Consider the following 54,899-nt stretch of genomic DNA (forward strand, 5'->3'; position numbering starts at 1 on the left):
TGTACATCACGAACCTCGTGAAGGTCCGCCCGCCCGAGAACCGGACGCCGCGGGCGGCCGAGATCGACGCCTGGCGCGACGTCCTCGAGGCCGAACTGCGGGCCGTGTCGCCGGCGGTCGTCGTCCCGCTGGGCACGACCGCGACGCGAGCGCTCCTGGACACGGACGAGGGGATCACGGACGTCCACGGGCGGCGGTTCGAACGCGACGGGCGGACGATCGTCCCCGCGTTCCACCCCGCGGCGTCCCTCTACGACCGGAGCAAGCGCGACGCCTTCGGGGCCGACGTCCGGGCCGCGTTCGAGGCGATCTGACGTGCCGATACCAAACGTGAACACGACAACGCTACCAACCATGTCACGAGACCGACGCCGCGTCGAACGACGCGATCGAGCCGTTCCGACAGCGCCGCCCGAGGGGGAGCAGACCAGTTCGTCCGCCGACCGGAGACCGACCGGTTCCAGGCGCGGACCTCAACAGTTAGGAGAACTCCTCATCCCCCGACGGGGGGAACCCACGGAGGCAACATGACGACTATCGTCAGACTCACCCTGCCGGCCGGGCAGTTCGCGCTCGAGGAGACGTTCCGGCAGGTGCCGTCCGCGGAGTTCGAGATCGTCCGGGTGGTCGCGAACAGTTCGGACGGCGTGCTCCCGCTGGTGTGGGCGACCGCGGACGACGGTGACCCGTTCGACTCGCTCCCCGAGGCGGTCGGGGAGGACCCGGCGACCCGGAACGTCGAGGTCGTCACCGAGTTCGACAGCGAGTACCTCCTGAAACTGGAGTGGGAGATGCACGTCAGGGTGCCGTTCTACATCCTGAAGGAGGAGGACGCGACCATCCTCGACGCGCGCACGAAGGGGAACGACTGGCACTTCCGCATCCTCTTTCCCGAGCACGACTCGGTCGCGACGACCTACCAGTCGTGCAAGGACTACGACATCGACATCGACATCAAACAGATCACGCAGCTGTCGAACTCGTTCCGCCGGAGCTGGTACGGCCTCACCGAACACCAGTACCAGACCATCGTCGGCGCGTACCGCGAGGGGTACTACGCCGTCCCGCGGCGGGCGAACCTGGAGGAGCTCGCCCGCGAGTTCGACGTCTCCCACCAGGCGCTCTCCGAGCGTCTCCGCCGCGGCCACGAGAAACTCATCGCCAACGCGATGCACCTGGAGTCGAGCACGGTCTGACGGCCGATCCACCGGACCGCGACGCGCGCCGACGGGTCACGAGCGCCCCGCAGTAGCCGGACGGGGCGGCGGCGTCGAACGAACCGTCGCGACCGGATCCCCGTCCGATTCCGACCCGGAGACGGGGAGGGGACCAGGAACGTGTAACTTTGCGATACATCCCATCGGACAGTTACGTTTACGGTTCACCACGTAATCCCCCTTCCGGTGCTCCGACCGACTCGTCGAACCCGATCGTCCCTCTGATCCGTCGAACCCGATCGTCCCTCTGATCCGTCGAACCCGATCGTCCCTCTGATCCGTCGAACCCGATCGTCCCTCTGATCCGTCGAACCCGATCGTCCAATGGCTCGCCGAACCCGATCGTCCCCAACCGGCCAGATGCGTCGAACCCGATGACCCGCTCCCCGGTGTCGTCGACGGAACTGGTCCAGTGGTGCCGGGGCGTCCGGAGCGCAATCGGCCGGTTCGCCGTCGCGACGTCCCGATCCCGTCACGGGTCGAGTGCGGAGTCCGGGTGGTTCCCGGAGCGTTGCCCCCATATCGGACGACCGCGGCGGGCGGACGGGGCCGACGACACGCGCTCCCGTCGGACGAGAATGGGGGCCGATCACGCGGCCCAAACTGGTAACTAAACGTTGACTGTTCTCCCTACATGAGTGTGATTTGATCCGATACGGGGGGCGAACCGTCGGTACTTCCCGCCCGGGAGACGCGATCGGGGCCGTACCCTGGGAAGGAGTGAAACCGTCTCCGCGAGAAGAGTCACCGAATGGAGGGCGTGCTCTGGTACCTGCTCGCGAGTTCGCGTGGCGGGCCGACACGGGTACGCCTCGTCCGCGCGATCGAGGCGCGGCCGCGCAACGCGAACCAGCTAGCGTCCGCGCTCGATCTCGACTACACCACCGTCAGACACCACCTCGACGTCCTGCTCGAGAACAACGTCGTCCGCCGGGCAGGGGGCGACTACGGGGCGGTCTACCTGTTCACCGAGCAGGCGAAGTCGAACTGGGGGACGGTCGAGGAGATCGTCGAGACGGTCGACCGCGACGCGACCGGGGAACCGGGTGACGGACCGGACGGCGTCGGGGACGGCGCGACGGGGACGGGGGACGAAGCGGGCGGGACCGAGGACGGGACGGGGGGAACCGGCGACGAGGCGGGGGGTGCGGGGGACCCATGATTTCGGAGGAACTTTGGACAGCACCTATATGGGTGGTCTCCGCACACCGGAGGCGACGATGACCGTCTTGCTCGACGTGGCGAGGGCGGCGGCGGGGGTGAACGTCCTCCTCCTGCTCGTGATGGGGTGGGTGTGGCTCGGCAACTACCGGCGGCACGGCGCCAGCCACACCCTGGGGTTCCTCGTCGTGGGGGCGTTCCTCCTCGTGGAGAACGTCCTCTGGCTCTACTTCTACCTGGCCCACCCGGCGTTCGTCGGGTGGTTCGTCGACGCCGGCACGGACGTGCAGGCCGGGATGACGATGCTGTGCGGGCTGGAGCTCGTGGCGCTCGTCGTGCTGGCCCGCATCACCCTGCGCTGACCCGGGAACCCCCTGGGACGCCGCGGACCTCGGACGAACTTTGGACGGAGTTCGGAAAACGTTCTTTCGCGGACCGGGCATCCCGACGCGTATGGCGCTGACACGACGCACGATGCTCGGAGCGACCGTTGCAACCCTCCCCCTCGCGGGGTGTGCCGGCGGCAGCGGCGGGACCGCCACGACCGAGCCCGACGACGCGACGGGAACGGACCCCGACACGCCGACCGACGACGGCACCGGGATGGACGCCGCGACCGTCTCGGTCAGCGACCACCCGGAGCTCGGCGAGATCCTCGTCGGCCCCGACGACATGACGCTGTACATGTTCGACCAGGACACGCAGGGTGAGTCCGCCAGCACGTGCTACGACGGCTGTGCGGAGAGCTGGCCGCCGCTGACGGTGGAGGAGGGCGAGGAGCCAACCGCCGGCGAGGGCGTCACGGCCGAACTCACCACCTTCGAGCGCGAGGACGGCACGACGCAGGTCTCCGCCGGCGGCTGGCCGCTCTACTACTTCACCCCGGACGAGGAACCGGGCGACGTGGAGGGCCAGGGCGCCAACGACGTCTGGTGGGTGCTCCGCCCCGACGGCACGCCCGTGCGGCCGGGCGAGGAGATGACCGGGACGCCCGGCGGGATGGACGCCGCGACCGTCTCGGTCAGCGACCACCCGGAGCTCGGCGAGATCCTCGTCGGTCCGGACGGCATGACGCTGTACAACTTCGACCAGGACACGCAGGGCGAACCCGAGAGCACGTGCTACGACGGTTGTGCGGAGAGCTGGCCGCCGCTGACGGTGGAGGAAGGCGAAGAGCCCACTGCGGGCGAGGGCGTCACGGCCGAACTCACCACCTTCGAGCGCGAGGACGGCACGACGCAGGTGGCCGCGGACGGCTGGCCGCTCTACTACTTCACCCCGGACGAGGAGCCCGGCGACGCGGAGGGGCAGGGCGCCAACGACGTCTGGTGGGTGCTCCGCCCCGACGGGAGCCTGGTCAGGTCGGACGGGTCGACGGCGACGGAGACCGGCTCGGTCTACTGAGCCGCGGTCGAACCGAAAGCCCGAGGTACCGTCGCCGCGGAGGGGGGAGCGATGCGACCCGTCCCCCTCGCCGCGGGCCACGGCGGCGACCCGTGGTACGCGCTCGTGCTCGGACTCGCGGCCGTCGGCGGGGCGATCCTGCTCGGCCTGGGGCTCGCCGCCTTCCTCCGACGGGGCTCCCGGTCGTACCTCCTCGTCGCGCTCGCGCTCGGGACGCTCCTCGCGCGGACGGCGCTCGCCGTCGGCGCGACGTGGGGCGGCATCGGCGACGGCCCGCACCACCTCGGCGAGCACGCGCTCGACGTCGCGATGGCCGGGCTGGTCATCGGCGCCGTGTACTACGCACGGACCGCCGGGGGGTCGGCGTCGTGAGCGACGGCCCCGCGGACGGCCGCCCGACCCGCGAGCGCGTCGCCGCGTACCTCCGACGTCACCCCGGACTCCACTTCAACGAACTCGTCCGGCGCCTCGACCTCGCGCCGGGCCAGGCGCAGTACCACCTCCGCGGGCTCACCGCCGACGGGGGGTTCCGGCGCGAGGAGGTGTCCGGGCGGACCCACTACTTCCCGCCGGGGTTCGCCCCCGACGAGCGCCTCCTCGTCGCGTTGCTGCGCCGCGAGACCGCCCGCGACGTCTGCCTCGAACTGCTGGAGCGCCCCCGCCGGCCCGGCCCGCTGGCCGAGGACCTCGGCGTCGCGCGGAGCACGCTCGAGTGGCACCTCGACGGCCTCGTCGACGCCGACGTGGTCCGGAAGCGGCGCGACAGCAGGGGACGGGTCACCCTCGAACTCGCGGACCCCGAGGCGGCCGCGCGCGCCCTCCGGGCGGTCGAGCCCTCGGCCCCGGACCGCATGCTCGACCGGTTCACCCGGCTCGTGGACGGGCTGCTGGGGACGGAGTGACGAACGAGCCCGAGTGGCAGTCCGGCGGTCCCGCACCGTCCGATACGAACCGGTGTGGCGGGCCGTATCGTAGCGGGCCGCCGGCGACGGAGTCCGCCGGCCCCGACGCCGTCGGCCTCGTCGGGGGTTTCCTCCTCGGCTTCGTGGCGTTCTCGGCGGCCGTCGGCCTCGCGCGGCTACTCGCCTGAGCGGACCCCCCGCGGACCGCGGTTCCGACGACCCCGTGCGCGGCGCGTTCGACGCGCACACCACAACCCCCTTTCGTGGGGGCCGCCTACCGCCGCCGATGACCGACCGCGACGGGGTGGACCCCCGCGCCGGGCCGCCGGATCCCGACCCCTCGACCGGCGGGGACGGCGAGGGCCTCTCGCGCCGCGCGTTCGCGAAGGCCGCCGTGGCCGCCGGCGGCGCGGCCGCCCTTTCGGCGTGCGTCGAGCGCCTCCGGCCCGACGAGCCGATCCCTGACGGCGACGGCGCCGACGCGCACCCGACCGGCCAGCACGAGTGGAACGGGTTCCTCCGGACCGACGAGGCGGGCAACCACCAGCTCCCGCGCCACCACACGTTCCTCTACTGTTCGCTCCCCGGCGACGGTCCGCCGGGCTCGGACGCCCGCTCGACCGTCGCGGACGCGCTCGATCCGCTCGACGAGGCGTTCGCGTGGGGACCGGAGGGGCTGCTCCACTCGGTCGGCTACTCGCCGGCGTACTTCGGCCGCTACGACGGGTCGCTCCCGGACTCCGTGGACCTCCCGCGCCCCGAGCCGCTCGCGCCGTTCGAGACGCCGACGTTCGACGAGCAGGACCTGCTCGTCCACCTCGCCTCCGACCGACCCGACGCGCTGCTGTCGGCCGAGGAGGCGCTGACCGGCGAGCGGGGCTCGGCCAACGACGTGGAGTTCCCGGACGCGCTGACCGACGCCGTGACCGTCGAGTCGCGCCGGACCGGGTTCATGGAGGTCGGCAGGCCCCACGAGGAGGGCGACGACCTCGCCGGGGTGCCACAGCCGAACCCCATCCCCGAGGACGCGCCGCTGTTCATGGGGTTCGTCGCCGGCCTGCGCGCGAACCAGGCGACCGAGTCGTACGTCACCCTCCCCGACGGCCCGTTCGCCGGCGGCACCACGAAGGCCGTCTCGAACTGGCGCCAGCGCCTGAACGACTGGTACGGCGAACAGGACCCGGACCAGCGCGTGACGGAGATGTTCTCGCCCGGTCACGCCGCCGAGGGGCTGGTCGAGGGCGCGGGCCAGAACCTCGGCGACGACAGCGGCGTCGACGACGTCCTCGACGTGGTCGCCGACGCGAAGGAGCACGGCCGCGTCGGGCACGCCCAGAAGGCCGCACGGGCGAACCGCGACGACGAGGGGAACGTAAAGCTGCTCCGCCGGCACGTCGAGTCAACCGACGACGACGAGGCGAGCCTCCACTTCCCGGCGCTCCAGCGGGGCATCTCCGACTTCGAGGAGGTTCGCCGCGCGATGAACGGCACGGACGCGGCCGAGGCGACGCCGGCGGTCCGCCAGCGGGTGAACAACGGCATCCTCGAGTACATCTTCGTCCGGCGGCGTGGCTACTTCCTCGTCCCGCCCCGGAACCTGCGGGCGCTGCCGCGGCCCGACGGGAGCGCGTGACGGGACCGACGCCGTCCGTCGTCCGACCGCCGCCTGCAGGTTCGACGCCCGACCTCCGCGGGCCACGCCGGACGCGTGCCGGGTACAGACCTATCCCGCTGGCGACCGAACGTCCGCGGGGTAGCGATGGAGACGAAACTGGAGACGGTTCGAACGCTGCAGGACCTGCTCGCGGAGGGGGACGAGCTGTGGATCGTCTGCCACAACAACCCCGACCCCGACTGCCTCGCGAGCGCGCTCGCGCTGGGGCACATCGCCGCCGACGTGGGGATCGACGAACAGCACATCCTCTACTGCGGCGCCATCTCCCACCAGCAGAACCGCGCCTTCGTCAACCTCCTGGAGATCGATCTCCGGCCGTTCGACCCCGACGACGTGGTCGACCGTCCGGAGGGCTCGCTGCTCGCGCTCGTCGACCACTCCGTCCCCGGGGCGAACAACGAGATACCGGCGGGCACGCCCGTCGACGTCGTCATCGACCACCACGAGGCGGAGGGGATCCGCGCCCGATTCGTCGATCATCGCGAGGCGATCGGCGCGACGTCGACCATCCTCACCGAGTACCTCGACGCGCTCGACGTCGAGTTCGAACCCCTCCTCGCGACCGCGCTCCTGTTCGCGATCCGGCGGGAGACGCTGGGGTTCCTCCGGGGCGCCACGCGGGCGGAGTACGCTGCGGGGGGAACGCTCCACGAACACGCTGACCTGAACCTGCTCCGGCAGCTGGCGAACCCGTCGGTCAGCGGCGCGACCATCGACGCCATCGCCGACGCCATCGACAACCGCACGGTCCGCGGGTCGGTGCTCGTCTCGTACGTCGGGCGGACGACCGAACGGGACGCCCTCCCGCAGGCCGCGGACTACCTCGCGTCCCTCGAGGGCGTCGAGACGACGGTCGTCTTCGGCATCGTCGAGGACACGGTCCAGCTCAGCGGCCGTTCGACGGACGCCCGCGTCCACATCGGCGACGTCCTCCGGGAGACGTTCGCCGACGTCGGGAGCGCCGGCGGCCACCGGGAGATGGCGGGCGGGGAGATACCGCTCGGGCTCTTCGCCGATCAGGTGGACGAGGACGACCAGCTCGTCGACATCGTCGAGCGGATCATCCTCGGACGACTCGTGAACGCGCTCAACCTCGCCGACGACGGCGACGACGGGCGCGACGCCGACGCCGCCGGATGACGGGTTCAGCGGACGTCGCGCCCGGCGAACCACAGTTCGCTCACGCCCACCAGCACCAGCGTCGAGGCGAGCAGGATGGCCGCGCCCGCGAGGTCGTACGTCCCCTCCACGAGCACGGCCGTCGGGTCGTAGTACCGCATCGGCGCGAGCGCGCCGAGCCACGCGTAGTCCGTGTTGGCGACGGCGGTGTCGACGAGGAAGAGGCCGAACAGCGCCGCGAGCGCGACCCGCTGGGCGACGCTCTCGCGGTCGAAGACGACCGAGGCGAGCAGCCCCACGCTCGCGGTCGACAGGAGGTACGGCACCGACAGGGCGTGGACGGCGACGAGATCCGCGATCGAGATCGGGTCGTCGACGAGCGCGGTCCCAGCGTAGACGGCGACCGGAACGACGGCGTTGAGCACCGCGATCGGGACGAGGAGCGACAGGAACTTCTCGGAGACGACGCGAGAGCGGGTCACCGGCAGCGAGAGCAGCAGGTCCATCCGGCCCCGCTCGACGTCCCCGGCGACGAGACCCGCGGCGGCGTACGCGAAGTAGAGCCCCAGCAGGAGCACCCAGCCGAACGCGTACACTTCGGTCGCGAGGAACCCCTCGATGGTGCTCAGCGTGGCGACGCCGAACGCCTCCCGCAGCGCCGGCGGGAACGCCCGGACGTACTCGTCGAGGTCCACCGACGACGAGACGGACGGGAACATCGCGACGTACAGCGCCACGAGCGCGCTCATCCCGACCGCGAGCGCGACCGACCCCTTCACGCGCTTGCGGCCCTCGTACCCCGCGAGTTCAAACATCCGCGCCACCTCCCTCGGCGGGGACTGCATCCGGGTCCGCGGCGTCCCCCGCGTCGTCGGCGTCGGCCACCCGGTCTCCACCGGCCCCGCCGTTGCCGGCCTCCGCGCCGTAGAAGCGCATGAACGCGTCCTCCAGGGGAGCTTCCTCGACGGTGAGATCGACCAGGTCGAACCGGTGGAGGCGAGCGAGCAGGCGGTTCACCTCGCCGGTGTAGGTGAAGGAGAGTTCGGTGACTGCGTCGCCGTCGCCGTCGTGAACCTCGACGTCGTGGGTCCCCTCGAAGTCGACGTCGGACGGGACGATAGCCTCCGCGGCCCGCGCGTGGACCGCCTTCCCGCTCCGGTCGAGCAGGTCCCCTACGCTCTCGACGGTGACGAGGCGACCGTTCCGGAGCACGCCGACCCGGTCGCAGACCCGCCGGACCTCGCCGAGCACGTGCGAGGAGAAGAACACCGTCCGCCCGCGGTCGCGCTCGGCGCGGACGAACTCCTCGAACCGGCGCTGCATCAGCGGGTCGAGCCCCGAGGTCGGCTCGTCGAGGATCACGAGCTCCGGGTCGTGCATGAACGCCTGCACGATGCCGAGTTTCTGCTCGTTGCCGGTCGAGTACTCCCGGACCGGCCGGTCGAGCGGCGGGTCGAACAGGTCCAGCAGCTCCGCGCGCCGCTCGCCGCCCTTGATCGACCCGTGCAGGTCGAGGATCTCCCGGCCCGTCGCGGTCGCGTCGAACGCGGGGTTCGCCGGCAGGTACCCGATCCGGCGCTTCGCCGCCACGAGCGCCGACTCGTCGCGAACGTCCGCGCCGAGCACCGCGGCGGTGCCGTCCGTCGGCGCCTGGAGGCCCAGCAGCGTCCGGATGGTCGTCGTCTTCCCCGCGCCGTTCGGGCCGAGGAAGCCGAACACCTCGCCCGACTCGACCGATAACGAGAGCGAGTCGACCCCCCGGACGTCCCCGTACTCCTTCGTCAGGCCGGCGACGTCGATGGGATCCATGGCCGACCGTTCCGGTCGTGACTGCATATCGTTTTCGGTCACGAGTTCATGACCGATGACCGTCTCGTTTATGGAGTCCCGAGCCGAATCGTCCCCATGCGCGGGTTCAGCGACGAGGAGCGCGAGCGGATCAGGGAGGAACTCGTCGAGACGGGGCGGGAACTGCTGGCCACCTACGGCCCGGAGAAGACGAACGTCGCGGACGTCACCGAGCCGGTCGGCATCGCCAAGAGCACCTTCTACCGCTTCTTCGACTCCAAGGCGGACCTGTACCTCGAGGTGTTCCTGCGGGAGAGCGAGGCGTTCGAGGCGCGCGTCGAGGCCGAACTCGAGGGGGTCGAGGAGCCGCGGGAGGGGCTCGAGCGGCTGTTCCGGTGCTACGCCGGGTTCGCCGAGGAGAACGTCCTCGTCCAGCGGACGATGGCGAGCGGGGGGTACCGCGACCTGTTCGGCGACGTGTCCCCCGAACGGATGGAGGAGTATCGGGCGGAGGGAATGGCCGCGTACACGCCGTTCGTCGAGCGCTTCCGGGGGGAGGGGAGCGGCCCGCTGGCGGACCTCGACCCGGCGACGGTGCTCGGCGTGATGGGGACGATCGGGCTCCTCGTCCTCCACCGTGAGGACTACGAGCAGTACGGCGAGGGCTACTACGAGGCGGTCCGCGAGGCGCTCGTCACCTCCCTCGCGCGGGGGCTGACGGCCGAGGAGGCCTGAGGAACCGGCGAGCGACCGGGTGGTCGGGGAGCGACGGGAGCGCGGCGGCGGAGCCGCCGGGGGGACGCCCTTCGAGAGGCGGACCAGAACCGCCTTCCCCCAGAGGCGTATACGGGGCGGCATGGAGAGACGAAGGTTCCTCCGGGCGGCCGGCGCCGCCGGCCTCGCCGGAACCGTCGCCGTTTCGGGGTGTCTCGGCGGGTCGAACGGGAACGAGGCCGACGGCTACCCGCCGACCCAGGAGGACACGCCCGATGAGCAGTCCGTCGACGTCGAGGGGTTCGAGACGGTCGACGTCGAGGGGACCGCCGTCCAGCTCGCGCCGATCGACGCCGCGTACTACTGGTACGGCCGCCGCGAGGCCCGGTTCGTCGACGCGCGCGGCCGGTCCCAGTACGACCGGTCGCGCGTCCTCGGCGCGGCGCTCAGCCCCGCGCCGGACGGGGGGTCGAACGACCCGACCGCCGACTGGCCCGCGGACGACCGGATCGTCTGCTACTGCGGGTGTCCCCACCACCTCTCCTCGCTCCGGGCGGCGACGTTCATCGAGAACGGCTACGAGGACGTCTACGTCATCGACGAGGGGTTCTGGGAGTGGCACGAGCGCGGCTACCCGATGGCCGGCAGCGAGGTCGAAGGACAGCCGGCCTCCTACGAGATCCGCGGGCGGGTCGGACCCGCCCACGCCGGCGGGATGGCCTGGGCGTGGCACGACGAGTCGGGCCAGCGCGAGGCGGCGCCGATCGACGCGGACGGGAGCTACCTGCTCGAACTCAAGTTCTCGGGGCTCACGCGGTCCTCACCGATCCGCGTCGAGACGCCCGCCTACGAGTTCGAGGCCCCGCTGGCCGACCTCCTCTCGACGACCGTGACCGGGCCGGACGCGTAGCTCCAGTTCGGGTCGAGCGGTCGGCGAGGGGACGTGCCGGACGGGAGTCGACCCGGACGGCCACGAACCGCGCCGGCCGACGTTCGAGAGGCGTACCAGAACCCCCTTTCCCCGGAGGGCGCAAAGCGGGTGCATGGACAGACGCACGTTCCTCCGGGCCGCCGGGGGCGCCGGACTCGCCGGGACGGCCGCGACCGCGGGCTGTCTCGGCTTCGAACTCTCGCAGGGCGGCGTCCCGCCCGTGCCCGAGAACCGCCCCGACGCCGTCTACCATCCGAGCCACGTCGAGGGGATGGAGATGGCCGGGATGGGGGGCGGCGGCGACTACCAGGTGGCAGTGACGTACTCGTTCCCGCACCGCTTCTGGAACGTGAACGGCGAGTCGGTCGAGCGGACGGACATCCAGGAGGACGACGCCGTCCACCTGATGACGGCCGTCTGGGACCCCGACACCGGACAGGTCCTCCCCGAGACCGGGCTCTCCGTCGAGATCCTGCAGGGCGAGGAACTCGTCTCCCAGGAGGTGATCTACCCGATGCTCTCCCAGCCGATGGGCTTTCACTACGGCGCGAACTTCCCGCTCCCCGGCGACGGAACCTACACCGTCCGCGCGGACGTCGGCGCGGTGGGGACCCGGAAGACCGGCGAGTTCCGGGGGAAGTTCACGGAACCGGCGAGCGCCGACGTCGAGTTCGAGTACGACGAGTCGGAGGTCAACGACATCGAGTTCGAGACGCTCGAGAACGCGGGCGAGGAGGGCGCCGTCGACCCGACGTCGATGGACATGCTGCCGTCCTCGGCCGCGCCCGCGGTCGAGGACCTCCCGGGCGAGGTGCTCGGCGAGGCGACCAGCAACGACGCCGTGCTCGTCGCGACGCTGCTCGACTCGCCGCCCGCCGGCATCGACGAGGAGGACTCGTACCTCGCCGTCTCCGCCCGGACGCCGTACAACCGGATGCTGATCCCCGCGATGGCGCTGGAGGCGACGCTGACGCGCGGGGGCGAGTCCGCCTTCGACGGCGAACTGACGGCGACGCTCGACCCCGACCTCTCGTACCACTACGGCGCCGTCGTCGACGGGGTGGAGGCGGGGGACGAACTCGAACTGACGCCGACCGTCTGGCCCCAGACCGCCAGACACGAGGGGTTCGAGACGGCCTTCGGCGCGCTGCTGGGCGGGATGCCGCCCGCGACCATCTCGGTCGGGGACTGAGCACCGCGCGACGGGGCGTCCCGCTCGTCGTTCCCCGACGCTGTCGTTCGCCCCGGGTGGTCGACCGATCGGGGCCGCGTATCGGGATGCGAGACCCCGACGTCGTCGCCGGCTCGGGGTGCGTCAACCCGTAACTAACGTCGTTCTTTGAGACATCCGAACGTATTACTACTGACACGTGATGGTCCGAACGTGACGGCGATCAGAACCGAGGGACTGACGAAACGGTACGGGGACGTCGCCGCCGTCCGCGACGTGGACCTGGAAGTCGACCGGGGAGAGGTGTTCGGCTTCCTCGGCCCGAACGGCGCCGGCAAGTCTACCACGATCGACATGCTGCTGGACTTCGTCCGGCCGACCGGCGGCGAGATACGCGTCCTCGGCCACGACCCCCGAAGCGACCCACGAGCCGTTCGCGAGCGCGTCGGAATCCTTCCGGAGGGGTACGACCTCTACGACCGCCTGTCCGCTCGCAGGCACGTCGCGTTCGCGACGGAACTCGAGGGGAGCGACGACGACCCCGACGCCGTCCTGGCGCGCGTCGGTCTCGCCGACGACGCCGACCGCGCAGTCGGCGGCTTCTCGAAGGGAATGCGCCAGCGGCTCGCGCTGGCGATGGCGCTGGTCGGCGAACCGGACCTCCTCGTCCTCGACGAGCCATCCGGCGGCCTCGACCCGAACGGCGCGACGGTGCTGCGCGACCTCGTCCGGGAGGAGGCGGACCGCGGCGCAGCCGTGTTCTTCTCCAGCCACCTCATGGACCAGGTCGAAGCGGTCTGTGACCGGGTCGGGATCATGAATCGGGGTGAACTCCTCGCCGTGGACACGGTCGACGGCCTGCGCTCGACGTCTGGCTCCGCGTCAACTCTGGTGGTGTCGGTCGACGAGGTCCCGGACGTCTCCGGTCTCACCGTCACCGACGGGGTCAGCGACGTGGCAGTCGAGGAGGGGGCGTTGCGGATCGCCTGTTCCGATCCCGGCATCAAAGCCGACGTCATCTCGCGCATCGAGGACGCGGGGGCGTCCGTGACCGACATCGACGTCGAGGAGACGGATCTGGCGGACCTCTTCGCCGAGTACACGAACGAGGCGCGCGCTCGGGAGGTGGACGCGTGACGTCCGCGGCACTCGCCATCGCGAGGAAGGAGTTCGAGGACGCCGCCCGTTCGAAGCTCCTGTGGGGGCTCACGCTGGTGTTGCTCCTCGTGACGGTTCCGAGTTTCTACGGCATGACGAGCACCCCGTTCATCGACGGCGCCGTCGACGCCACCGAGTGGCTTCCGGGCGCGTTCGAGAACTTCGTGGCTCCGCTCGCGATTATCGCGGCCTACCGGGCGGTCGTCGGCGAACGCGAGTCCGGGAGCCTCCGGGTGCTGTTCGGCCACCCCGTCACTCGCCGGGACGTCGTCGCCGGCAAGGTGCTCGGGCGGGTGGCGCTGGTCGGAGTCGTGCTGCTCGTCGCGACGCTCGGCCTCGGCGCCGCCGTCGTCGCGGCCTACGGAACTATCCCCGCGAGGTTGTTCGCGACGATGTCGGCGTACGTCGTGGCGTACGGCGCCGTTTGGACCGCGGTCACCGTCGGCGTCTCCGCGGCAGCCCCCTCACGGCTACGGGCCATCGCCGGCATGCTCGGCCTCTTCCTGTTCTTCGGTCCGTTCCAGCTCTGGAGGAACCTCGGCGTCCCGCTCGTCGCACTGGTGGTCACTGGAAGCGCGTCGACCGCCGGCATCAGCCAACTCGATCCGAGCACGTGGCCGACGTGGTACCTCTACGCCCAGCGGCTCAACCCGATGCGGAACTTCATGATGGGCCGGGAGTTCGTCGGAAGCCTCGCCGATCCGTCGATCGGCTACCTCGGCGGCATCCGGGTCCAGTTGTTCGGCTTCGCGGTGCTTCTCGCGTGGGCCGCGGTCCCGCTGGCGGTCGGCTACTGGCGGTTCGAACGGGCCGACCTCACCTGACCGACGAGCCCCCGTACCCGACCGGGCAGACGGGCCCCCGTACCCGGGGTGTGGCTTTCGTCCGGAGGGCCTCGAACCGCGACGTGTCCGATGGAGCACCGTGGTGCCGGACGGGGCCGAGGCCATCGTCCGACCCGGGGGTGACCGGCACAACTCCGTCCTACCGTCCGTACACGGGTGCTAACAATCCGTGCTCCGCCGGAACGTCCGACCCGAATGTCGAGTCCCGAGAACGGGACCGGACGGCTCCCGGTGGCGATCCCGTGGTCGTCGCCGACGGTCCGCGTCGCCCTCCTGAGCACGCTGCTGGCGCCGCTCGGGGTGCCGCTCATCAGCCCCGCGCTGCCGACCATCCGGGACGCCCTCCTGCTCACGGACGCGCAGGCGAGCCTGCTCGTCTCGACGTACTTTCTCACCGGCATCGTCCTCTCGCCGTTCATCGGACTGCTCGCGGACCGGATCGGCCGGCGGCGCGTGCTCGTCCCGTCGCTGTTCGTCTTCAGCCTCGCCGGCGCGTCCATCGCGCTCGGGCCGCGGTTCGAACTCGTCCTCGCCGTCCGGGTCGTCCAGGGAACCGCCGCCGCCGCGCTGTTCATCACGACCGTCACGCTCATCGCCGACACCGTCGAGGGGATCCAGCGCAACACCGTCCTCGGGGTGAACACCGCGGTGCTCTCGGCGGGGGCGGCCGTCTACCCCCTCGTCGGCGGGGCGCTGGCGTCGATCTCCTGGAACGCGCCGTTCGCCGCCTACCTCCTCGGCCTCCCGGTCGCGCTGTTCGCCCACCGGGTGCTACCCGAACCGGCGCGCGAGCGTGAGACGCGCACCCTCGCGTACCTCCGGCGGGTCGCGTCCGCGCTGCCGGCGCGGGACGCGACGGCGCTGTATGGGTCCGCGTTCCTCGTCGAACTGCTGCTGTTCGGCTCCGCGCTGACGGCCGTGCCGTTCGTGCTCGCGGGGACCTACGGGCTCTCTCCCGTCGTCATCGGCGGGGTCGTGACGCTGGCGGAGGTCGCCTCGGTCGTCACGTCCGCGCTGAACGGCAGGTTCGCCGGGCGGTTCACGAACGCCGGCATCGTCGCCGCCGGCTTCGTCGGCATCGCCGTCGGCCTCGTCTCCGCCGGATGGGCGCCGAGCGCCCCGGCGCTCGTCGTCGCGACGGTCGTGCTCGGCGCCGGATGGGGGACGGTGCTCCCCTCGCTCGACGCCGGCGTGAGCGACGCCGTCCCGACGCGGTTCCGCGCCGGGGCGCTGAGCCTCCGGAACAGCACGACGTTCCTCGGGCGGGCGCTCGGACCGGTGCTGTTCGCGACGCTCGCGGTCGGACGGGGGTACCGGCCGCTGCTGCTGGCCGCCGGGGTGGGCGCGCTCGCGTTCGCGCCGCTCGTGGTGATTCTATCACGGTGACGACGGCGGGAACCGACCTCAGGCGGTCGACTCCGTCGCCTCCGCCGGAGTCGCCGTGTCGGCCGGACCCGCAGGGTCCTCGGGCGAGATGCCCGCCAGCCGCATCGCGTTCGCCGTCACGGCGGTCGTCATCCCCGCGTCGCCGACGAGTACGGCCGCCCAGATGGGGACCAGCCCGAACGGGACGGCGAGCGCGAGCGCCGCCTTCGCCGCGAGGCTCGTCCAGACGTTCTGCCGGATGATGCCGTTCCCGCGGTTCGCGAGTTCGTACAGGTACGGGAGCTTCGTGAGGTCGTCGGCCAGCAGGGCGATGTCGGCGGTCTCGAGCGCCGTGTCGGTGCCCGCGGCGCCCATCGCGACCCCGACCGTCGCGGTCGCCAGCGCCGGCGCGTCGTTGATGCCGTCGCCGACCATCGCCACGGTTCCGTGCTCGGCCATCAGCTCCTCGACGGCCGCGACCTTCTCCTCGGGGAGCAGCGCGGCGCGGTACTCGTCGACGCCGATCTCCCCGGCGATGGCGCGGGCGGTCCGGTCGTTGTCGCCGGTGAGCATGGCGGTGGCGACGCCGGCCTCGCGGAGGCGCTCGACGGTCCGCCGTGCCTCGGGGCGCACCTCGTCGGCCACGGCGATGACCCCCTCGAGTTCGTCCTCGGTCCCCACCAGCACGACCGTCTTGCCCTCCGACTGGAGCGCCGGCACGGTGTCCTCCAGCAGGTCGAGACAGTCGTGTCGCTCGCAGAGCCGTCGGGTGGTTCGGGTGACGACGCCGCCGTCGGTGGCGGCGTGGACGTGCGAGAGGTCGAAGCCGAGCTCCTCGAACAGCCCGGGCTTGCCGGCGTAGTGCTGGCGGCCGTCGAGTTCGGCGGCGACCCCCTTGCCGGTGATGCTCTCGAAGCCGGAGATCTCGCGGTCGTCGGCCGTCTCCGCTGCTCCCGACGCGCCGGCCGCCACGACCCCGGGCGCCGGGGACCCGTCCTCCGCCGGTCCGGTCGCCGACCCGTTCCGCTCGGCGTGTTCGACGATGGCGTCGCCGATGGGGTGCTCGGAGCGGAGCTCCAGCCCGCGGGCACACTCCAGCACCTCGGCCTCCGACCGGTCCCCGAGCGGGATCACGTCGGTGACGGCGAGTTCGCCCCGGGTCAGCGTGCCCGTCTTGTCGAACGCCACCGCGTCGACCTCGCCCATCGCCTCCAGGTGGTCGCCGCCCTTCACGAGCACGCCGTTTCGCGCGGCGCTCGTGAGCCCGGAGACGACCGTGACGGGCGTCGAGATGACGAACGCACACGGACACGCGAGCACGACGAGCGTCAGCCCGTACACGACGTACGTCTGCCAGCCCAGCCCGAACGCGAGCGGCGGGACGACCGCGAGCAGGACGGCCGCCGTCACGACGACGGGCGTGTAGTAGCCCGCGAAGCGCTCGACGAACTGCTCGCGCTCGGTCCGGTTCGCCTGGGCGTCCTCCACGAGTTCGACGATGCGGGCGAGAGTGTCCTCCCCGGCCTCGGAGGTGACCTCCACCTCGAGGTACCCCTCCTCGTTGACGGTGCCGGCGAACACCCCGTCGTCGACGGTCTTGTCCACCGGGACGCTCTCGCCGGTCACCGGCGCCTGGTTCACCGCGCTCGCGCCGTCGAGGACGACCCCGTCGCGGGGGATCTTCTCGCCGGGACGCACGACGACCGTCTCGCCCACCTCGACGACGTCGGCCGGGACGGTCACCTCCTCGCCGTCCCGGAGCACCGTCGCTTCGTCGGGCGAGAGGTCCATCAGCTCCCGGAGCGAGGTGCGCGCGCGGTCGATGGCGTACTCCTCCAGCAGCTCCGAGACGCCGAACAGCGTCGCGAGCATCGCGGCCTCGAAGTAGAACGGCTCGGCGAAGCCGACGCTCACGGCGACCGCGCCGGCGATGGCGACGCTCATCAGCAGGTCCATGTCGAGGCTGCGGTTCACGAGCGAGTAGTAGCCGTTCCGGAACACGGTCGCGCCCGCCAGCGCCACGGCCCCGAGGTAGAACAGGTAGCCCAGGACCAGGTCGACGCCGACGACGCCGACCGTCGGCCCCGTCGCGCCGGTGAGCGGGTTCGCCAGCAGGAACCCGCCCGCGGTCAGCCCGGCGGCGAGCCACGTGGCGATCGCGCGCCTGCTCCGCCAGACGCTCTCGCGGTCGGGCGCCTCCTCGTCCCCGTCGGCGGAGGTGCCGGTCACCTCGTAGCCGGCCGCCTCGACGGCCGAGACGAGGTCGTCGACGTCGGTCCGGTCGGGATCGTAGCGCACGACGACGGTCCCCGTCGTCGGCAGCGTGTCGGCCTCGCGGACGCCCTCGACGCCCGAGAGGGCGTTCCCGACCGTCCCCGCGCAGGAGGCACAGTCCATCGAGGGCACCGAGAGGCGGAGCGTCCCGTCGCCGCCGTCGGCGACGACCTCGTAGCCGGCCGCCTCCACGCGCTCGACGACCGCGTCGGCGTCCGCCCGGTCGCGGTCGTACGTGACGCGCAGTCGGCCGGTCGTCGGCCGCGGGTCGACCCCCCGGACGCCGTCGAGCTTGGAGACGCTCGACTCCACCTTGCCGGCACAGGACGGACAGTCCATCTCCGGCACCGAGAGCTCTAGCTCCGCCCGCGACCCGGCGGCGTCGCTTCCCCCCTCGCCCGCCGACGAGCCGGCCTCCGCGTCGTCGGGCGGCCCGGTCGATCGATCCGTCGAGTCGGTCATCACCGGAGGTCGGCGCCGCGCGAGTATTAAACTGGCTGCTACCGACCGGCGGATATTGAGTAGTCTTTACTAGTTTTCTCGCGCTCCATTAATAACTCTCCCGGCGGACCTGAGCCGCCCGAGGCCGACGGCGGGTGGCCGCGCCGCGGGTCGAAGGCAACCGGGGAGAGCCGCTGGCCGCGAGCGGCTCAGCGGAGCCGCTTGTACAGTTTCGCGGCGGCCTTCATGTCCCAGCTTCCCCGGTTCAGCGCCTGGTACCTGCGGAGTTCGGGCGCGAACTTGGCCTTGTACGTACAGAGGTCCGGGTTGTTCGCGCCGAGGAGGTCGTAGGCGGTGCAGCCGCGGGCCTTCGCCGCCCGGAACGCGTGCCAGTACATGAGGTCGTAGACGGGGACGGGCAGGGAGACGTCGGCGGCCGACTGCCAGCCGTACACGGTGCCGTCGTGTTCGAGGGACACCTCCCCGCCGCAGAACTCCCCCTCGTATCGGCAGACGTGGGCGTGGACGACCCCGTCAGGGAGTTCCGACAGGAGGCTCGAGACGAACGAGGGCGTGACGTTGTAGTCGGCGTCCTTCCGCTCGTGGAGGGCGGCCGCCTCCTCGATGATCCGTTCCACCTCGCCGGCGTCCGCCCGCGATATCTCGAGGCCGTCGGCGTCCGTCCGCAGGGTCCTGCGGAGGCTCTTGCTGAACGTCGCCAGCAGGTCCCCCTCGTCGGCGGTCAGGTCGAGCACGTAGGTGTAGCGGGGCGTCGCGTCGTAGCCGGCCCAGAGGAACGGCCGCTCGTCGTCGTACGCGGGGTTCGTCCGGACGTTGACGTACCGCGGGTCGAACTCGCGGTCGACCGCCCCGAGCACCGCCTCGACGAACCGTCGGTTGCGCTGCTCGCGCTTGCGCGGCTTCAGCTTCCCGGCGTTCAACGGAACCGGCCCGAGGTAGTGGACCTTCAGGTCGGGCGGCGGCGAGAACGCCGCGGCGAACGGCCCCTTCCGCATCTCGAAGACGGGGAACAGACCCACGGGTTCCTGCCCCCTGTAGCCGACGTACGGGTGGAGCCGCGCGCCGACGTGGTCGGCACACGTCGTCAGGAACTCGTAGCGGTGGAACGGCGACGCCTGATCGCTCCCCGCCAGGAGCTCGTTCCACGACGCCCCGTCGGCCATCTCCTCGACGTCGATGCTCATCCGGCGACCTCCGCGAACGGGACCGCCGTCTCCGGACCCGAGCGCTCGGACGGCCGAGGACCGACGGAGCCGCCGCCGAGTGACCTCCCGAACGACCGGCCGGGCCCGGGGAGATAGCGTCGGGATATCCCGATCATTACCGCAAGAGGGGAGAGAGGATGGCTTTGTTATGGGCCGATTATCCCGAGCGGACTAGCTATCGGCGAGTTGGAAGCGAGTTAGTTACCGCATCCGAGCCGGCCGCGGGCGAACCCGGGCGTCCGACGCCCCGTCGACGACGAACACAAGTCAGCCTTCACTACGACCAGTTCATTCAAGTTCGGCTCCGCCGACCCCGAAGGCATGTACTCGAGTCGCGGCACGACGTTCGCGCTCGCGGCGGGCACGACGCGCACCGCCACGATCCCCGGCATCAGCGCCGCCGGCGCCGACGCGGACCTCCGGGTTCACACGCCGAGCGCGGACGCGGAACTGCTCGCGTTCGGGCGCACGGTCAGCGCGCCCGTCGTCCCGGTCAGCCCGACCGGATGCCCGACGCCGGCCGTCGTCACGCGGGCGGCTTTCGAGGCCCTCGGCGGGGGGGCCACGGGGGGCGAGATCGCGGGAGTGGCGGGCGACCCCCTTCGCACGCTCGTGCTCGACTGCGGGCTCGCGCGCCCCACCGCGGCGCCGACGGTCGACCTCGGCGCGACGCCGGGCGCCGACGTCCGCGAACCGGTCGCGGTCCCCGACGCGGGGTCGACCGTCGAGCGCGCCAGGGAGGTGGGCCGTGCGCTCCACGGCGATCGACTGATCGTCGGCGAGACGGTGCCGGGCGGCACGACGACCGCGATGGGCGTGCTCGCCGCGCTCGGCGAGCGCCCCGCCGTCTCCTCGTCGTTCCCCGAGAACCCCCTCGAACGCAAGCGCGAGGTCGTGGACGCGGGGCTCGCCGCCAGCGACCTCGCCCCGGGCGGCTGCTCGGGCGACCCGCTCCGTGCGATCCGGCTGCTCGGCGACCCGACGCTCGCGGGCGTGACCGGCCTCGTCGCGGGCGCGCTGGACGCCGGACTGGGCGTGACCCTCGCCGGCGGGACCCAGCTCGCGACCGCCGGGCTCCTCCTCCGGCACGCCGGCGTCGACGACCCGCTGGCGCTCGCGACGACCTCGTTCGTCGCGGACGACGACTCCGCCGACGTCGTCAGCCTGGCCGCGGACGCCGACCTCGACCTGACCGTCACCGACCCCGGCTTCGCGGACGACCACCCGGCGATGGCCGCCTACCGCCGGGGCGAGGCGAAGGAGGGCGTCGGGATGGGCGGCGCGCTCGCGCTCGCGGACGAGGCCGACGCGCTCGCCGCGGCGAGGGAGCGGCTGGTCGCCGTGTACGACCGCGTCGTCGGTGACGGTTCGACGGACGATGGTTCGGCGAGTGACGGCGAGGACGGGCGGGACGGCCAGGACGATGGGGACGGCGCAGAGGTGGAGGCCCGATGAAGGGCGTCGTCCTCGGGGGCACCGCGTCCGGCGTCGGCAAGACGGTCGCCACGCTCGCGGTCTGTCGGGCGCTCGCCGCGGAGGGACACGCCGTCCAGCCGGCGAAGGCCGGGCCGGACTTCATCGACCCGGGCCACCACGAAGCGGTGACCGGCGTCCCCTCGCGGACGCTCGACTGTTGGCTCGAAAGGGAGGACGGCCTCCGGCGGAACTACCACCGCGGCGAGGGCGACGTCTGCGTCGTCGAGGGCGTGATGGGCCTGTACGACGGCGACGGCTCCAGCACCGCGATGGTCGCCGAGGCGCTCGAGCTCCCGGTCGTGCTCGTCGTCGACGCGAGCGCCGGCATGGAGAGCGTCGCCGCGACGGCGCTGGGGTTCCGGGAGTTCGCCGCCCGGGCCGGCCGGGAGATCGACGTCGCCGGCGTGCTCCTCCAGCGCTGCCACGGCGGCCGGCACGAGCGGGGCATCCGCGAGGCGCTCCCGGACGACATCGGGTACGTCGGCCGGATCCCGCCGGACGAGGACCTGGCCGTGCCGGACCGCCACCTCGGCCTCCACATGGGCTCGGAGGCACCGGTCCCCGGGGACGCGCTCGACGCCGCGGCCGAGCACGTCGAGGCGGATCGGCTCCTCGAGCTCGCCCGGGAGCCGCCTCGCGCCGACCCGTCGAAGCCGGCTTCTCCCCGCACGGACGCCACCGTCGCCGTCGCGAGCGACGGCGCCTTCGCGTTCCGCTACCCTGCGACGGTCGAACGGCTCCGCGAGCGCGCGACCGTTCGGACGTTCTCGCCGGTCGCGGACGACCCGCTGCCCGACTGCGACGCGGTCTACCTCCCCGGCGGCTACCCCGAACTCCACGCCGAGGCGTTGGCGGGGAGCGACGCGCTGGCGACGCTGGCCGACCGCGCCGCCGAGGGGCTGCCCGTGCTGGGGGAGTGTGGCGGGCTGATGGCGCTGGCCGAGTCGCTCACGACCGTCGACGGGGACACCCACGCGATGGCCGGGGTGCTGCCGGGGGACGTGCGGATGCGGGAGCGGTACCAGGCGCTCGACCATGTGGAACTGGAGGCACGCGAGGACGCCCTGACGGCGCCCGCGGGCGGTCGGCTCCGCGGCCACGAGTTCCACTATTCGAGCCTGGACGCCCCCGCCGACGTCCGGTTCGCGTTCGACGTGCGCCGCGGGGACGGCATCGACGGCGACCACGACGGCCTGACCGAGCACCGGACGCTCGGGACGTACTGTCACGTCCACCCCGAGAGCGGGGCGTTCGACGCGTTGTTGGATTCGCTTTGAGCGCGAGTAGTCGGACCACACGCTGTGAAGCAGTTCCCGAAAGCCCCCGCGGCTGTCGGCTCGGTGCGACTGCTGCGCTCCTCGCGCTCGCTCCGCTCGCGCTGCGGTGCTTGCTAGTCGCGCCGTCGCCGACAACCGCGGCCCCTTTCAGTCCCACCCGACCGCACAGCGCCTCACCCTCCCCAGCCTCCTGCGCTCCTCGTTCCGTTCGCTGCGCTCACTCCACTGCGGTGCTCGTCCCTCGCGCGGTTCGGCCGCGCACGAGGCGCGGCCGCCGCGCGCCTGCCGGCTGATTCCCACTTCTGCCCCGCCGAAAACCGCCACCGCCGCCCGACTCACTCCGACTCCTCGTGCTCGGCGCGAGCCTCGTACGTGCCGCCCCGGAAGCGGAACGTTCGACTGTCGGCGTCGTAGCCGACCGCGCGGTCCACGACGTGTTCGTCCGCCCGGAGGACCGCCCGGTCCGCGTCGTCCCCGAGGAACGCGAGCGTGTTGCGCAGGCCGAGGAGGGGGCGTCTCATGGCCTGCTCGGCGACGAGGCGGGGGGCGTCCGGGTCGTCGTCGACCCGCTCGACCGTCAGCGTCGCGTCCGGCGGGTGCTCGTCGTCGCCGTACTGGGGGGCCGTGACGGTCACCACGTCGCCGTCGCGCTCGCTCTCGACGTCCCCCGTGGGGACCAGTCCGACCGGGTCGGCCTCCACCTCGACGAGCGCGCCGCTCCGGTCGGTGTCGTGGCCGTAGCCCGCGACGACGCCGTACGTCCCGCCGCCGAGGAAGCCGACGCTCCTGGCGCCCTCGCAGGGCACCGACTCGCCGTGGAACGCCCGGAGGCGGTGTGCGACGACCCCGCCAGACAGGACGAAGCGGCAGTCGGCCGTCTGCGCCCAGGGGGCGACGTGGAACCACTCGTCGTCGACGAGTTTGTACAGGCCCCAGTGGCCACAGGAGGAGCCCTCCTGCGACCGATTGATGAAGTGGAAGTCGAACGCCGCGGGGAGGTCCGCGCGCTCGGTCGCGGGGCGGACGAACGACGGCGTCGTCGCGTCGGCCTCGTGGAACCACGCCGTCGACCCCTCGCCCGGGAGGTCGGGGACCGATCGGCCGGCGAAGCGCGACTCGCGGTCCGGCCCCGGTTCGTCGGTGTCCCAGACGGTCACCCGGAGGTCGGCCTCGCGCGACCGGAACTCGTAGATCCCCTCCGGGCGGCCGCGGCCCTCGCCGTCCGGGTGGCCGACGAGGGCGTACTCGCCCGAGACGGACTCGTCCGGGTCGAGTCTGACGGTCTCGGGGAGCCAGTCGCTCGACCCCTGCTCCGTGACTCGCCACTGGCCGTCGCCGTCCCGCGCCACCTCGGGGGCGCGCTCGACGAGGTCGTGGTTCTCCGTGGGCGCCAGCACGAGCGACTCGCGGTACGTGTACTCCGACCCGTACTCCTCCCACATCCGCCGGGGGTTGCGGCTCCATACGTCGTGGCCGAAGGGGGGCGTCTCCCGCAGGCGGAACGTGTTCTCGAACCGGCTCGCGTTCGTGAGCCGCGCCTCGACGCGGGCCGGGTGCTCGGCCGTGGCCGTCCCGAGGAACCGGAGTTCCACCTCGGCGCCGTCGTCGGTGCGGTAGGTCGTCGGCGAGAGCGCGTACGTGCGCCGGACGGTCTCGAGGTCGACGACGCTCGTCCGGTCGCCGAACGGGTCGCCGCCGGGTGTATCGGTCGGCGTGTCGGTCGGGTCGTCCGTCGGCGTCCCCTGCAGGTCGGGGTTGGTCGTCCGCGTGCGGGAGCCGTCCCGCGGCAGTGCGGCACAGCCCGAGAGGCCGGCGAGCGTCGCGAGGAGGGCGCGTCGGTGCATATCCCGACCTCACGAGCGGACCCTAAACCCTTTCTGAAGGGTCAAAGGCCCGTTTGACCCGAACCGGCGGCCGGTGCGGGCCGACGGCAGCCCGGGCCGACCACGGCGTCGGTCGCCCGGCGGGGCGTGCCGGCGGTGACGCCGACCGGTGGGAACTAAACCCTGGCTGTACAGCTACAACCATGAGCGAACGCGACGGGGCGGCGGAGGGCGCGAACCGCGACGGCAGCGCCGAGGACGACGATCGCGCCGACCGCCTCGCGAACACGCCCGGAAAGGGGATCACCCCCGAGGCCGCCGACGTCGAACCGGCCGGACCCGAGGAGTTCGGTCTGGTACAGGCCTGGTGGGGCGGCGGCAAGGGGAAGACGACCGCCGCCCTCGGCCTCGGGATGCGCGCGGTCGGCCACGGCTACCGCGTCCACCTGCTCCAGTTCATGAAGGGCGGCACCGCGAGCGTCGAGGCCGTCCGCGGCGAGTACAACGCCATCGCCGCGCTCCCGGGGTTCAGCTACGAGACGACCGGCCACTTCGGCTGGCACGGCTTCCTCGACGGCAGCGACGACGACGAGCACGCCGCTCGCGCCGAGGCGGCGCTCGCGCGCACGAGGGAACTCGTCGACGCCGCCGGGGCGGCCGACCTCGACGCGCCGCTCCCGCTCGAGGGCGACCCCGAGGACGGCGTCCACCTGCTGCTCCTCGACGAGGCGCTGTATGCCGCGAACCGCGACCTGATCGACCCCGACGACCTCGTCGACCTCGTCGAGAACAAGCCCGATCGGCTCGAACTGGTCCTCACCGGCGGCCACGAGTCGCCTGACTACCTGCTCGATTCCGCGGACCTGGTCACCGAGGTCCGCAAGGTGAAACACCCGTTCGACGAGGGGCAGCGCGCGCGGAAGGGCGCCGAGTACTGAGGATGGCCGATTCGTCCGAGTCGTCAAAATCGTCCAAACTATCCAAACCGTCCGACGCGTCCGGAGCCCTCGGATCGGACGCCCCCGACGAGCCCGACCAAGCCCCCACGCTGCTCGTCGTCGGCACCGCGAGCCACGTCGGCAAGTCGACCGTCGCGGCGGGGCTCTGTCGGCTGCTCGCGGACCGGGGGCTCGACGTCGCGCCGTTCAAGGCCCAGAACATGAGCAACAACGCCCGGGTGGTCCCGACGCCCGACGGCGCGTGGGGGGAGATCGGCGTGTCCCAGTACACCCAGGCCCGCGCCGCGCGGACAGGGCCGACGACGGACTGCAACCCGGTCCTGCTCAAGCCGCGCGGCGCCGGCGAGAGCCAGCTCGTCCTCGACGGACGGGCGGTCGCCCACTACTCGGCCGGCGAGTACTACGAGGAGCACTGGGCGGACGCGCTCGATGCCGCCGAGGCGGCACACGCCAGGCTCGCCGCGGAGCACGACGCCGTCGTGGCCGAGGGGGCCGGCTCCGCGGGGGAGCCGAACCTCCGCGAGCGCGACCTCGCGAACGTGGAGACCGCCCGGTTCGCCGACGCGCGCGTCCTGCTCGTCGCCGACATCGAGCGCGGCGGCGCGTTCGCGAGCGTCCTCGGCACGCTCGAACTGGCGCCCGACGCGCTGGCCGACCGCGTCGAGGGCGTCCTGCTGACGAAGTTCCGCGGCGACCGCGCCATCCTCGACCCCGCGATCGAGGAACTGGAGGAGCGGACGGGGGTCCCGGTGCTGGGCGTGCTCCCGCACGACGACCCGGGGCTCCCCGCGGAGGACAGCGTCTCCCTCCCCGCGGAGGGGGTACGGGGGGTCGGCGGCGACGGCGACGGGGTCCCCCCGGAGCGGGCGGTCACGGTCGGCGTCCCGCGGCTCCCCCGCGTCTCGAACTTCACCGACCTCGACCCGCTCGCGCGAACCGCCGGCGTCCGGGTCGCGTACCTCCCGCCGGACGACGACCTCGGGGGCTGTGACGCGCTGGTGTTGCCCGGCACGAAGAACACCGTCGACGACCTGCTGGCGCTCCGGGAGGCGGGGTTCGGCGACCGGCTCGCCCGCTTCGAGGGGCCGGTGGTCGGGCTCTGTGGCGGCTACCAGCTGCTCGGCGAGCGCGTCACGAACGCCGGCGTGGAGGCCGCGGGCGAGCTCCCGGCCGCCGACGTCGGCGGCGGGGAGGACGGGGGAGGAGACGGCGTCGTCGAGGGGTTCGGCCGGCTCCCGGTCGAGACCGAGTTCTCCCCGGAGAAGCGGCTGACCGTGACCGAGACACGGCTCGACGGCGCCCCCGACGGCCCGTTCGCGGGGGCGGCCGGCGCGGTGTCGGGCTACGAGATCCACATGGGCGAGACGACGGCCGTAGACCCCGTCTCGCGTCCGCTCGGCCCGACCAGCGCGGCGCGGGGGCTGACGGCGGGGACGTACCTCCACGGCCTGTTCGAGAACGACGCGGCCCGGGAGGGGTTCGTCGACGCGACGTTCCGCGCGGCCGGGAAGGAGCGCCCGCGGGACCGGGGCACGGACGCGACCCGTCCGGCCGCATCCGGGGCCGAAGACCCATGCGACGCGGCCGCCGGGCTGCTCCGCGAGCACGCCGACCTGGATCCGTTGCTCTGGCCGGGCGTTTGATCGACCGGAACGGTGAACGGGTCCGGCGCGCGGTCGCCACGCGGCGCTCCGAGTCAACCGCCCCCGACCGCCGATCCGGGGCTCCGACCGATACATCATCCTCGAACAGGACAACCTTGTTCCCGGGGGTCGTGGCGGAGGTATGGTCGGAGAAGCCGAACACCCGTCGGGGGACGTCGGACCGCTCGACGGCGTGACCGTGCTCGACGCCTCGCGGGTGCTCGTCGGGCCGTTCTGTACGATGCAACTGGGCGACCTCGGCGCGGAGGTCATCAAGGTCGAGCGCCCGGGCACGGGCGACCAGACGCGCGGCTGGCACCCGCCCCGGTACGGCGACGCCGAGGAGAGCTCGTACTACATGAGCGTCAACAGGAACAAGCGGTCCATCACGCTCGCACTCGACACCGAGGAGGGCCGGGAGGCGTTCCGGGCTCTCGCCGCGGACGCCGACGTGCTGGTCGAGAACTTCCGCGTCGGCCGGATGGACCGGTGGGGGCTCGGCTACGCCGACCTCCGCGAGGGGAACCCGGAACTCGTCTACTGCGCGCTCTCGGGCTACGGCGAGTGGGGGCCCGACCGCGACCAGCCCGCCTACGACATCATGATGCAGGCCGAAGGGGGGCTGATGTCCATCACGGGCGTCGACGGCGGCGCGCCGGTCCGCGTGGGCGTCGCGCTCGCGGACATCGGGGCCGGGATGTACGCGACCCAGGCCGTCCTGGCCGCGCTGTTCGAGCGCGAGTTCGGCGACGGGACCGGACAGAAGATCGACGTGAGCCTGCTCGACGGGCAGGCCGCGTGGATGAGCTACATGGCGACGAACTACTTCGCCACGGGCGACCCGCCGGGCCGGATGGGGAGCAAGCACCCCACCATCGCCCCGTACCGGGCGTTCGAGACGGCCGACGACTACGTCGTCGTGGCGGTCGCCTCCGAGCCGATCTGGGAGCGGTTCTGCCGCGCCATCGACCGGCCCGACCTCTACGCCGACGAGCGCTTCGAGACCAACAGCGATCGGGTGGCCAACCGCGAGGCGCTGGACGAGGACCTGGAGGCGCTGTTCGCGGAGCGGGAGACCGCGGCGGTGCTGGAGCGGCTCAGGGAACACGACGTGCCCGCGAGCGGCGTGAACGACATGGCGGACGTGTTCTCACATCCCCAGGTGCTCGCGCGGGGGATGCGCGCGAGCGTCGACCACCCGACGGCGGGCACGGTCGAGTTCCCGGGCACCCCGATGCATCTCTCGCGGACGCCGACGACCGTCCGCCGGCACCCGCCCCTCCTCGGCGAGCACACGGACGAGGTGCTCCGCGAGCAGGGGTACTCCGACGAGGACCTCGAGGACCTGTACGCGGCGGGCGCGCTCGGCGACCGATTCGAGGGGGAGCCGTTCGACGGGGAGGCGTCGGACGACTGAGGACGGATAGCGGCGGCCCCTCCTCCCGAACGTTCCCGTATCGGTGCAGGTCAACCGAAAGCGTCCGTCGGCCGTCGCCACGTCCCCGGTCCGCCCGGCGTCACACTCCGGGCAGCAGGCGCGCGACTGGAGGTCGTCCCAGTCGTGTCTCGCGCCCGGCGCGCCGAGCGCCCACCCGACGACGCGCTCGTCGGCGTCGTTGTACCCCGTCCGGAACTCGCCCGCCGGACCTGCTCCCCGGCGTCGACGACGGCACTGGGGTGGTCTGCCGTTAGTAAAATCGAGGTTAGTAAAACTTCGATTTTGTTATTCGGCACGACTTTGGTTCCCCGCCCCCAGACGCCACCATGGCCCACCCCCGGTTCGTCGACCGCGAGGCGGAACTCGCCGAGTTACGGTCGCGATACGAACGCGACGATGCGGATCTGCTCGTCGTCTACGGGCGGCGACGGCTCGGCAAGAGCGCGCTGGTTCGCGAGTCCATCCGGGACCGGACGGACGCCGTCTACTGGCAGGCGACCGAGGAGACGCCCGACGTGCAGCTCGCGGACTTCGTCGCGACCGCGAGCGAGACGTACCCCGTTCTCGACGACGTCCGGCGGGACTGGGAAGCGCTGTTGCGAGCGCTCGGACGCGAGGACGCCGTCGTCGTCCTCGACGAGTTCCCGTACCTCGTCCGGTCGGACGACGCGCTCCCCTCGAAGGTCCAGCGCGTGTGGGACACCGCCCTCGAGGACACGGGCACGACGCTCGTCCTGGTCGGGTCGTCGATCAGCGTGATGGAGGAAAAGGTGCTCGACGGAGGGAGTCCGCTGTACGGCCGGCGAACCTTCGCGCTCGACCTCCCGCCCCTGGGCCTCCGGGACGCCAGCCGGTTCTACCCCGGCGACGACCCGGAGACGGTCGTCGAGTCGTGGGCGGTCTTCGGCGGTACCCCGTACTACCTGCGGGCGCTCGACCCGTCCGCCTCGCTCGCCGAGAACGTCCGGCGGCACGTCCTCTCCGAGCACGGCGTCCTCCACAACGAACCGGAGTTCCTGCTCCGCACGGAGTTCGGCATCCGCGAGCCGGGGACGTACTACACGGTCCTCCGGGCCATCGCCACGGGGAAGCGCGCGGCGAACGAGATCGCCGACTTCGCGGGCGTCGACTCGAACGCGCTGGGGTCGTACCTCTCGAAACTCCGCCGCCTCCGGCTCGTCGAGCGGGACGTGCCGGTGACGGCGAACCCGACCGCGACGCGCAAGAGCCGGTACCGGCTGACCGAGCCGCTGTTCCGGTTCTGGTTCCGGTACGTGTACGGCCAGCAGGGGAAGCTCGCCCAGCTGGGGGACGACGCGTACGAACGACTGGTCGACCCGACGTTCCCGGCGTACATGGGACCGATGTTCGAGGAGGTCTGTCGGGACGCGCTCCCGTCGCTGATTCCGAAGACGTACCGGGGAGTCGGCTACTGGTGGCACGACGGGCACGAACTCGACGTCGTCGGCCTCGCGAGCGACGGGACGCTCGTCGTCGGCGAGTGCAAGTACACGAGCAGGGCGATGACCGAGGGCGACCTCGCCGACCTGGAACGGGCCGCGGCGGCCGTCGAGTGGACGCCGCCGGGTGGCGGCGACCCGACGCGCCACTACTGCTGTTTCTGTCGGTCCGGGTTCTCGGAGGGCCTCCGTGCCGTCGCGGCCGAGCGGGGGGACGTCTCGCTGTTCACCCCCGCCGACGTCGTGGCGGGACCTTCGGAGTGATCGCAGGTCGCTTCACGAACGACCTCGCCGACCACGAACGCGCGTCGAACCGCTTTTGCGCACGGCGCCCCGCTACCCGGCGTGATCAGCCGACTCGTCCACGGCATTCCGGTCCACGGGGTCGAGATCGACCCCGAGACGCGGTGTGCCCACTACGACACGGGGCGGGACGTGATCGCGCTCCGGTTCGGCTGCTGCGGCGAGTTCTACGCCTGTTTCCGGTGCCACGACGCCGTCGCTGGCCACGACTCGGAGCCGTGGCCGCGCGACCGGTTCGACGAGCCGGCGGTGCTGTGCGGGGCCTGCGGCGCGGCACTCGCGGTCGGCGGGTACCGCCAATGCGAGTACTCGTGTCCCCGGTGCGACGCCGCGTTCAACCCCGGCTGTGCCGACCACGAAGACCTGTACTTCGAGGGGTGATTTCGCGCGGCGGACCGGGCGGGTCGCGTCGACTCATCCGAGGTAGTCGGTCAATGCCCTGATGGCCTCGTCGACGAGTCGCTGATCGAGCCGTCCCTGCCAGTGTTCGACGTCGTCGCGGTCGAGCGACTGGACGCCCCACGGGACGACGTAACTCCGGGGCGGCACGCCGCCCCGGATCCAGTCCGCCTCGGGAATCGACGACAACCCGCCCGGCCACGTTCGCGTCGTCAGCGTCAGGGTGATGTACTGGTCTCCGTGGAACGGACGACCTTCGTGGTTCGAAATCACGAGCCGGGGCCGCGCGGCGCCGGCCCCCTTGAACGCGCGGTCTCGGTTCGCGACGAGGTAGCCGAGGACCCGCTCGGGGACGGAAGCATCGGAGAGTTCATCCTCGCTCGCGCGGTCGATCGACATCGTGGGGCCACGAGGAGTGCTCGTTCGAGCGCTGACGATGCTAACTCCGCCCCCGAATCGGGCGCGTGTTCACTACGCTTTAATAATCCGAGTCCGTTCAGTTCATACATGACGGTCGTCAGCGTCTCGATGCCGGACGACCTCGTCGACCGCATCGACGAGTTCACCGAGGAGCACGGCTACACCGGCCGAAGCGAGCTACTCCGGGAGGCGTCCCGGAACCTGCTCGGCGAGTTCGAGGACAAGCGCCTGGAGGGCCGCGAGCTGATGGGCATCGTCACGGTCGTCTTCGACTACGAGGGGACGGCCGTCGAGGAGCGCATGATGCAACTGCGTCACGAACACGAGGACATCGTCGCGTCGAACTTCCACAGCCACGTCGGCGACCACAACTGCATGGAGCTGTTCATCCTCGAGGGCTCCCTGGAGGAGATCTCCACGTTCGTCGGGAGGATCCGCGCGACGCAGGACACGACGACGGTGGACTACTCGGTGACGCCGATCGACAGCGGCGACCTGCTGGAGTAGTCACGGGAGCCGCCGGGCCCCCGCGAACCTGAGGAGGGACGCGGGACACGTCGGGAAAGCACTCGAAAACTGGGGTGGGGATTTTTCGGGAACGGCCGCGTCGAGGCCGCATGGACCCACACGTCACCCTGGTCACGCTGGGCGTCGAGGACCTCGACCGCGCCATCGAGTTCTACCGCGACGGCCTCGGCCTGCCGATGCGGGACCGCGACGGCGAGGAGATCGCCTTCTTCGACCTCGAGGGCGCGATGCTCGCGCTCTACCCCCGCGACCTGCTCGCGGAGGACGCCGGCGTCCCCGCGGAGGGGTCGGGGTTCGGGGGCGTCACGATCGCCCACAACGTGGACGACCGCGACTCGGTCGACGCGGTGCTGTCGGAGGCCGAGGCCGCCGGCGGCGACCTCGTGAAGCCGGGCGAGGACGCCGACTGGGGCGGCTACTCCGGCTACTTCGCCGATCCCGACGGTCACCTGTGGGAGGTCGCCTGGAACCCGTACCTCGACGACTGACCGAGGTCAGTCGTCGCGGTCGATGCCCTCCGCGTCCGCCGCGACGCGGTCCTCGCCGGCCCCGACCGCGTCCCCGGCTCCCCGGCGGCGAGCACGACCCAGCCACGTCGCGCGAACGCGGCCCGCGGCGAGGACCGCGACGAAGACGGCGATGGCGACGAGGACGATCGACCCGCCGGCCGCGGTGCCGAAGCGGTAGGCCGCGAACACGCCCAGCAGCGCCGCCACCTCCGCGAACGCGACGCCCGCGAACAGCGACCCGCGGGAGGTTCGCGCGGCGTGGGACGCGGTCGCCACCGGGACGACGAGCAGCGCGGCGACGAGGATGACGCCCATCACCCGCATCGCGCCGACGACGACGACGGCCGTCAGCACGGTGAGGAGCCGTTCGTAGCGGGCGACCGGGACGCGCGCCGCGCGAGCGCCGACCGGGTCGAAGGCGACGTACGTCAGCGGACGGTACGCCGCGGCGACGGCGCCGCCGACGAGCACGCACATCCCGGCCAGCAGCAGCACGTCGTCGGTCGAGACCGTCGCGAGGCTGCCGAACAGGTGGGCGTCGATGCCGACCGAGATGCCGCCGTCGGTGAGGGTGACGAGGACGCTCCCGAGCGCGAAGCCCCCCGTGAGAAGCAGCGCGAGCGCGACGTCGGCGTTCACGTCCGCCCGGTCGAGCAGCGTCTCGAGGACGAGCGCGGTGACACAGGCGACGACGAGCGCCGTCGCGGTCGGCGAGACCGTCACCGGGAGCGTCGCGTTGACGAACAGCCCCGCGGCGACGCCCGCGAACGCCGTGTGCGCGAGCGTGTCGCCGACCATCGCGAGTTCGCGGTTCACGAGGAACGTCCCGACCAGCGGGCCGAGCACCGCCGCGAACGCCGCCGCGAGAACCGAGCGCTGGAAGAACTCGAACCGGAGCGGCGCGAGCCCGAGCCATCGGTAGCCGACCTCGTGGAGGACGCCGCCGAACGCCTCGTCGACCAGCCAGACGGCCCAGTCGGCGACCGCGGCGAGGGGGTCGAGTGCCAGAAGGACGGCCAGCGCCGACGCGGCGGCGAACTGCGCCGAGAACTGGCCGAGCGTGACTAACATCGTCAGCGGTCGTGGGTGAGCAGGCGCGTGTCCGACCCGTAGGCCGACACGAGGGCGTCCCCGTCCAGCAGCGACTCCGGGTCGCCGTGGAAGTGCAGTTCGCGGTTCAGGCAGGCGACCTCGCTCGCGTAGGCGGTGACCAGCCCGACGTCGTGCTCCACCAGGACGACGGTGAGCCCCTCGGCGGTGAGGTCGGCGAGCAGTTGGTAGAAGCCGTCGCGCGAGTCGGCGTCGACGCCGACGGTCGGCTCGTCGAGCGCGAGCAGGTCGGCCTCCGCGGCGAGCGCCCGGGCCAGGAACACCCGCTGGCGCTGCCCGCCCGACAGGCGCCCGACGCGACGGTCCGCGAGGTCGGTCACCCCGGTTCGGTCGAGCGTGTCGGCGACGGCCGTCCGGTCGGCGTCCCGGAACCGGCCGAACGGTCGGTGCGGATACCGGCCCATCCGGACGACCTCACGGACCGTCATCGGCGTCCCCTCCGCCACGGCGGTCGCGTCCTGGGCGACGTAGGCGAGCCGTTCGCCGTCCGCGAACCCGTGGGCCGGCTCGCCGAACAGGCGAACCGTCCCGGCGTCGGGGCGGCGCAGGCCGAGCAGGAGTTCGACCAGCGTGCTCTTCCCGGAGCCGTTCGGGCCCACCAGCCCGAGGAACGTCCCCGCGTCGAGCGACAGCGACACGTCCTCCAGGACCGGCCGATCGCCGTAGCCGAACGTCACCGACTCGGCTTCGACGACCGGATCCCCGGCCCGATCGTCCGCCGGATCCGACCGACCGCCGCCCGGCGAACCCGCCCGACGACCTTCCGCCGAACTCATGCGTCCAGCGCCCGGCGGAGCGTGGGCAGGTTCACCTCCCGCATGATCTCGACGTAGCCCCAGCCGTTCGCCTCCCACTCCTCGGTGACGCCCGGGATGGGGGTCAGCGGGAGCACCGACACGTCGGCCTCCGCGGCGAGCTGGTCGGCGGCGCTCTGGGACCCCAGCGGGTCCGCGAGCACGTACTCGGCGTCGTGTTCCGCGAGGTGCTCGCGCGCACGCTCGACGTCGCGCGAGGTCGGCTGCTCGTCCGGCGAGAGCCCCGTCAACGCCTCCACCGAGAAGCCGTAGCGGTCGCCGAGGTGGGCGAACGAGTCGTGGCCGGCGACCACGACCGTGTCGCGGGCCGTGCCCGCGAGCCCCTCCTCGAAGTCGGCGTGGAGGTCGTCGAGGCGCCCCCGGTAGTCGTCCGCGGCGGCGGCGTAGGCGTCCGCGCCGTCCGGGTCGACCTCCGCGAACGCCGCCTCGACGGTACTCACGGCGGTATTCACGCGGACCGGGTCGAGCCAGAAGTGCGGGTCCGCGTCGCCGGGCCCCTCGCCGTGGTCGTGGCCGTCCTCCTCGTCGTGGACGAATCCGTCGTGGTGACCGCCGTCCCCGTCGTGGCCCCTCGCTTCGTCGTGTTCCCCCTCGTGGTCCCCCCCGACGTCGAGGAGGTCCACGTCGCCCCCCGCGGCGACCGCCCGGACGGGCGAGTCGTCCTCGCGGAGGCCGCGGACGACGTCGTCCGCCCACGGTTGGAACCCCGCCATCGCGTACACGAACAGGTCCGCTTCGCGGACGCGCTCCTGAATGCGTGGACCGGGCTCCCAGCCGTGGCCGTGCTGCCCGACCGGGACCAGCGTGTCCGCCGCCGCCCGGTCGCCCGCGACCGCCGTCGTCAGGTCCCCGAGCACGAAGAACGACGCCCCGGCGCTCGTCCTCCCGTCGTCCCCGTCCGCGCCGATCGCGTCCGTCGGAGTGCCCGCACACCCCGCGGTCAGCCCGAGAACCCCGGCCGTCGTCGCCACCGCGCGGCGTCGAGTACATCGCATGTTACTAAATTATGCCAATGTAATATTAAAGATTGTCTTTTACTTCGGATTGTATAATATTTCGCCGGCCGGGGCGACCGGACGCTCGTCGGGAAACGCGTCCGCCGCCGACTTACGTCCTAGAACACTACTGGAGTATTTATTGGAAACTCGTAATATAGTGGGTTGATTTCCGTTCGTTAGGGATATACGATGAGTGATTCAGAACTTGAATCGGGTCTTGATTCACGTTCGGTCGGTTTTCCGTCGGGGCGGCCTCCGACCCCCCGCACCGACCGCCCGACGACCTGGACCGTCACGGACGCGCAGGGCCGAGAGATACGGCTCTCGGCCCTCGACTACGCGTCGGCCGACGACGTACCCGGACTCGTGGAGATGTACGACGGCTTCGACCGGGACGGCCGCGCACAGGGGCTCCCCCCGCCGATCGCGACTCCGTCCGCGAGTGGCTGACCGCGCTCGGAGACGGGGTCCACCTCCTCGCCAGCCACGACGGCCGGCCGGTCGGCCACGCGACCCTCGTCCCGGACGGGGAGGTCGCTCACGAACTCGCCATCTTCGTCGACGGGGCGAACAGACACGCGCGGATCGGAACCCACCTCCTGGACACTCTGCTGACCCACGCCGGGAGCGTCGGCGTCGACGCGGTCTGGCTGCTGGTCGAACGACACAACCGGCCGGCCGTCGCGCTCTACGCGAACGCCGGGTTCGAGACGGCGGACGCGTGGGGCGGCACGATGAGGATGCGGCTGGAACTCGACGGGCCGGACGACCCGCCGACCGGGGACTAGGGTCGCGGAACCACCGCGGGCGTCCCGATCACTCCTCGTCGGTCCCGTCGCCCGCCTCGGCCCCCTCGCTCTCTTCGCTTCCCTCGCTCGCCTCACCCTGTTCGTCCTCCTCGTCGGCCTCCGTCCCGCCCTCAGACTCCGCCTCCTCCGCGGTCCCTTCGTCTTCGTCGGCCCCCGCCATCCCCTCGGTCGTCTCCGCGACCTCCTCCATCCGCTCGGCGGTCTCCTCGCCCCGCTCCTCCATCCGGTCGGCGGCCTCCCCGCCGCGTTCCTCGATGCGATCGGCGACCTCCTCGGAGATCGAGTCGACCTTGTAGGCGGCCTTCCCCGCCCTGCTGGCCGTCCGGTCCGCGATCGCTCTGGTCCGCTCGCTCGCGTCGGTGATGGCGTCCTCGACCCCGCGGGACCCGTACCGCCGCGCCAGCGCGTAGGCGACCGCGACGATGGCGCCCAGGCGGACCACCATCGAGAGGAGCCGCCGGCCGCCCGAGCGGCCCGTCGACCCCGCCCCCTCCACCGACTCGCCCGACTCGACGGGCACGGACCGACCGCCCGTCGTCGCCTCCGACCCGTCCGCCGACCCGCTCCGGCCCCTGCGCCGGAGCAGGAATCGGATCGCGGTGCCGACGGCCGCGAGCAGGAGGACCCGCGACCGCCGGCCGCCGCGGGACGACTCCGATCTCTCCTCCTCCTCCGGCTCCCTGGCCGCCTCCTTCAGCCCCTCCCTGAGGGCGACGCTCACCGACCGCGCGATGATCTCCTTCCGTTCGGGCGTCAGGACGGTCCCGGCAGTGGATCTCATGTTCGTCGATTTTCACCAGCGTCGTCGATAGCCGTTCGGCCTGCACCTACAAGGTCGGGCGGACGGCGTCGGCGCTTCCGCGGGAACGCGGATCCGGGACTCGCGAACGGCCGCCGGCCGGACCGGCGAACCCCCGCCGGGCTCCGCGGCCGCACGACCGTCGTACCCAGATCCTTCCCAGTTCCCGTGCCGTTACCCTCCCGCCTCCGAGCGACTATGTGAATCCGGGCCGACCCTCCACCCGGTGAGAGCCGTGCAATTTGATACCACACACGACCTGTTCGTGCACGAACTTCGGGGCGCCCTCCATATGGAACGACGACTCGTCGAGGCGCTCGACGAGATGGCCATGAAGGCGACCAACGACCGCATCAGCACCGGCTTCGCCGACCACCGCGACGAGACGAGAGGGCACGTCGAGCACGTCGAGGAGGCGTTCCGGGCGATGGGGCTCGAACCGGAGGAGCGGGAGTGTGCCGTCGTCGAGGCGCTCGACGAGGAGCGGCGGAAAGTCGAGGACGCCGTCGGGGACCGCGACCTCCTGAACCAGTTCTACCTCGGCGCGGGGATGAAGGCCGAGCGCGTCGAGATCACGACCTACGAGGGGCTCCTGACGATGGCCGACCGGCTCGACCTCGGCGGCGACGTGACCGACCCGCTCCAGCGGAACCTCGACGACGAGGAGACGACGCTGAAGGAGCTGAAGGGGCTGAGCAAGGCGTCCGACCTCAAGCAGCTCTGGGAGAAGCTCACGCCCTGAACCGGAGAATCGGGGCCGCGACGGGCGGCTCGCTCCGCGGGAGCGAGTCCCGACCGACCGCCGACGGCCGACAGACGGAACTCGCCGGGGCGAGACGGTCCCGGTAAGCGATGAACGGGTCGACGCTCGACGGGCGCGACGCGGCGGCGGTCCGGGAGCGCGTCCTCGCGTACGTCGCGGACGCGGTCGCCGTGCTCGGCGCCTTCTGGGCTCTCACGGGCCGTCGCTGGCGGTCGGTGCCGCGTCGCGTCGCGGCGACGCTCGTCGCCGCCGCGACCGTCGCCTTCCCCTACCACGTCCTCCTGGAGGGGGCGTTCGGGCGGACCCCCGGAAAGGCGCTCCTCGGAATCGCCGTCGTCGGGGAAGACGGAGGCCCGTGCACGTACACCCGCGCCGCCGTCCGAACGGCGCTCCGGTTCGTCGACTGGCTCCCCGCGGCCTACCTCCTCGGCCTGCTCTCCATCGCGTCGACCGAGCGCAACCGTCGCGTCGGCGACCTGCTCGCCGGGACGGTCGTCGTTCGGACGCGGGATCGACGCGACCGGACGGACGACGACCGAACCCGGGGTTAAGGGGCCGCGGCGCGAACGGCAGGCATGGTCCTCCCCGTCGCGTTCGGGTGGCGGCACCTCCTGTTCGCGAACTGGCCCGTCGACGCCGACGCCGTCGACGCCCGCCTTCCCGACGCGTTCCCGGTGGAGACGTACGACGGCGACGCCTGGCTCTCGGTCGTCCCGCTCGTCAACGTCCACGTCCGGCCGCGGGGGCTCCCGGAGGCGTTCGGGCTCCCGCTCCCGGAGCTGAACCTCCGCACGTACGTCACCCACGGGGGCGAGCCCGGGGTGTACTTCTTCAGCCTCGACGCGCAGGGCGTCCTGAGCGTCCTCGGCGCGCGCCTCCTCCATCACCTCCCGTACTACTACGCCCGCATCGACTGCCGCGTGGACGGCGGGGAGGTCCGGTTCCGGAGCCGCCGGCGACACCCCGGCGCGCGGCCGGCCCGCTACGAGGCCGCCTACCGGCCGACCGGCGAGCCCTTCGAGGCCGAACCCGGGTCGCTCGCCGAGTTCCTGACGGAGCGCCGGCGCCTCTACACCCAGGGCTCGGACGGGTCCGTCCGGCACACCGACGTGGAACACGACCGGTGGACGCTCTACCCCGCGACGGCGTCCGTCGGACGGAACAGCCTCTTCGAGGCGAACGGGTTCGACCGTCCCGACTCCGAGCCGACGTGCTACTACAGCCCCGGCGTCGACGTGGTCACCGACCGGAGCAGACGCTGGACGCCGGGGCACTGAAGCGCCCGGAGCGAGCTCGGCCCCCGGCCGTCCGCCTATCCGCCCCCCGCAAGCGTCTCGCGGGTTGCCCGGTTCAGCAGTTCGAGCACCTCGCGTGCACGTTCGGGGAGGTCGGACTGGGGCGCCGCCAGCCCCGGTTGGCCCTCGGGGTCCGGGTTCCCCACGACGACGCAGCCCACCATCCCGAGACCCTCGTGGGGGAGACAGAAGTAGTCGTACACCCCCTCCGTCTCGAACGTCCGCTCGAACCGCTGGTCGTTCTCCATCAGCCCGCTGTCCCAGCCCTCGACGCCCTCGGGCACCCGTCCGGGTTTCCCCGCGTCCGCGTGGTAGGCGGTCGTCGTGTGGTTCCCGTCGTGGTTCTCCCAGACGACGGTGCCGCCGGTCTCGATCCAGACGAGCGCCGGCTCGAAGTAGTGGGTGCCGTTCGAGTCCATCTCCACCTCCGCGCTCCCGCTGGGGCTCGAGATCGGTTCGACGTCCTCGCCGGGGACGTGGTCGTCGTCGTCCCCGTCGGAGTCGTCCGAGTCGTCGTCCTGCTCCGGGGTGTCGTCGTCGCGTCCCGGGGCGTCGTCGGTCGGCCCGGCGGTGCGGGTCGGCGTCGCGTCGGTCCCGTCGGCGGGCGTTCCGTCCGCACCCGACGGCGTGGCGAGACAGCCGCTCGCGCCTCCGACGGTCGCTCCCATCCCGATCGCAACGAACGTTCGTCGATTCATGGCCACTATACGACGCCTAGAAGCATTGTAATTGGATGCTTACCCGGGAGCTTCGGGGCACCGGAGGGAGGTCGGCGCGTCCGGCCCGGACGAGGTCCCACGGTCGACCCGGGCCGGCGCCGCCGTCGATGCGTCAGCGTCGGCTCGTTACTCGAAGAGCTGGGTGGCCTGCTCGTAGCGGGCGTTGGGCTCCTCCCAGTCGACGACCTCGAAGAACGCGTCCACGAAGTCCCCGCGGGCCGGCCCGTAGTCGTAGTAGTACGAGTGCTCCCACACGTCCAGCGCCAGAATCGGGTGCGAGCCCCAGAGGGCGCCCTGGTCGTGCTTGTCCACCACGACGTTCTGTAACTGGTTCGAGAACGAGTCGTACACGAGCAGCGCCCAGCCCGAGGCGTTACCCGCCGCGGCCTCGAACTCGCCCTTCCAGCCCTCGTAGCTCCCGAAGTCCTCCTCGATGCGGTCCGCCAGGGCGCCCGAGGCGTCGTCGCCGCCGTCGGGGCTCATGTTCTGCCAGAACAGGTCGTGGAGGATGTGCCCACAGCCGTTGTGAGTCACGTTCCGCAGCGCGCTGCCCGACGTGTCGAACTCGCCGCTCTCGCGGTTCTGTTCGAGCGTCTCCTCGGCGCTGTTCCAGCCGTTGACGTAGCCCTGGTGGTGGGTGTCGTGGTGCCAGGTCAGCACCTGCTCGCTGATGTGCGGCTCTAAGGCGTCGTACTCGTACGGTAGCGGATCGAGTTCGTGGTCGGTCATGTGCGTGTTCGACCACGCCCGACGAGGGAAAGAAGGTTCCCTGAATAGTCTTTCAGTAGGGGAGTTGAGACGGGGTCGCACGCGGGGGCGAGTCCCCGATGGCGGCCCGTTCGAGGGCACTCCGACCGGGAACGCGTCGGCGCGAAAGCGACCACCGTTTTGTGCCGTCTCCCCGAAGCGCACGCATGGACGGCATCACGACGCGCGACCCGGCCGCGGTCGAGGCGCTCGACGCGGGCGTCGCCTACTACACGGTGAAGCGGGTGAGCGGCGAGACGGTCCCGCCCCGCGCGGACGCCGTCAACTCGATCGCCTGTTTCGGCGACGCGGCGACGGGACGTTCCGATCCGGACCGCCTCGCCGTCGACGGGGACGGCGAGCCCGCGGCGGCGACGCGACCGCGGTTCGCCTGGGACTGGGTCTGCCCGACCGACGACACGTACCGCGACCGCCTGTGCTCACTCGTCGACCGCTGCGTCGGCGCGAGCCCGGACGTCCGCCTGATGACCGTCGGCTTCCCGGGTGAGGGGTTCTGTCGCTGTGACCGGTGCGAGCGCCGGTTCCGCCGGAGCGACCGCGAGGACCGGACGGCCTGGCGGGCGTCCGTCGTCGCGGGGTTCGTGGAGCACGTCGCCGGGCGGGTCCCCGGCCGCCTGACGCTGACGGTCCACCCCGATCCGTACCCCGGGCACCTGCGCACGCGGCGCGGCGTCGACCTTGGCCGGCTCTGCGGCGTCGTCGACGAGGTGCTCGTCCCGCTGTGCGATCCCGAGTACGCGACGACGTACTGGCTGGGGAGCATCGCCCGCGGGTTCGCGACCGCGTTCGAGGGCGACGTGACGGTTCAGCTCTCCGCGGCGCCGTCCGACCCGAGGCGGTTTGACGCCGCCGTCCGCGCGGTCGCCCCGCACGCCGACCGTGTCGTCGCGGGCGGGTCACGCGAGGCGCTCGAACCCGTCCACGCCCGACCCGACCGCGCGCCGTCGGCGTGACCTCCGTCGGCGCACCGTCGGCGCGACTTCCGCTCTCCCGCACGACTCACTCGACGTTCCGCTGGCGGGGCTGGAGCACCTCGTAGAGTGCGGTCCCGAGCTGGTTGATCGCCAGCGCCGTCAGGAACAGCGCGAGCGCCGGGAAGACGTACGCCCACCAGGTGAACGCGTTCGAGGACTCGAGCCCCACGGCGACGGCGTACCCCCACGAGCCGACGTCGTCGTCGACGACGCCGAGGTAGGAGAACGTCGCCTCCATGATGAGGACGAACGGGACCTGGGTCGTCAGCCCCGCGATGACGGTGCCCGAGACGTTCGGAACGAGGTGGCGCCGGATCACGTCCACCCGCCGGGCGCCCGCGCTCTCGGCGGCCAGCACGTAGCCCGCGTCCCGCCGGCGGGCGGCGTCGTTCCGGACGCGCCGGGCGATGCGATCCCAGTCGAACAGGCCGAACAGCAGGATGAGCGCCACGACGCTCGGCCCGTAGAGGAACATGACCATCAGGTAGACGACGAACGCCGGCACGGCCTGCTGGAGGTCGACGTAGCGCATCAGGACCACGTCGACCCGGCCGCCGTAGTAGGCCGCGACGGTGCCGACGACCGTCGCGATGGGGACGAGGATGACCGCGGTGATGACGGTCACCTCCAGCGCGAGTCGCGCCCCCGCGAACACGTACGCCAGCACGTCCTGCCCGATGGGGGTCGTCCCGAGCGGGTGGATCAGCGTCCCGTGGCACAGCCCGTCCACGGCGCCGGTCGGGCAGTAGCGCCGCACGTCCATCGATCCCGCCGCCCAGAACGGCGGGAGGCTGCTCGGCTCCCCCCGGGTCGCCACCTCGAAGCCGCGGGGCGCGACCCGCGGATGCCCCCAGAGCCGCGGGCCGAGCAGGCCCGCGACCGTGAAGACGGCGAGGTACGCCAGGCTGAGCGTCGCCCCGCGTCGCTCCCGGAGGTCCGCCCAGTACTGCTTCGTCAGCCTGGGCCTGCGGGCCAGCGGCAGGGCGACGTAGAAGAACAGGACGACGATCGACAGCAGCGAGAGCCAGTCGATGATCGTCGGGTTCCACGAGCCGACCAGCACCAGCCCCGGCGCCACGAACAGGTAGTCGTACAGGAAGACGGCCGACAGCGCCAGCAACGAGCCGACGAACGCGAGTGCGGTCCGCGTGACGACGATGCCGGCCCCGGCGTGCTCGTCCCAGTCGAGGTCGGTGAACGTCGGCCCCGCCCCGGCCGTCGCTCCACCCCCGTCCGTCATCGGGTCGTGTCCGCCCGTCGCGGAGTCGTCCACGGCAGACGTCGGGTCGTTCCCGGCGTCGGTCGACGCGTCACGTCCCGCGGACGCCGTGTTCGTGTCGTCCGTGTCCGCCGCCGGGTCGGGGTCGGTCGTCATCGTCGCTCCCCACCCCCGGCGACCCGCGGGTCGAGCGCGGACGACGCGAGGTCCTGCAGGAGGTTCGCGGTCAGCGCGGTCACGACCAGCAGCGACACCGTCGTGAGGACGAGGCCGACGTCCCGGTCGAGAAAGCCCGTGTAGGAGGCCGTCCCGACGCCCGGAACCCCGAGCACGATCTCGACGACGTAGACGGTGACGAACAGCACGACGAGCACCTCCGAGACGACCAGCGCCAGGAGCGGCGAGGCCGCGTTGCGGACGACGTGTCGGTACACGCGCCGGCGCGCGACGCCGTTCGCCCGGAGCGTCTTGACGAACTCCCGGGCGGCGATCTCCCGGGACTCGGTCCGCACCCACAGCACCTGCGCCCCGAAGAGGTTGATCCCCAGGATGGCCGCCGCGGGCGCGAGCGCGAGCAGGTTCGACGGCGCCGTCAGCGGGAGGTCGATGGCGTAGCCGACGAGCGCGTCCAGCGGGGTGTCGGTCCGGCGCGTCACGAGCACGAGCGCCTCGCCGGCGACGAACGCGGGGAGACAGAGGCAGACGTAGCCGAGGAGGCGGCCGGCGGCGTCGGAGATGCCGCCGCGCAGCGCCGCGACCGTCCCGACGGCGACGCTCAGGGCGGCGGAGACGAGCACGCCCGGCACGACGTACGCCAGCGTCCGGGGGATCGTCCGCGCGAGGACCGCGTTGACGCTCGTCCCGTAGGAGAACGAGTGGCCGAACTCCAGGGTGAGAAACGCGACGAGCCAGCCCACGTAGCGGTCCCACAGCGGGCGGTTCCGCCCGCGCGCCTCCCGGTAGGCCGCTTGCGCCTCGACCGCCGCCTCGTGGCCGCCGTTCTGGGCGGCCAGCCAGCCGACGACCGCCTCGTTCGGGTCGGGCGTCAGCGCGAGAAAGAGGAACAGCGCGGTCACGAACAGCCACGCGGCGAAGACCGTCCACGCCAGCCGGAACCCGACGTATCGCGCCCTCATCGCCGGGCCGCCTCCGGGACCGCCTCGACGGCGTCGTCGTGCAGGTGACAGGTGACCCGGCGGTCGTCGCCGGTTCCGACCGTCCCCGGGCGCTCCGTGGCGCAGGGGGACCACAGCGGTTCGGCCGCCGACGGCAGGCCCGGGTCGCGGTCGCCGCGGGCGATCGCGGCCGCGGCGTCGACGAGCGCCGCGGCCGCCGACGGGACCGTCCCGTCCTCGACCGACACCGGCACGTCGTACGCCTCGCGGACCAGCGCCCGGAGGTCGGCGCCGTCGGCCGGCAGGTCGGCATCGCTCGTGTCCCGGCCGGCCCCTGCCGGCGCCTCACCCGCCCGTTCCCGAGGGGCGTCGAGGTCGACGGTGCCGTCCGCGACGTCGAGCGCGAGCCGGAACAGCCGGCGGTACGCACCCCGCTCGACCGACAGGTCGTCCGGGGGTACGACCGACGGGCAGCGCGGGTGGAACCGACAGCCCGACGGCGGGTCCGCGGGGTCGGGCACCTCGCCGGCGAGCCCCTCGCGGTCGCCCGCTCTCGACCCGCCGACGCTCGGCACGGCCTCGACCATCGCCCGCGTGTAGGGGTGGTCCGGGTCCGCGAACGTCGTCCCCGTCGGGCCGACCTCCACGAGTTCGCCGGCGTACATCACGCCGACGCGGTCACAGAGCTCCCTGATGACGTTCATGTCGTGACTGATGAGCAGCACGGAGAGCCCGAACTCCCGCCGGAGGGCGCCGAGGAGTTCGAGCACCTGCGCCTGGATGGAGACGTCGAGCGCCGACACGGGCTCGTCGGCGACGACGAGGTCCGGGTTCAACACCAGCGCCCGCGCGATGGCGGCGCGCTGCTTCTGCCCGCCGGAGAGCTCGTGGGGGTAGCGGTCGGCGTGGCCCGGCGCGAGCCCGACCCGGTCGAGCAGGTCCGTCACGACCGACGCGCGGACGTCGCCGTCGCGGACGCCGTGGACCCGGAGCGGTTCGGCGACCGACTCCCGGACGGTCATCCTGGGGTCGAAGCTGTCCGCCGGGTTCTGGAGGACGAGTTGCGCCCGGCGCCGGAACGCCCTGAGTTCGCCGGCGTCGTAGCCGGTCACGTCCTCGCCGCCGAACCGGACCGTTCCGCCGGTCGGCTCCTCCAGCCGGAGGAGGCTGCGCGCGGCCGTCGACTTGCCACAGCCCGACTCGCCGAGCAGGCCGAACACCTCCCCCTCCCGCACCTCGAAGCTGACGCCGTCGACCGCTCGAACGGCGCCGGTCCGTCGGTTCAACAGCCCCTCCGTGACGGGGTAGTGCTTCTCCAGCCCGTCGACGGCGAGCAGCGGATCGCTCACGGCTCACCCCCGACGGCGTCGTCGGCCGCCGACGCCGGGGTGCCCGACGACGACGAATCGGCGCTGGGGGTCGCCCCTCCACCGTCCAGCGACGCGGGGTCCGCGTTCACCGAGTCGTCGTAGTAGACGCAGGAGACGCGCCGGCCCTCCGCCCGGCCGAGCTCGTGGAGGGGCGGCTGGTCGCCGCCCCGGCAGGCGTCGACGGCGTCGGGACAGCGCGGGTGGAACCGACAGCCCGACGGCGGGTCCGCGGGGTCGGGCGGCTCCCCCTCGATGGGACGCATCTCGTCCCCCCGGCCCGGCAGGCTCGCGAGCAGCCCCCGGGTGTAGGGGTGGGTCGGGTTCTCGAAGACGGACGCGGCCGATCCGGTCTCCATGACCTTCCCGCCGTAGAGGACGATCACGCGGTCGGCGACCTCGTAGACGACGCCGAGGTCGTGGGTGACGAGCAGGACGCCCACGTCGAGCTCGGCCGCGAGGTCGGCGAACAGGTCGAGGATCGCCGCCTCGGTCGTGACGTCGAGCGCGGTGGTCGGCTCGTCGGCGATCAGCACGTCGGGGTCGGCGGCCAGCGCCATCGCGATGAGGACGCGCTGGCGCATCCCGCCCGAGAACTGGTGGGGGTACTCGGCGCAGCGCTCGCGCGGGTTCGGAATGCCCACCTCCGCGAGCAGTTCGACCGCGCGCTCGCGGGCCCGCTCCCGGCCCACGTCGCGGTGGGCGCGGAGCGCCTCGACGACGTGCGCGCGGACGGTGTACACGGGGTCGAGCGCGTTCTGGGGGTTCTGGAACACGTAGGCGATGCCGTCGCCGCGGACCTCCCGCAGGGACGACTCCGGGGCGTCGAGGAGGTCCTCGCCGTCGAACCGGAGGCGGTCGGCCTCGACCCGGGCGGGCGGTTCGGCGAGAAGGCGGGTGATCGACTCGCAGGTGACCGTCTTGCCCGACCCGGACTCGCCGACGAGACACACCGTCTCGCCCGGCGAGACCGACAGGTCCAATCCGTCGACGGCGTGGACGGTGCCGTCCCGCGTCCCGAACGTCGTCCGGAGGTTCCTGACGTCCAGCAGTTCGTCGCTCATCGGCGTCGCGGGCGGGGTCGGCGGAGGAGCGCCGGTCCTCGGCGGGGGAACGCGGCGGGTCGACGGGAGGTACGTGAGACCATACCTCGGGTGGAGAGTCGGGGTACCTAAATGGTAGGGAAGCTGAAACCACCGTTTCAGCGTTCGGGGGCGGGCGAACCGGACGTCCACGGCGCGGACGGGCGACGGGGACCCGGACGACCCCGCTCGCGATCGCCCGCGGGCGTCGAACCCGGCAGGTCGAGGTGTCTCATCGCCCCGACTTATGTGTGGGAAATCCTGACGTGCTCGTGGGTGACCCGGTTGACTGTCGGATTCGCCCACGCAGTCCCATCGGTGGGAGCGGAGCGCCCGTCGCGGGACGGGCGCCGTTTTCGGGACGCTCCGGTCGAGGAGTCCGGTCGCCGCCCGGGCGGCCGAACCGACTACCGGAGGTGGAGTTCGTCGAACAGGTCGCGGACGCGGCGCTCGACGGTCGTCCGGACTCCTCGGACCTCGGCCAGTTCGCGCCCGCCCGGGTCGGGGAGGTCCCACTCGTGTAGGGCGACGTCGGATTCGGCCCCGCTCACGTCCAGCGTCGAACAGCCCATCGTGGCGACGTGGTCGCAGGTCCGGAGTTCCGCGGGCGGGATCTCCCTCGGCGTCCGGCCCGACAGGTCGACGTCGAGTTCGGCCATCGCGTCGACCACGACCGGATGCACCGCCTCCGCCGGGTGCGTGCCGCCGGTCAGGATCTCGACCCGGTCGGTCAGCCCCCGCCGGTCGCGTTCGCGCTCGGCGAAGGCGGCGGCCATCTGGGACCGGCCGGCGTTCCGCACGCAGACGAAGGCGATGCGGGTCGCGTCGGTTCCGGCCTCGTTCGTGGTATCGGTCATCGTGAGCTCGTGTCAGTCGTCGAGTCGGTCATGGCAGGTGTGAGCCGCATCGATCAGTCGGAGGAGGCGACCCCGCCGGTTCCGAGCCCGGCGGGGAAGACGCGGTCCTTCGTCGCCAGCGCGACCCGGACGAGCGCGAGCATCACCGGCACCTCGATGAGCGGGCCGACGACGGTCGCGAGCGCGACGTCGCTGGCGACGCCGAAGACGGCGACCGCGACGGCGATGGCGAGTTCGAAGTTGTTCGAGGAGGCGGTGAACGCGACGCTGACGCCCTCGGCGTACTCGAACCCGAGCGCGGCCGATGCGCCGTAGGCGAGCGCCCACGTCCCCGCGAAGAAGACGAACAGCGGGGCGGCGATCAGCGCGATGGTCTCGGGGTTGGTCACGATGTACTCCCCCTTCAGCGCGAACATCGCGACGACCGTGAACAGCAGTCCGAGGAGGCCGAGCGGCGAGATCCTGGGGAGAATCCGCGACTCGTACGCCTCGCGGCCGACCGTCCGGAACGCGACCCGCCGGGTGAGGTAGCCGAGCACGAGCGGCCCGCCGAGGAAGACGAGCACCGTCTGCGCGATGAGCCCGGTCGAGACGTCCACCGCCGTCCCGCGGAGGACCGTCAGGAAGAGGAACGCGTACGGGACGAACAGCGCGATCTGGAGCAGGCTGTTCACGCCGACGCAGACGGCACACAGCTCCCCGTTGCCCGCGGCGAGTTCGTTCCAGACGAGCACCATCGCGATGCAGGGCGCGATGCCGACGATCACGAGCCCGGTGACGAACGCGGGGTGGCCGCCGAGGAACGTCGTCGCCAGCCCGTACATCACGAACGGCGCGACCAGCCAGTTGAACGCGAGCGTCAGCGCGATCTCCCGGCGGGCGGTCCGGGTCACGCGCGGCACCCGGTCGTAGTCGATCGCCGCCATGATCGGGTAGATCATCGCGAACAGTCCGACCGCGATGGGGAGGCTCGTCCCGTTCCACGTGACCGCGTTCAACAGGTCGGCCGCGCCCGGCGCGACGTAGCCGATCCCGACGCCGAGCGCCATCGCCAGCCCGATCCACAGCGTGAGATAGCGGTCGAGGACGCCGAGGTCGGAGCTCACGCGGAGCCCCCGGTCCCGGCGTCGCGGGCGGCGATCCCGGCGTCGCCGGCAGCGCCCCCGCCCCCGCGGGTGGAGTCCAGCGCCGCCACGAGCGCGTCGGCCCGGTCGGTGGTGTCGTAGTAGCGCCATTTCCCCTCCTTGCGCCGCGTCAGCAGGCCCGCGTCGGTCAGGTCCGAGAGCGCGTGGCTCACCGCCGACTCGCTCACGTCGAGCAGGGGGTCGAACTCGCAGACGCACAGCGCGCCGTCCGCGGCGGCGAGCAGGCGGACGACGGCGTAGCGCGTGTCGTTCCCGAGCGCCGAGAGGACGCGCGCGTCGGCCGCCGCGACGCCGAGGTCGGCCGCCCCTCGCAGCGAGTCCAGTTCCGCGAGGCGGTCGTCGAGGTCGGCCGCGCAGCACTCGCCGATCTCGTCGGCGATGAGCCGTTCGAGCCGGTCGGTCGATTCGGTCATCGATGAACGATTGAGAAAGCGTTCAATTAATCGTTCCGGTCCGGCGGGCCGGAGGCGGCTCCCGGGCGTCGACGGCCTCGTCGGGGAGTCAGGTCGGGGAGTCGAGCGACGCCCCGCAGTAGTCGCAGGCGTCCCGCCCGGCGGCGACGCGGGCGCCACAGTCGGGGCAGTTCACCTTCTCGGGGACCGCGTCGGCGTCGTCGGTCCACGCGGCGCGGACGGCGAGGCCGGCCAGCAGGAACAGCGCGAGCATCACCCAGCCGAGCGGGCCCGTGACGATCAGGAGGAAGACGGCCGCCAGTACCGGGATGGCGAGGAGGGGTTTGGCGAGTTCCGAGAGCAGGCTTCGGGGGAACATCGCGTCGTCCGGCGCCTGACGCGCGGGCGGCAAGTGTTTTCCGGGGCGAGGGGACGGGCGGGAACGTTTCCGGCGGCTCCGGCGAGTTTCAGCCGAACGCGGTGATCAGCCCGACCCCGAGGACGACGCCGGTCGCCGCGACGGCCAGCGTCGGCGTCACGCGTTCGAGCCGCTTCGGCATGAACAGCGCCGAGAGGGCCACGACGAACAGCGTGTTCGTGATCACGATCGGCGTGACGACGCTCACCGGAGCGATCTCGAGGGCGGCGTAGTAGCCGACGAGGAACGCCGTGTTCGCGAGGCCGGCGAGCACGAACCACCGGGCGTTCCTCGTACGGAGGACGGTCCGGCCGGGGAGGCGCCCCCGCCACCGGAGGTACAGCGTGAACCCGAGGATGGCCGCCGCCGTCTTGACGACGAGGCCGACGGCCGCGGGCGTCCCCTCCGCGAACCCGAACTTGGCGAAGATGGGTTCCAGCCCGTACGCGAACGCCGCGGCGACCGGGATCAGGAGCCCGATCGAGAGCTCCCGGCGCGAGAGCCCCTCCGGGTTCTCCTGGTTCGTCTCCCACGCGATGACGAGGATGCCGGCGACGACGAGCACGATGCCGACGGCGTGGACGGGCGTGAGCGTCTCGTCGAGGAGGACGACGCCGAACACGGTGGAGACGAGCGCCCACCCGGCGACGATGGGCGCCGTCCTGCTCGCGCCGATCCGCTCGATGCTGGTGTAGCTCAGCACCCGACCCAGCAGCGTGCCCACCAGTCCAGCGACGGCGAAGGAGAGCCACGAGGTTCGCGTCAGGCCGTAGTCGGGGTAGTAGAGCACCGCGACCGACGGGAGCAGGACGAGCACGTTCACGCCGATGACGACGACGACCGCGTCGAGCGCGGCGCCGCCGTCGGTGCCCTTCCGGACGAAGAGGTTCTGGGCGGCGACCGCCAGCGCCGCGCCGAGCGTCAGGAACACGGCGAGGATCGTCGTCGAGTCTACCATCGGTTTCGTCGGGTGGTCGTGGGTAGTTCGGGTCCGGGCATGAGCGGTTCGATTCCGGTGATTTGGATGGTGACGAGGTGGGGAAGGTTTTTCCCGGACGACGTGTCGAACGTCTCGAACGCCCCGCGTCGGTCATCTCTCGGCGTGTCGCATCCGGTATCGGCTCGAATAGCGTGACATCCACCTCGAAAGCCCCCGGAACATCCGATCTTCCACCCCGACAGTGCTGTCAACCAACCCGGCTACCCCAACTCACCCCTCGTGCGGAACCGACAGGACGACCGCCTCGCCCGAGACCACGCGCTCGCCGTCGGCGTCGGCGACCGTCTCGACCCGGAGGCGGTCGCCGCCGAGGTGCTCGACGACCTCGACCGCCGCCCGGACCGTCGTCCCCGGACGGACCGGGTTCTCGAACGAGAGGTCCTGCGAGAGGTAGATCACGTCGCCCGGCAGCCCGGCGAGCGCGGCGCTCACGATCCCCGCCGAGAACGTCCCGTGGGCGATGCGGCCCCCGAACATCGTCCCCGAGGCGTACTCCTCGTCGAGGTGGATGGGGTTGCGGTCGCCGGTGAGGTCGGCGTAGGCGTCGACGTCGTCGGTCGTGACGGCTCGTTCCGCGCTCGCGGCGTCCCCGACGGCTGCGACTGGCATACCGTCGGGTCCGCGGCGCCGTCGAAAAACGCCCGGGTTAACATGTGAAGCGCCCCCTTGAAGGCGCCGCGTTTCCACCCCTCGACCATGCCGAGAGCGGACAACGGCGGCGTCGCGGTCGCGTACGAGGAGCGCGGGCGCGACCCCGCCGACGCGGGGACGGTCGTGCTCTGCGAGGGCCTGGGCTACGGCCGGTGGATGTGGAACTGGCAGGCCGACGCGCTCGCCGACGACTACCACCTCCTCCTGTGGGACAACCGCGGAACCGGCGACTCCGAGGAACCCGAGGGACCGTACACGGTCCCCGAGTTGGCCGCCGACCTGGAGGCCGTGCTCGCGGACGCCGACGTCGAGGAGGCCCACGTCGTCGGCGCCAGCATGGGCGGGATGGTCGCCCAGCGCTACGCGATCGAGTACGACCGGGCCCGCTCGCTCGCCCTGCTCTGCACCTCGCCCGGCGGCCCCGACGCCCACCCGACCCCCGAATCCACGCTGGCCCGGATGTTCTCGGTCCCCGACGACGCCGACGAGCGCGAGGCCATCCGGCACAGGATGGCCCCCGCGATGTCCGACGGGTTCCCCGAGGCGAACGACGCGCTCGTCTCGGACGTCGTCGACTGGCGGCTGGAGTCGGACGCGAGCGACGCCGCCCGCGAGGCGCAGGCGGCCGCCGTGGCGGCGTTCGACGCGGGCGACGAACTCGGTTCCCTGGATCTTCCCGTCCTCGTCGCGCACGGGACGGCCGACCGGGTGGTCCCCGTCGAGAACGCCGACCTGCTCGCCGAGCGACTCCCGCACGCGACGGTCGAGTACGTCGAGGGGGGTTCGCACCTGTTCTTCGTCGAGAATTCGAGGCGCGTGAACGACCTGCTCCTGGGGTTCCTCGCCGATGCGTGAGTTCACGCCGGCGCCGCCGGCGAACGAGTGGGTGGGCGACTGGAGCGCCCGCCGCGCCCGCCTCTCGCCCGGAACGGTGGGGCTCGTCGACGCCACCACCGGCGCGGAGTTCACCTACGCCGACCTCGACGAGCGCGCGAACCGGACCGCTCGGCTGCTCCGCGAACGCGGCGTCCGCGCGGGCGACCGGGTCGCGGTCGTCTCGCGGAACCGGCCCGAACTCGTCGACCTGTTCTTCGCGACCGGAAAGCTGGGCGCCGTACTGGCCCCCCTCTCCCACCGGCTCGCGCCGCCCGAACTCGCCGAACTGCTCGGCGTCGTCGACGCCTCGCTGCTCGTGGTCGAGGACGGGCTCGCGGACCCGTTCGGCGACGTGGCCGACGGGCAGGCCGGCGGAACCGACGACGGTCACGCCGACGCGCTTCCCGACGAGCGCGTGGTCGTGGCCGACGAGGCCGAGTCGGTGAGCGGGGCCGCGGCCGACCTCGCTGCCGACGCCTGGACCGACGCGCTGCCGGAGGACGGCTCCCCGGTCGAGCGCCCCGACGTTTCGATGGACGACCCGCACCTGTTCCTCCACACCGGCGGCTCGACCGGGACCCCGAAGGAGACCGTCGTCCCCCACCGCGCGGTGCTGTGGAACTCGTTCAACACCATCACCGCGTGGGGGCTCCGGCCCGAGGACGTCACGCCGATGACGTTCCCGATGTTCCACACCGGCGGCTGGAACGTCCTCACCGTCCCGCTGTTCCACCTCGGGGGGACCGTCGTCCTCGCCCGCGAGTTCGACGCGGGCGAGGTGCTCCGGGTCGTCGAGGAGCGCGGGGCGAGCGTCCTCGTCGCGGTCCCCGCCGTGCTCCGGATGATGGCGACCCACGACGACTGGGCCGACGCGGACCTCTCGACGCTCCGGTTCGCCAAGTCCGGCGGCGGCCCCTGCCGCGGGTCGGTCATCGACGCCTGGCGCGAGCGCGGCGTCGACCTCTCGCAGGGGTACGGGCTCACGGAGTGTGGCCCGAACAACTTCGCGATGCCGGACGGCCGGGACCGCGGGAAGACCGACGCCGTCGGCGTCCCGGCGATGCACGTCGACGCCCGCGTCGTCGACGACGCGGGCGACCTCCTCCCGGACGGCGAGGTCGGGGAACTCGAACTGTCGGGCCCCCACGCCGCCGCCGGCTACTGGCGGAACCCGGCGGAGAGCGAGGCGACGTTCGGCGCCGATTCGGCCCGGCCGGCGGACGGGCCGGACGCGGACGGCGACCGCGGGTCGGCTAGCTGGGTCTCGACGGGTGATCTGGCCCGCGTCGACGCCGACGGCTACTACCACATCGAGGGACGGAAGAAGAACATGTTCGTCAGCGGCGGCGAGAACGTCTACCCCCCGGAGGTGGAGGACGTCCTCGCCGACCACCCGAAGGTCGAGGACGCGGTCGTCGTCGGCGTGCCCGACGACACGTGGGGCACCGTCGGGAAGGCCGTGGTCGTCGGCGACGCGTCGCTGACGCTCGACGAACTCGGAACGTTCTGTGACGGGCGGCTCGCGCGGTTCAAACGGCCGCGCGCCCTCGCGTTCGTCGACGCGCTCCCGACGTCGGGGCCCGAGAAGATCGACCGCGACGCCGTCCGCGAGCGCTTCGGCGAGGGCTGATCGTTCGGTCAGGCGCCCGCCGGTCGCTCGGCCGTTCGGCCGGTCGCTCAGCCGTTCAGCCCGCACCGGTCCCGACGGGGCGTCACGGGGAGGACCTGGCTGAGGTCGGGGTTGTTCCGGTCCAGGAGCGCACGCGGGAACGGGGGGCCGTCGGACTCGATGGAGTGGCCCGTCTCCGCGGCGTGGGCGATGGCCCGCCCGGAGGGGTCGTCCGCGTCGGCTTCCGCCGCGTCCGCCCCCTCCCGGTCCCGCTCGGCGGGATCGGACTCCCTCCGGTCGATCCCGCCGAAGTCGGTCCCGTCCGACACCGACCACTCGCAGTCGAGACAGTACTTCATCGGCCCCCCGACCGTCGATGCGTTCGTTTCGGGGCGCTACCACGGGCCCGTCCCCCTCGTCGTCGCGTCGTGGGCGGCGCTCGGATCGGGGTCCGGCGACGGCGGGGGGTGGTCGGTTGCCGCCGGCCGCGAACGTCGAATCCGCGGCGTCGACGCGGGCGGTCCCGCGTAGCGACCGCGACGGTTCGGCCGGGGGGATCCCCTCGGCAACGGCGGGTTCGTGGACGGCTCCCGCGGAGACCGCTTCGCTCTCCCTGCCGGATCTGAAGTGAACGACCACGCTCGCGGTTCGGTAATATCTTGCATAAGTCTTGTGTAAATAACCCTCGCGTCTCGACAGCATCGAAGTTGATTTCTGGCAGTGTTTCACGAAACGAAGGCGGCGTGGCGGCACGTCCGCCGGCGGAGTTCCGCTCACTCGCCCGACAGCTGCGAGCCAAAGTGGCCCAGCGGTCGGCTGTACTCTTCGCGCACGATCTCCGAGGTCTCGATGTCGATCCCGAGCGCGTCCAGGTCCTCGGCGACCCGTTCGACGTCGGTCGTCTGGACGCCGACGACCTCGACGAGGAGGTTCCGCGTCCCGGAGAGTAGCTCGCGGACGTTGACCACGTTGGGCGTGTTGAGCGCGTCCGTCGCGACGCGTTTCAGGTCGCCGATCGGCGCCGTACAGACGAACAGGACGTGGTGGGGAATGCCCGCCTTCTCGTAGTCGATCTCCGGCTTGTAGTCGACGATGATCCCCGACTCCCTGAGCCGCCTGAGCCGGTTGCTCACCGTGCTCGAGGAGACGCCGACCTGCTCGGCGATGTCGCCGGTCGACAGTTCGGTCCGGTTCTCCTTTTGAACGAGATAGAGGATGGACCGGTCGGTCTGGTCGAGGTTCATGTCATCGACTTCGGGGGCGTTGCCGCCGACCGTCGTTCGATTCCCCGGCGGTCGCGGCGGCCGGGCCCGGCGGGACGGGAGGCGTACGGGCGGATCTCACAGTCCGTAGGGACGGCTCGACCGGCCAAAAGCGGTGACCATGCACAATCAGGGCCGCGACGGCTCCGAGCCGCGGCGATCCGTCGTCCCTGGCCCCCGACGCGGTCGACGGCCCCGCGGACCTGCGTCCACGGTGGACCGAAAACCGTTTCATCGATCACGAGAGTTACCCGTCAACTCGGGTGAACGACCGTGTTGGATCTCACGATGGATATGGAGCAGTACGACTGTCCGTTCATCCACGCCACCGAGGAGCACGACGTGGCGTTCTCCGCGGTCCACTGGGAGTTCGACACGGCGACGCGGTCGCTCGAGACCCGGATGGTCGTCGAGGGCGGTGACCGCCACGAACTCGCCGGGGGGCTCACCGAACTCCGCGACCACGCGGGGATGGCGGACTACTCGCTGCTCTCGAAGGCCGACGACGTCGCCCACGTCCGCACGGTCATCGACCAGACGGCCGCGATGGAGACGATCCGCGACGGCGGCGGCTACATCACCGGCCCGTTCTACGTCGCCGACGGGAGCGAACTGTGGCACGTCGGCTTCGACGACCGCGGCGAGGCCGACGGGACGCTCTCGCGGCTCGACCGCGACAACGAGTTCGACGTCGTCGAGCGGCGCGAGCCCGACGTGCCGGAGCTCCAGGGGTTCGTCCAGAACGCCGGCGCCGCCATGACGCTCATCGAGGGCTGCCAGGACCTCTCGGACGTGGAGCGCGAGACGCTGGAGACGGCCGCCTCGGAGGGCTACTTCGAGAGCCCGCGGTCGGCGACGCTCGGGACGCTCGCCGATCGGTTCGACGTCTCCAAGCCCGCGGTGTCGAAGAACCTCCGACGCGGCCAGCGCAAGATGCTCGAACGGGTCGTCGAGGCGATGCGGGAACTGGAGTGATCTGACTCCCGAACGAGTCCCGGACGCGTCCGAGCGCCACGCCGGCGATCAGTCGCACCGGCAGACGCCACCCTCGCGAATCTGCGCGGTGGCGAACCCGTGGACGGCCCGGGCGAGGTCGGACATCGCCGTCGCCTGGGCCTCGGTGGGGCGACCCCCGCCGTAGTAGCTCTCGGTGCGGTTCTCGCCGTACAGGTCCATCATCGCCTCCGCGGTCCCCGCCTCGAAGAGGCCGATCTGGTGCGCGCGTTCGTA

The 54,899-nt window shown here is 72.1% G+C and carries 57 protein-coding genes and 1 pseudogene (2 of these 58 only partly in view); 33 read left to right on the forward strand and 25 right to left on the reverse strand.

All coding sequences use genetic code 11. The features are described 5' to 3' along the window. The 10 genes and pseudogenes from HUG12_RS20795 to HUG12_RS20840 all read left to right on the forward strand — a co-directional run. On the forward strand, positions 1-314 hold the 3' portion of the coding sequence (locus HUG12_RS20795; RefSeq protein WP_179270808.1) for a uracil-DNA glycosylase. Its footprint begins 232 nt before the window's first position; the window shows 314 of its 546 coding nt (coding positions 233-546); the start codon falls outside the window, past its left edge; its stop codon occupies positions 312-314. Between the two features lie 213 nt (positions 315-527). Then, entirely contained in the window at positions 528-1,196 is a 669-nt protein-coding gene (locus tag HUG12_RS20800; protein WP_179270809.1) for a helix-turn-helix domain-containing protein, read from the forward strand. A 772-nt stretch (positions 1,197-1,968) separates the two neighbouring features. Then, positions 1,969-2,241 (forward strand): annotated as a pseudogene (locus HUG12_RS20805) (winged helix-turn-helix domain-containing protein); the annotation flags it as partial. Positions 2,242-2,437: 196 nt separating this feature from the next. Then, positions 2,438-2,740: a hypothetical protein gene (locus HUG12_RS20810; protein WP_179270811.1), complete on the forward strand. Its 303-nt coding sequence runs from the start codon at positions 2,438-2,440 to the stop codon at positions 2,738-2,740. Positions 2,741-2,831: 91 nt separating this feature from the next. Then, entirely contained in the window at positions 2,832-3,782 is a 951-nt protein-coding gene (locus tag HUG12_RS20815) for a hypothetical protein (RefSeq protein WP_179270812.1), read from the forward strand. Between the two features lie 51 nt (positions 3,783-3,833). Beyond that, the gene (locus tag HUG12_RS20820) at positions 3,834-4,154 is read left to right on the forward strand and encodes a DUF7471 family protein (protein ID WP_179270813.1); all 321 of its coding nucleotides are present in this window, start codon (positions 3,834-3,836) and stop codon (positions 4,152-4,154) included. Further along, a complete protein-coding gene (locus tag HUG12_RS20825) occupies positions 4,151-4,684 on the forward strand; it encodes a winged helix-turn-helix transcriptional regulator (protein WP_179270814.1) in 534 nt (177 codons plus the stop codon). Before HUG12_RS20820 ends, HUG12_RS20825 begins: the two co-directional genes overlap by 4 nt. Beyond that, a complete protein-coding gene (locus HUG12_RS20830; protein WP_179270815.1) occupies positions 4,681-4,872 on the forward strand; it encodes a hypothetical protein in 192 nt (63 codons plus the stop codon). The genes HUG12_RS20825 and HUG12_RS20830 overlap by 4 nt, the downstream gene beginning before the upstream one ends. A 98-nt stretch (positions 4,873-4,970) precedes the next feature. Then, positions 4,971-6,317: a Dyp-type peroxidase gene (locus HUG12_RS20835; RefSeq protein WP_246308233.1), complete on the forward strand. Its 1,347-nt coding sequence runs from the start codon at positions 4,971-4,973 to the stop codon at positions 6,315-6,317. 126 nt (positions 6,318-6,443) lie between these two features. Further along, positions 6,444-7,499, forward strand: coding sequence for a DHH family phosphoesterase (locus HUG12_RS20840; protein WP_179270816.1), 1,056 nt, complete (start codon positions 6,444-6,446; stop codon positions 7,497-7,499). A gap of 5 nt (positions 7,500-7,504) precedes the next feature. On the opposite strand, the gene HUG12_RS20845 is transcribed toward HUG12_RS20840, so the two are convergent. Then, positions 7,505-8,293, reverse strand: a complete 789-nt coding sequence (locus HUG12_RS20845; protein ID WP_179270817.1) for an ABC transporter permease — start codon at positions 8,291-8,293, stop codon at positions 7,505-7,507. Beyond that, the gene (locus tag HUG12_RS20850) at positions 8,286-9,287 is read right to left on the reverse strand and encodes an ABC transporter ATP-binding protein (RefSeq protein WP_179270818.1); all 1,002 of its coding nucleotides are present in this window, start codon (positions 9,285-9,287) and stop codon (positions 8,286-8,288) included. The genes HUG12_RS20845 and HUG12_RS20850 overlap by 8 nt, the downstream gene beginning before the upstream one ends. A gap of 96 nt (positions 9,288-9,383) precedes the next feature. Between HUG12_RS20850 and HUG12_RS20855 the strand changes: the two genes are divergently transcribed. From HUG12_RS20855 to HUG12_RS20880, 6 genes are all read left to right on the forward strand, one after another. Then, positions 9,384-10,001: a TetR/AcrR family transcriptional regulator gene (locus HUG12_RS20855; RefSeq protein WP_179270819.1), complete on the forward strand. Its 618-nt coding sequence runs from the start codon at positions 9,384-9,386 to the stop codon at positions 9,999-10,001. A 121-nt stretch (positions 10,002-10,122) separates the two neighbouring features. After that, the gene (locus tag HUG12_RS20860) at positions 10,123-10,890 is read left to right on the forward strand and encodes a rhodanese-like domain-containing protein (protein WP_179270820.1); all 768 of its coding nucleotides are present in this window, start codon (positions 10,123-10,125) and stop codon (positions 10,888-10,890) included. A gap of 133 nt (positions 10,891-11,023) precedes the next feature. Next, positions 11,024-12,103, forward strand: a complete 1,080-nt coding sequence (locus tag HUG12_RS20865) for a DUF7350 domain-containing protein (RefSeq protein WP_179270821.1) — start codon at positions 11,024-11,026, stop codon at positions 12,101-12,103. Between the two features lie 192 nt (positions 12,104-12,295). Further along, a complete protein-coding gene (locus HUG12_RS20870; RefSeq protein WP_179270822.1) occupies positions 12,296-13,219 on the forward strand; it encodes an ABC transporter ATP-binding protein in 924 nt (307 codons plus the stop codon). Continuing rightward, positions 13,216-14,064 (forward strand): ABC transporter permease subunit, encoded by an 849-nt coding sequence (locus HUG12_RS20875; protein WP_179270823.1) that lies wholly within the window; start codon positions 13,216-13,218, stop codon positions 14,062-14,064. Before HUG12_RS20870 ends, HUG12_RS20875 begins: the two co-directional genes overlap by 4 nt. Before the next feature lie 216 nt (positions 14,065-14,280). Beyond that, entirely contained in the window at positions 14,281-15,471 is a 1,191-nt protein-coding gene (locus HUG12_RS20880; protein WP_179270824.1) for an MFS transporter, read from the forward strand. Positions 15,472-15,489: 18 nt separating this feature from the next. Here HUG12_RS20880 and HUG12_RS20885 read toward each other — a convergent pair whose 3' ends face one another. Further along, a complete protein-coding gene (locus tag HUG12_RS20885; protein ID WP_179270825.1) occupies positions 15,490-18,186 on the reverse strand; it encodes a heavy metal translocating P-type ATPase in 2,697 nt (898 codons plus the stop codon). A gap of 188 nt (positions 18,187-18,374) precedes the next feature. Then, on the reverse strand, positions 18,375-19,370 hold the full coding sequence (locus HUG12_RS20890) for a GNAT family N-acetyltransferase (RefSeq protein ID WP_179270826.1): 996 nt from the start codon (positions 19,368-19,370) through the stop codon (positions 18,375-18,377). A 342-nt stretch (positions 19,371-19,712) separates the two neighbouring features. Between HUG12_RS20890 and HUG12_RS20895 the strand changes: the two genes are divergently transcribed. Next, a complete protein-coding gene (locus tag HUG12_RS20895; protein WP_179270827.1) occupies positions 19,713-20,846 on the forward strand; it encodes a nicotinate-nucleotide--dimethylbenzimidazole phosphoribosyltransferase in 1,134 nt (377 codons plus the stop codon). Then, entirely contained in the window at positions 20,843-22,144 is a 1,302-nt protein-coding gene (locus HUG12_RS20900; protein WP_179270828.1) for a cobyrinic acid a,c-diamide synthase, read from the forward strand. Before HUG12_RS20895 ends, HUG12_RS20900 begins: the two co-directional genes overlap by 4 nt. A gap of 335 nt (positions 22,145-22,479) precedes the next feature. On the opposite strand, the gene HUG12_RS20905 is transcribed toward HUG12_RS20900, so the two are convergent. Further along, a complete protein-coding gene (locus tag HUG12_RS20905) occupies positions 22,480-23,988 on the reverse strand; it encodes a hypothetical protein (RefSeq protein ID WP_179270829.1) in 1,509 nt (502 codons plus the stop codon). Between the two features lie 182 nt (positions 23,989-24,170). On the opposite strand from HUG12_RS20905, the gene HUG12_RS20910 reads away from it, so the two are divergent. The 5 genes from HUG12_RS20910 (at position 24,171) to HUG12_RS20930 (ending at position 30,151) form a co-directional block, all read left to right on the forward strand. Next, positions 24,171-24,905, forward strand: a complete 735-nt coding sequence (locus HUG12_RS20910; protein ID WP_179270830.1) for a cob(I)yrinic acid a,c-diamide adenosyltransferase — start codon at positions 24,171-24,173, stop codon at positions 24,903-24,905. A 2-nt stretch (positions 24,906-24,907) separates the two neighbouring features. Continuing rightward, a complete protein-coding gene (locus HUG12_RS20915) occupies positions 24,908-26,569 on the forward strand; it encodes a cobyric acid synthase (protein WP_179270831.1) in 1,662 nt (553 codons plus the stop codon). Positions 26,570-26,711: 142 nt separating this feature from the next. Beyond that, positions 26,712-27,986, forward strand: coding sequence for a CaiB/BaiF CoA transferase family protein (locus tag HUG12_RS20920; RefSeq protein ID WP_179270832.1), 1,275 nt, complete (start codon positions 26,712-26,714; stop codon positions 27,984-27,986). Between the two features lie 347 nt (positions 27,987-28,333). Beyond that, a complete protein-coding gene (locus tag HUG12_RS20925; protein WP_179270833.1) occupies positions 28,334-29,731 on the forward strand; it encodes an ATP-binding protein in 1,398 nt (465 codons plus the stop codon). A gap of 81 nt (positions 29,732-29,812) precedes the next feature. Next, the gene (locus tag HUG12_RS20930) at positions 29,813-30,151 is read left to right on the forward strand and encodes a CHY zinc finger protein (RefSeq protein ID WP_246308220.1); all 339 of its coding nucleotides are present in this window, start codon (positions 29,813-29,815) and stop codon (positions 30,149-30,151) included. Positions 30,152-30,184: 33 nt separating this feature from the next. Here the strand turns inward: HUG12_RS20930 and HUG12_RS20935 are convergent, their stop codons facing one another. Next, positions 30,185-30,568 (reverse strand): type II toxin-antitoxin system PemK/MazF family toxin, encoded by a 384-nt coding sequence (locus HUG12_RS20935; RefSeq protein WP_179270834.1) that lies wholly within the window; start codon positions 30,566-30,568, stop codon positions 30,185-30,187. A 108-nt stretch (positions 30,569-30,676) separates the two neighbouring features. On the opposite strand from HUG12_RS20935, the gene nikR reads away from it, so the two are divergent. Both nikR and HUG12_RS20945 read left to right on the forward strand, forming a co-directional pair. Beyond that, on the forward strand, positions 30,677-31,096 hold the full coding sequence (gene nikR, locus HUG12_RS20940) for a nickel-responsive transcriptional regulator NikR (protein ID WP_179270835.1): 420 nt from the start codon (positions 30,677-30,679) through the stop codon (positions 31,094-31,096). A gap of 110 nt (positions 31,097-31,206) precedes the next feature. Next, a complete protein-coding gene (locus HUG12_RS20945) occupies positions 31,207-31,605 on the forward strand; it encodes a VOC family protein (RefSeq protein ID WP_179270836.1) in 399 nt (132 codons plus the stop codon). 6 nt (positions 31,606-31,611) lie between these two features. Here HUG12_RS20945 and HUG12_RS20950 read toward each other — a convergent pair whose 3' ends face one another. Genes HUG12_RS20950 through HUG12_RS20960 form a run of 3 tightly spaced genes read right to left on the reverse strand, consistent with a single transcriptional unit; the run spans position 31,612 to position 34,546 of the window. Further along, positions 31,612-32,697 (reverse strand): metal ABC transporter permease, encoded by a 1,086-nt coding sequence (locus HUG12_RS20950; protein ID WP_179270837.1) that lies wholly within the window; start codon positions 32,695-32,697, stop codon positions 31,612-31,614. 2 nt (positions 32,698-32,699) lie between these two features. Beyond that, the gene (locus tag HUG12_RS20955) at positions 32,700-33,512 is read right to left on the reverse strand and encodes a metal ABC transporter ATP-binding protein (RefSeq protein WP_179270838.1); all 813 of its coding nucleotides are present in this window, start codon (positions 33,510-33,512) and stop codon (positions 32,700-32,702) included. Further along, positions 33,509-34,546 (reverse strand): metal ABC transporter substrate-binding protein, encoded by a 1,038-nt coding sequence (locus HUG12_RS20960; RefSeq protein ID WP_179270839.1) that lies wholly within the window; start codon positions 34,544-34,546, stop codon positions 33,509-33,511. Before HUG12_RS20960 ends, HUG12_RS20955 begins: the two co-directional genes overlap by 4 nt. A gap of 287 nt (positions 34,547-34,833) precedes the next feature. Between HUG12_RS20960 and HUG12_RS20965 the strand changes: the two genes are divergently transcribed. After that, positions 34,834-35,337: a GNAT family N-acetyltransferase gene (locus tag HUG12_RS20965; RefSeq protein ID WP_246308236.1), complete on the forward strand. Its 504-nt coding sequence runs from the start codon at positions 34,834-34,836 to the stop codon at positions 35,335-35,337. Positions 35,338-35,365: 28 nt separating this feature from the next. Here the strand turns inward: HUG12_RS20965 and HUG12_RS20970 are convergent, their stop codons facing one another. Continuing rightward, positions 35,366-36,139, reverse strand: a complete 774-nt coding sequence (locus tag HUG12_RS20970; RefSeq protein ID WP_179270840.1) for a prolipoprotein diacylglyceryl transferase — start codon at positions 36,137-36,139, stop codon at positions 35,366-35,368. Between the two features lie 253 nt (positions 36,140-36,392). Between HUG12_RS20970 and HUG12_RS20975 the strand changes: the two genes are divergently transcribed. The 3 genes from HUG12_RS20975 (at position 36,393) to HUG12_RS20985 (ending at position 38,197) form a co-directional block, all read left to right on the forward strand. Next, the gene (locus tag HUG12_RS20975; protein ID WP_394354288.1) at positions 36,393-36,899 is read left to right on the forward strand and encodes a YciE/YciF ferroxidase family protein; all 507 of its coding nucleotides are present in this window, start codon (positions 36,393-36,395) and stop codon (positions 36,897-36,899) included. A gap of 110 nt (positions 36,900-37,009) precedes the next feature. Further along, positions 37,010-37,471, forward strand: coding sequence for an RDD family protein (locus HUG12_RS20980; RefSeq protein ID WP_179270842.1), 462 nt, complete (start codon positions 37,010-37,012; stop codon positions 37,469-37,471). A 24-nt stretch (positions 37,472-37,495) separates the two neighbouring features. After that, entirely contained in the window at positions 37,496-38,197 is a 702-nt protein-coding gene (locus HUG12_RS20985; RefSeq protein ID WP_179270843.1) for a YqjF family protein, read from the forward strand. Positions 38,198-38,232: 35 nt separating this feature from the next. Here HUG12_RS20985 and HUG12_RS20990 read toward each other — a convergent pair whose 3' ends face one another. Together HUG12_RS20990 and sod are read right to left on the reverse strand one after the other, a co-directional pair. Next, positions 38,233-38,913 (reverse strand): plastocyanin/azurin family copper-binding protein, encoded by a 681-nt coding sequence (locus tag HUG12_RS20990; RefSeq protein WP_179270844.1) that lies wholly within the window; start codon positions 38,911-38,913, stop codon positions 38,233-38,235. A 147-nt stretch (positions 38,914-39,060) separates the two neighbouring features. Then, positions 39,061-39,663: a superoxide dismutase gene (gene sod, locus HUG12_RS20995; protein ID WP_179269006.1), complete on the reverse strand. Its 603-nt coding sequence runs from the start codon at positions 39,661-39,663 to the stop codon at positions 39,061-39,063. 185 nt (positions 39,664-39,848) lie between these two features. Between sod and HUG12_RS21000 the strand changes: the two genes are divergently transcribed. Continuing rightward, positions 39,849-40,655, forward strand: coding sequence for a hypothetical protein (locus HUG12_RS21000; protein ID WP_179270845.1), 807 nt, complete (start codon positions 39,849-39,851; stop codon positions 40,653-40,655). A gap of 46 nt (positions 40,656-40,701) precedes the next feature. On the opposite strand, the gene HUG12_RS21005 is transcribed toward HUG12_RS21000, so the two are convergent. From HUG12_RS21005 to HUG12_RS21050, 10 genes are all read right to left on the reverse strand, one after another. After that, positions 40,702-42,051 carry an ABC transporter permease gene (locus tag HUG12_RS21005; RefSeq protein WP_179270846.1) on the reverse strand — a complete coding sequence of 450 codons (1,350 nt, stop codon included), beginning with the start codon at positions 42,049-42,051 and terminating at the stop codon, positions 40,702-40,704. Beyond that, a complete protein-coding gene (locus HUG12_RS21010; RefSeq protein WP_179270847.1) occupies positions 42,048-43,031 on the reverse strand; it encodes an ABC transporter permease subunit in 984 nt (327 codons plus the stop codon). The genes HUG12_RS21005 and HUG12_RS21010 overlap by 4 nt, the downstream gene beginning before the upstream one ends. After that, positions 43,028-44,359, reverse strand: a complete 1,332-nt coding sequence (locus tag HUG12_RS21015; RefSeq protein WP_179270848.1) for an ABC transporter ATP-binding protein — start codon at positions 44,357-44,359, stop codon at positions 43,028-43,030. Before HUG12_RS21015 ends, HUG12_RS21010 begins: the two co-directional genes overlap by 4 nt. Further along, a complete protein-coding gene (locus HUG12_RS21020; protein ID WP_179270849.1) occupies positions 44,356-45,441 on the reverse strand; it encodes an ABC transporter ATP-binding protein in 1,086 nt (361 codons plus the stop codon). The genes HUG12_RS21015 and HUG12_RS21020 overlap by 4 nt, the downstream gene beginning before the upstream one ends. A 425-nt stretch (positions 45,442-45,866) precedes the next feature. After that, positions 45,867-46,316 carry an arsenate-mycothiol transferase ArsC gene (locus HUG12_RS21025; protein WP_179270850.1) on the reverse strand — a complete coding sequence of 150 codons (450 nt, stop codon included), beginning with the start codon at positions 46,314-46,316 and terminating at the stop codon, positions 45,867-45,869. A 53-nt stretch (positions 46,317-46,369) separates the two neighbouring features. Continuing rightward, the gene (arsB, locus tag HUG12_RS21030; RefSeq protein ID WP_179270851.1) at positions 46,370-47,422 is read right to left on the reverse strand and encodes an ACR3 family arsenite efflux transporter; all 1,053 of its coding nucleotides are present in this window, start codon (positions 47,420-47,422) and stop codon (positions 46,370-46,372) included. Beyond that, the gene (locus HUG12_RS21035) at positions 47,419-47,874 is read right to left on the reverse strand and encodes an ArsR/SmtB family transcription factor (protein ID WP_179270852.1); all 456 of its coding nucleotides are present in this window, start codon (positions 47,872-47,874) and stop codon (positions 47,419-47,421) included. Before HUG12_RS21035 ends, arsB begins: the two co-directional genes overlap by 4 nt. Positions 47,875-47,962: 88 nt before the next feature. Further along, positions 47,963-48,232, reverse strand: coding sequence for a zinc ribbon domain-containing protein (locus HUG12_RS21040; protein ID WP_179270853.1), 270 nt, complete (start codon positions 48,230-48,232; stop codon positions 47,963-47,965). Positions 48,233-48,320: 88 nt separating this feature from the next. Continuing rightward, on the reverse strand, positions 48,321-49,229 hold the full coding sequence (locus HUG12_RS21045) for a GRP family sugar transporter (RefSeq protein ID WP_179270854.1): 909 nt from the start codon (positions 49,227-49,229) through the stop codon (positions 48,321-48,323). 252 nt (positions 49,230-49,481) lie between these two features. Then, positions 49,482-49,880, reverse strand: a complete 399-nt coding sequence (locus HUG12_RS21050) for a MaoC family dehydratase (protein ID WP_179270855.1) — start codon at positions 49,878-49,880, stop codon at positions 49,482-49,484. Between the two features lie 87 nt (positions 49,881-49,967). On the opposite strand from HUG12_RS21050, the gene HUG12_RS21055 reads away from it, so the two are divergent. Then, positions 49,968-50,777, forward strand: coding sequence for an alpha/beta fold hydrolase (locus HUG12_RS21055; RefSeq protein ID WP_179270856.1), 810 nt, complete (start codon positions 49,968-49,970; stop codon positions 50,775-50,777). Continuing rightward, positions 50,770-52,428 (forward strand): AMP-binding protein, encoded by a 1,659-nt coding sequence (locus tag HUG12_RS21060; RefSeq protein ID WP_179270857.1) that lies wholly within the window; start codon positions 50,770-50,772, stop codon positions 52,426-52,428. Before HUG12_RS21055 ends, HUG12_RS21060 begins: the two co-directional genes overlap by 8 nt. Positions 52,429-52,475: 47 nt before the next feature. Here HUG12_RS21060 and HUG12_RS21065 read toward each other — a convergent pair whose 3' ends face one another. After that, entirely contained in the window at positions 52,476-52,766 is a 291-nt protein-coding gene (locus tag HUG12_RS21065; RefSeq protein ID WP_179270858.1) for a hypothetical protein, read from the reverse strand. 414 nt (positions 52,767-53,180) lie between these two features. Continuing rightward, entirely contained in the window at positions 53,181-53,651 is a 471-nt protein-coding gene (locus HUG12_RS21070) for an Lrp/AsnC family transcriptional regulator (RefSeq protein ID WP_179270859.1), read from the reverse strand. Between the two features lie 291 nt (positions 53,652-53,942). Between HUG12_RS21070 and HUG12_RS21075 the strand changes: the two genes are divergently transcribed. Then, positions 53,943-54,644 carry a helix-turn-helix domain-containing protein gene (locus tag HUG12_RS21075; protein WP_179270860.1) on the forward strand — a complete coding sequence of 234 codons (702 nt, stop codon included), beginning with the start codon at positions 53,943-53,945 and terminating at the stop codon, positions 54,642-54,644. 48 nt (positions 54,645-54,692) lie between these two features. Here HUG12_RS21075 and HUG12_RS21080 read toward each other — a convergent pair whose 3' ends face one another. Then, on the reverse strand, positions 54,693-54,899 hold the end of the coding sequence (locus HUG12_RS21080; RefSeq protein WP_179270861.1) for a DNA-binding protein. 303 nt of this gene lie beyond the right edge of the window; only the last 207 of its 510 coding nucleotides appear in the window; the start codon falls outside the window, past its right edge; the stop codon is at positions 54,693-54,695.

The organism is Halorarum salinum, assembly GCF_013402875.1.
GTDB lineage: Archaea > Halobacteriota > Halobacteria > Halobacteriales > Haloferacaceae > Halorarum > Halorarum salinum.

Bases quoted from the DNA above. Each gene is read 5' to 3' on its own strand.
- HUG12_RS20895 (WP_179270827.1), top strand. From the start codon at position 19,713: ATGTACTCGAGTCGCGGCACGACGTTCGCGCTCGCGGCGGGCACGACG.
- HUG12_RS21050 (WP_179270855.1), bottom strand. From the start codon at position 49,880: ATGCCAGTCGCAGCCGTCGGGGACGCCGCGAGCGCGGAACGAGCCGTC.
- HUG12_RS20905 (WP_179270829.1), bottom strand. From the start codon at position 23,988: ATGCACCGACGCGCCCTCCTCGCGACGCTCGCCGGCCTCTCGGGCTGT.
- HUG12_RS20935 (WP_179270834.1), bottom strand. From the start codon at position 30,568: ATGTCGATCGACCGCGCGAGCGAGGATGAACTCTCCGATGCTTCCGTC.
- HUG12_RS20835 (WP_246308233.1), top strand. From the start codon at position 4,971: ATGACCGACCGCGACGGGGTGGACCCCCGCGCCGGGCCGCCGGATCCC.
- HUG12_RS21045 (WP_179270854.1), bottom strand. From the start codon at position 49,229: ATGGTAGACTCGACGACGATCCTCGCCGTGTTCCTGACGCTCGGCGCG.
- HUG12_RS21060 (WP_179270857.1), top strand. From the start codon at position 50,770: ATGCGTGAGTTCACGCCGGCGCCGCCGGCGAACGAGTGGGTGGGCGAC.
- HUG12_RS20850 (WP_179270818.1), bottom strand. From the start codon at position 9,287: ATGGATCCCATCGACGTCGCCGGCCTGACGAAGGAGTACGGGGACGTC.
- HUG12_RS21065 (WP_179270858.1), bottom strand. From the start codon at position 52,766: ATGAAGTACTGTCTCGACTGCGAGTGGTCGGTGTCGGACGGGACCGAC.
- HUG12_RS21000 (WP_179270845.1), top strand. From the start codon at position 39,849: ATGGACGGCATCACGACGCGCGACCCGGCCGCGGTCGAGGCGCTCGAC.
- HUG12_RS20800 (WP_179270809.1), top strand. From the start codon at position 528: ATGACGACTATCGTCAGACTCACCCTGCCGGCCGGGCAGTTCGCGCTC.
- HUG12_RS20950 (WP_179270837.1), bottom strand. From the start codon at position 32,697: ATGTTAGTCACGCTCGGCCAGTTCTCGGCGCAGTTCGCCGCCGCGTCG.
- HUG12_RS20840 (WP_179270816.1), top strand. From the start codon at position 6,444: ATGGAGACGAAACTGGAGACGGTTCGAACGCTGCAGGACCTGCTCGCG.
- HUG12_RS20955 (WP_179270838.1), bottom strand. From the start codon at position 33,512: ATGAGTTCGGCGGAAGGTCGTCGGGCGGGTTCGCCGGGCGGCGGTCGG.
- HUG12_RS21020 (WP_179270849.1), bottom strand. From the start codon at position 45,441: ATGAGCGACGAACTGCTGGACGTCAGGAACCTCCGGACGACGTTCGGG.
- sod (WP_179269006.1), bottom strand. From the start codon at position 39,663: ATGACCGACCACGAACTCGATCCGCTACCGTACGAGTACGACGCCTTA.
- HUG12_RS20860 (WP_179270820.1), top strand. From the start codon at position 10,123: ATGGAGAGACGAAGGTTCCTCCGGGCGGCCGGCGCCGCCGGCCTCGCC.
- HUG12_RS21035 (WP_179270852.1), bottom strand. From the start codon at position 47,874: ATGACCGAATCGACCGACCGGCTCGAACGGCTCATCGCCGACGAGATC.
- HUG12_RS20810 (WP_179270811.1), top strand. From the start codon at position 2,438: ATGACCGTCTTGCTCGACGTGGCGAGGGCGGCGGCGGGGGTGAACGTC.
- HUG12_RS20920 (WP_179270832.1), top strand. From the start codon at position 26,712: ATGGTCGGAGAAGCCGAACACCCGTCGGGGGACGTCGGACCGCTCGAC.
- HUG12_RS21070 (WP_179270859.1), bottom strand. From the start codon at position 53,651: ATGAACCTCGACCAGACCGACCGGTCCATCCTCTATCTCGTTCAAAAG.
- HUG12_RS20890 (WP_179270826.1), bottom strand. From the start codon at position 19,370: ATGAGCATCGACGTCGAGGAGATGGCCGACGGGGCGTCGTGGAACGAG.
- HUG12_RS20970 (WP_179270840.1), bottom strand. From the start codon at position 36,139: ATGAGATCCACTGCCGGGACCGTCCTGACGCCCGAACGGAAGGAGATC.
- HUG12_RS20960 (WP_179270839.1), bottom strand. From the start codon at position 34,546: ATGCGATGTACTCGACGCCGCGCGGTGGCGACGACGGCCGGGGTTCTC.
- nikR (WP_179270835.1), top strand. From the start codon at position 30,677: ATGACGGTCGTCAGCGTCTCGATGCCGGACGACCTCGTCGACCGCATC.
- HUG12_RS21005 (WP_179270846.1), bottom strand. From the start codon at position 42,051: ATGACGACCGACCCCGACCCGGCGGCGGACACGGACGACACGAACACG.
- HUG12_RS20990 (WP_179270844.1), bottom strand. From the start codon at position 38,913: ATGAATCGACGAACGTTCGTTGCGATCGGGATGGGAGCGACCGTCGGA.
- HUG12_RS20880 (WP_179270824.1), top strand. From the start codon at position 14,281: ATGTCGAGTCCCGAGAACGGGACCGGACGGCTCCCGGTGGCGATCCCG.
- HUG12_RS21040 (WP_179270853.1), bottom strand. From the start codon at position 48,232: ATGTTCCCCCGAAGCCTGCTCTCGGAACTCGCCAAACCCCTCCTCGCC.
- HUG12_RS21010 (WP_179270847.1), bottom strand. From the start codon at position 43,031: ATGAGGGCGCGATACGTCGGGTTCCGGCTGGCGTGGACGGTCTTCGCC.
- HUG12_RS20925 (WP_179270833.1), top strand. From the start codon at position 28,334: ATGGCCCACCCCCGGTTCGTCGACCGCGAGGCGGAACTCGCCGAGTTA.
- HUG12_RS20865 (WP_179270821.1), top strand. From the start codon at position 11,024: ATGGACAGACGCACGTTCCTCCGGGCCGCCGGGGGCGCCGGACTCGCC.
- HUG12_RS20980 (WP_179270842.1), top strand. From the start codon at position 37,010: ATGAACGGGTCGACGCTCGACGGGCGCGACGCGGCGGCGGTCCGGGAG.
- HUG12_RS20910 (WP_179270830.1), top strand. From the start codon at position 24,171: ATGAGCGAACGCGACGGGGCGGCGGAGGGCGCGAACCGCGACGGCAGC.
- HUG12_RS20820 (WP_179270813.1), top strand. From the start codon at position 3,834: ATGCGACCCGTCCCCCTCGCCGCGGGCCACGGCGGCGACCCGTGGTAC.
- HUG12_RS20845 (WP_179270817.1), bottom strand. From the start codon at position 8,293: ATGTTTGAACTCGCGGGGTACGAGGGCCGCAAGCGCGTGAAGGGGTCG.
- HUG12_RS20900 (WP_179270828.1), top strand. From the start codon at position 20,843: ATGAAGGGCGTCGTCCTCGGGGGCACCGCGTCCGGCGTCGGCAAGACG.
- HUG12_RS20945 (WP_179270836.1), top strand. From the start codon at position 31,207: ATGGACCCACACGTCACCCTGGTCACGCTGGGCGTCGAGGACCTCGAC.
- HUG12_RS20885 (WP_179270825.1), bottom strand. From the start codon at position 18,186: ATGACCGACTCGACGGATCGATCGACCGGGCCGCCCGACGACGCGGAG.
- HUG12_RS20985 (WP_179270843.1), top strand. From the start codon at position 37,496: ATGGTCCTCCCCGTCGCGTTCGGGTGGCGGCACCTCCTGTTCGCGAAC.
- HUG12_RS21025 (WP_179270850.1), bottom strand. From the start codon at position 46,316: ATGACCGATACCACGAACGAGGCCGGAACCGACGCGACCCGCATCGCC.
- HUG12_RS20815 (WP_179270812.1), top strand. From the start codon at position 2,832: ATGGCGCTGACACGACGCACGATGCTCGGAGCGACCGTTGCAACCCTC.
- HUG12_RS20915 (WP_179270831.1), top strand. From the start codon at position 24,908: ATGGCCGATTCGTCCGAGTCGTCAAAATCGTCCAAACTATCCAAACCG.
- HUG12_RS20855 (WP_179270819.1), top strand. From the start codon at position 9,384: ATGCGCGGGTTCAGCGACGAGGAGCGCGAGCGGATCAGGGAGGAACTC.
- HUG12_RS21055 (WP_179270856.1), top strand. From the start codon at position 49,968: ATGCCGAGAGCGGACAACGGCGGCGTCGCGGTCGCGTACGAGGAGCGC.